The organism is Ruegeria sp. YTSC002 (assembly GCF_059609845.1).
The window spans coordinates 1-57079 of the sequence record NZ_JBXWML010000018.1 but is presented as its reverse complement, the minus strand read 5'-3'; the positions used below and the strand labels follow the sequence as shown (position 1 = coordinate 57079).

The 57079-nt window shown below is 56.3% G+C and carries 44 protein-coding genes, 1 tRNA gene and 1 pseudogene; 18 read left to right on the top strand and 28 right to left on the bottom strand.

The window, feature by feature from the left end; translation table 11 throughout:
• Positions 1-526 precede the first annotated feature (526 nt).
• Complete coding sequence (locus tag AC2FFD_RS21290) at positions 527-2146, top strand: GMC family oxidoreductase (RefSeq protein WP_257599632.1); 1620 nt, start codon at positions 527-529, stop codon at positions 2144-2146.
• Between the two features lie 5 nt (positions 2147-2151).
• Here AC2FFD_RS21290 and AC2FFD_RS21285 read toward each other — a convergent pair whose 3' ends face one another.
• Positions 2152-2997, bottom strand: a complete 846-nt coding sequence (locus AC2FFD_RS21285; protein ID WP_171616716.1) for an SDR family oxidoreductase — start codon at positions 2995-2997, stop codon at positions 2152-2154.
• Positions 2998-3085: 88 nt separating this feature from the next.
• Here AC2FFD_RS21285 and AC2FFD_RS21280 point away from each other — a divergent pair, with 88 nt between their 5' ends.
• Positions 3086-3718, top strand: coding sequence for a class I SAM-dependent DNA methyltransferase (locus tag AC2FFD_RS21280; RefSeq protein WP_170345968.1), 633 nt, complete (start codon positions 3086-3088; stop codon positions 3716-3718).
• Between the two features lie 57 nt (positions 3719-3775).
• Here the strand turns inward: AC2FFD_RS21280 and AC2FFD_RS21275 are convergent, their stop codons facing one another.
• On the bottom strand, positions 3776-4531 hold the full coding sequence (locus tag AC2FFD_RS21275) for a class II aldolase and adducin N-terminal domain-containing protein (RefSeq protein ID WP_496874072.1): 756 nt from the start codon (positions 4529-4531) through the stop codon (positions 3776-3778).
• A gap of 112 nt (positions 4532-4643) precedes the next feature.
• Between AC2FFD_RS21275 and AC2FFD_RS21270 the strand changes: the two genes are divergently transcribed.
• The 5 genes from AC2FFD_RS21270 to AC2FFD_RS21250 all read left to right on the top strand — a co-directional run bounded on the left by AC2FFD_RS21270 (position 4644) and on the right by AC2FFD_RS21250 (position 10211).
• Entirely contained in the window at positions 4644-5513 is an 870-nt protein-coding gene (locus tag AC2FFD_RS21270; RefSeq protein ID WP_496874071.1) for a LysR substrate-binding domain-containing protein, read from the top strand.
• A gap of 178 nt (positions 5514-5691) precedes the next feature.
• Positions 5692-7494, top strand: a complete 1803-nt coding sequence (gene ade, locus AC2FFD_RS21265) for an adenine deaminase (RefSeq protein WP_496874070.1) — start codon at positions 5692-5694, stop codon at positions 7492-7494.
• On the top strand, positions 7491-8954 hold the full coding sequence (locus AC2FFD_RS21260; RefSeq protein WP_425079502.1) for an AMP nucleosidase: 1464 nt from the start codon (positions 7491-7493) through the stop codon (positions 8952-8954). The genes ade and AC2FFD_RS21260 overlap by 4 nt, the downstream gene beginning before the upstream one ends.
• 130 nt (positions 8955-9084) lie before the next feature.
• Complete coding sequence (locus AC2FFD_RS21255; RefSeq protein ID WP_117871130.1) at positions 9085-9372, top strand: HU family DNA-binding protein; 288 nt, start codon at positions 9085-9087, stop codon at positions 9370-9372.
• Positions 9373-9851: 479 nt separating this feature from the next.
• Positions 9852-10211, top strand: a complete 360-nt coding sequence (locus tag AC2FFD_RS21250; RefSeq protein WP_480685484.1) for a CHAP domain-containing protein — start codon at positions 9852-9854, stop codon at positions 10209-10211.
• 202 nt (positions 10212-10413) lie between these two features.
• Here AC2FFD_RS21250 and AC2FFD_RS21245 read toward each other — a convergent pair whose 3' ends face one another.
• Complete coding sequence (locus tag AC2FFD_RS21245) at positions 10414-11610, bottom strand: BCCT family transporter (protein WP_496874073.1); 1197 nt, start codon at positions 11608-11610, stop codon at positions 10414-10416.
• A gap of 182 nt (positions 11611-11792) precedes the next feature.
• On the opposite strand from AC2FFD_RS21245, the gene AC2FFD_RS21240 reads away from it, so the two are divergent.
• Positions 11793-12680 (top strand): DMT family transporter, encoded by an 888-nt coding sequence (locus tag AC2FFD_RS21240; RefSeq protein ID WP_257599639.1) that lies wholly within the window; start codon positions 11793-11795, stop codon positions 12678-12680.
• Here the strand turns inward: AC2FFD_RS21240 and AC2FFD_RS21235 are convergent.
• Positions 12656-13177 carry a glutathione peroxidase gene (locus AC2FFD_RS21235; protein ID WP_496874069.1) on the bottom strand — a complete coding sequence of 174 codons (522 nt, stop codon included), beginning with the start codon at positions 13175-13177 and terminating at the stop codon, positions 12656-12658. The two genes, AC2FFD_RS21240 and AC2FFD_RS21235, sit on opposite strands and share 25 nt — an antisense overlap.
• A gap of 145 nt (positions 13178-13322) precedes the next feature.
• Here AC2FFD_RS21235 and msrB point away from each other — a divergent pair, with 145 nt between their 5' ends.
• Together msrB and msrA are read left to right on the top strand one after the other, a co-directional pair.
• Positions 13323-13769 (top strand): peptide-methionine (R)-S-oxide reductase MsrB, encoded by a 447-nt coding sequence (gene msrB, locus AC2FFD_RS21230; protein WP_170345953.1) that lies wholly within the window; start codon positions 13323-13325, stop codon positions 13767-13769.
• Positions 13769-14281 carry a peptide-methionine (S)-S-oxide reductase MsrA gene (gene msrA, locus AC2FFD_RS21225; RefSeq protein ID WP_496874068.1) on the top strand — a complete coding sequence of 171 codons (513 nt, stop codon included), beginning with the start codon at positions 13769-13771 and terminating at the stop codon, positions 14279-14281. Before msrB ends, msrA begins: the two co-directional genes overlap by 1 nt.
• A 39-nt stretch (positions 14282-14320) precedes the next feature.
• Here the strand turns inward: msrA and AC2FFD_RS21220 are convergent, their stop codons facing one another.
• The 8 genes from AC2FFD_RS21220 to AC2FFD_RS21185 all read right to left on the bottom strand — a co-directional run bounded on the left by AC2FFD_RS21220 (position 14321) and on the right by AC2FFD_RS21185 (position 26527).
• Positions 14321-16324: a hydantoinase/oxoprolinase family protein gene (locus tag AC2FFD_RS21220; protein WP_496874067.1), complete on the bottom strand. Its 2004-nt coding sequence runs from the start codon at positions 16322-16324 to the stop codon at positions 14321-14323.
• A gap of 72 nt (positions 16325-16396) precedes the next feature.
• Complete coding sequence (gene queG, locus AC2FFD_RS21215) at positions 16397-17434, bottom strand: tRNA epoxyqueuosine(34) reductase QueG (protein WP_480685492.1); 1038 nt, start codon at positions 17432-17434, stop codon at positions 16397-16399.
• Positions 17435-17509: 75 nt separating this feature from the next.
• On the bottom strand, positions 17510-18175 hold the full coding sequence (gene fzlA, locus AC2FFD_RS21210) for an FtsZ-binding protein FzlA (protein WP_170345944.1): 666 nt from the start codon (positions 18173-18175) through the stop codon (positions 17510-17512).
• A gap of 58 nt (positions 18176-18233) precedes the next feature.
• Complete coding sequence (gene mtgA / locus AC2FFD_RS21205) at positions 18234-18968, bottom strand: monofunctional biosynthetic peptidoglycan transglycosylase (RefSeq protein ID WP_425079496.1); 735 nt, start codon at positions 18966-18968, stop codon at positions 18234-18236.
• 39 nt (positions 18969-19007) lie between these two features.
• Positions 19008-19922 (bottom strand): Hint domain-containing protein, encoded by a 915-nt coding sequence (locus AC2FFD_RS21200; protein ID WP_496874066.1) that lies wholly within the window; start codon positions 19920-19922, stop codon positions 19008-19010.
• Between the two features lie 180 nt (positions 19923-20102).
• The gene (gene gltB, locus AC2FFD_RS21195) at positions 20103-24635 is read right to left on the bottom strand and encodes a glutamate synthase large subunit (RefSeq protein ID WP_496874065.1); all 4533 of its coding nucleotides are present in this window, start codon (positions 24633-24635) and stop codon (positions 20103-20105) included.
• On the bottom strand, positions 24632-25069 hold the full coding sequence (locus AC2FFD_RS21190; protein ID WP_496874064.1) for a GFA family protein: 438 nt from the start codon (positions 25067-25069) through the stop codon (positions 24632-24634). The genes gltB and AC2FFD_RS21190 overlap by 4 nt, the downstream gene beginning before the upstream one ends.
• 24 nt (positions 25070-25093) lie before the next feature.
• Entirely contained in the window at positions 25094-26527 is a 1434-nt protein-coding gene (locus tag AC2FFD_RS21185) for an NAD(P)-dependent oxidoreductase (protein ID WP_496874063.1), read from the bottom strand.
• A 230-nt stretch (positions 26528-26757) separates the two neighbouring features.
• On the opposite strand from AC2FFD_RS21185, the gene AC2FFD_RS21180 reads away from it, so the two are divergent.
• Positions 26758-27561, top strand: coding sequence for an undecaprenyl-diphosphate phosphatase (locus AC2FFD_RS21180; RefSeq protein ID WP_496874062.1), 804 nt, complete (start codon positions 26758-26760; stop codon positions 27559-27561).
• On the opposite strand, the gene AC2FFD_RS21175 is transcribed toward AC2FFD_RS21180, so the two are convergent.
• Positions 27562-28545 carry a complex I NDUFA9 subunit family protein gene (locus AC2FFD_RS21175; protein ID WP_480685499.1) on the bottom strand — a complete coding sequence of 328 codons (984 nt, stop codon included), beginning with the start codon at positions 28543-28545 and terminating at the stop codon, positions 27562-27564.
• 201 nt (positions 28546-28746) lie between these two features.
• On the opposite strand from AC2FFD_RS21175, the gene AC2FFD_RS21170 reads away from it, so the two are divergent.
• Together AC2FFD_RS21170 and AC2FFD_RS21165 are read left to right on the top strand one after the other, a co-directional pair.
• A tRNA-Leu gene (locus AC2FFD_RS21170) sits at positions 28747-28833 on the top strand.
• Positions 28834-29012: 179 nt separating this feature from the next.
• Positions 29013-29369, top strand: a pseudogene (locus tag AC2FFD_RS21165) (alpha/beta family hydrolase); the annotation flags it as partial.
• Here AC2FFD_RS21165 and AC2FFD_RS21160 read toward each other — a convergent pair.
• Entirely contained in the window at positions 29370-33695 is a 4326-nt protein-coding gene (locus tag AC2FFD_RS21160; protein ID WP_496874061.1) for an NACHT domain-containing protein, read from the bottom strand. It lies immediately after the preceding pseudogene.
• A 362-nt stretch (positions 33696-34057) separates the two neighbouring features.
• Between AC2FFD_RS21160 and AC2FFD_RS21155 the strand changes: the two genes are divergently transcribed.
• Positions 34058-34630 carry a hypothetical protein gene (locus AC2FFD_RS21155; protein WP_496874060.1) on the top strand — a complete coding sequence of 191 codons (573 nt, stop codon included), beginning with the start codon at positions 34058-34060 and terminating at the stop codon, positions 34628-34630.
• A gap of 223 nt (positions 34631-34853) precedes the next feature.
• Positions 34854-35138 carry a hypothetical protein gene (locus AC2FFD_RS21150; RefSeq protein ID WP_496874059.1) on the top strand — a complete coding sequence of 95 codons (285 nt, stop codon included), beginning with the start codon at positions 34854-34856 and terminating at the stop codon, positions 35136-35138.
• Positions 35139-35155: 17 nt separating this feature from the next.
• On the opposite strand, the gene AC2FFD_RS21145 is transcribed toward AC2FFD_RS21150, so the two are convergent.
• Together AC2FFD_RS21145 and AC2FFD_RS21140 are read right to left on the bottom strand one after the other, a co-directional pair.
• Positions 35156-36282, bottom strand: a protein-coding gene (locus AC2FFD_RS21145; protein ID WP_496874058.1) for an IS3 family transposase whose coding sequence is annotated in 2 segments (ribosomal slippage) — positions 35156-36021 and positions 36021-36282 — 1128 coding nt in all. Because the reading frame shifts where the segments join, the coding sequence is not laid out codon by codon here.
• A gap of 196 nt (positions 36283-36478) precedes the next feature.
• The gene (locus AC2FFD_RS21140) at positions 36479-38359 is read right to left on the bottom strand and encodes a hypothetical protein (protein ID WP_496874057.1); all 1881 of its coding nucleotides are present in this window, start codon (positions 38357-38359) and stop codon (positions 36479-36481) included.
• A gap of 120 nt (positions 38360-38479) precedes the next feature.
• On the opposite strand from AC2FFD_RS21140, the gene AC2FFD_RS21135 reads away from it, so the two are divergent.
• Entirely contained in the window at positions 38480-39688 is a 1209-nt protein-coding gene (locus AC2FFD_RS21135) for a T6SS phospholipase effector Tle1-like catalytic domain-containing protein (protein ID WP_496874056.1), read from the top strand.
• A gap of 260 nt (positions 39689-39948) precedes the next feature.
• Here AC2FFD_RS21135 and AC2FFD_RS21130 read toward each other — a convergent pair whose 3' ends face one another.
• The 8 genes from AC2FFD_RS21130 to AC2FFD_RS21095 form a co-directional block, all read right to left on the bottom strand.
• On the bottom strand, positions 39949-40584 hold the full coding sequence (locus AC2FFD_RS21130) for an HNH endonuclease (RefSeq protein WP_496874055.1): 636 nt from the start codon (positions 40582-40584) through the stop codon (positions 39949-39951).
• Positions 40571-41686: an AAA family ATPase gene (locus AC2FFD_RS21125; protein ID WP_496874054.1), complete on the bottom strand. Its 1116-nt coding sequence runs from the start codon at positions 41684-41686 to the stop codon at positions 40571-40573. The genes AC2FFD_RS21130 and AC2FFD_RS21125 overlap by 14 nt, the downstream gene beginning before the upstream one ends.
• Positions 41687-41794: 108 nt before the next feature.
• Positions 41795-42631 carry a DUF429 domain-containing protein gene (locus AC2FFD_RS21120; protein ID WP_496874053.1) on the bottom strand — a complete coding sequence of 279 codons (837 nt, stop codon included), beginning with the start codon at positions 42629-42631 and terminating at the stop codon, positions 41795-41797.
• A 703-nt stretch (positions 42632-43334) separates the two neighbouring features.
• Positions 43335-44126, bottom strand: coding sequence for a hypothetical protein (locus AC2FFD_RS21115; protein ID WP_496874052.1), 792 nt, complete (start codon positions 44124-44126; stop codon positions 43335-43337).
• 593 nt (positions 44127-44719) lie between these two features.
• The gene (locus AC2FFD_RS21110) at positions 44720-46222 is read right to left on the bottom strand and encodes a YfjI family protein (protein ID WP_496874051.1); all 1503 of its coding nucleotides are present in this window, start codon (positions 46220-46222) and stop codon (positions 44720-44722) included.
• Entirely contained in the window at positions 46219-47112 is an 894-nt protein-coding gene (locus AC2FFD_RS21105; RefSeq protein ID WP_496874050.1) for a DUF7146 domain-containing protein, read from the bottom strand. Before AC2FFD_RS21105 ends, AC2FFD_RS21110 begins: the two co-directional genes overlap by 4 nt.
• A 120-nt stretch (positions 47113-47232) precedes the next feature.
• Positions 47233-47427 (bottom strand): helix-turn-helix transcriptional regulator, encoded by a 195-nt coding sequence (locus AC2FFD_RS21100; RefSeq protein ID WP_170682562.1) that lies wholly within the window; start codon positions 47425-47427, stop codon positions 47233-47235.
• A gap of 418 nt (positions 47428-47845) precedes the next feature.
• Positions 47846-49072 carry a tyrosine-type recombinase/integrase gene (locus AC2FFD_RS21095; protein WP_496874049.1) on the bottom strand — a complete coding sequence of 409 codons (1227 nt, stop codon included), beginning with the start codon at positions 49070-49072 and terminating at the stop codon, positions 47846-47848.
• A 347-nt stretch (positions 49073-49419) separates the two neighbouring features.
• On the opposite strand from AC2FFD_RS21095, the gene AC2FFD_RS21090 reads away from it, so the two are divergent.
• Positions 49420-49785, top strand: a complete 366-nt coding sequence (locus AC2FFD_RS21090) for an Arm DNA-binding domain-containing protein (protein WP_496874048.1) — start codon at positions 49420-49422, stop codon at positions 49783-49785.
• On the opposite strand, the gene AC2FFD_RS21085 is transcribed toward AC2FFD_RS21090, so the two are convergent.
• Together AC2FFD_RS21085 and AC2FFD_RS21080 are read right to left on the bottom strand one after the other, a co-directional pair.
• Positions 49755-50657, bottom strand: a complete 903-nt coding sequence (locus tag AC2FFD_RS21085; RefSeq protein ID WP_496874047.1) for a class I SAM-dependent methyltransferase — start codon at positions 50655-50657, stop codon at positions 49755-49757. The two genes, AC2FFD_RS21090 and AC2FFD_RS21085, sit on opposite strands and share 31 nt — an antisense overlap.
• A gap of 562 nt (positions 50658-51219) precedes the next feature.
• Positions 51220-52182, bottom strand: a complete 963-nt coding sequence (locus tag AC2FFD_RS21080; protein ID WP_496874046.1) for a viperin family antiviral radical SAM protein — start codon at positions 52180-52182, stop codon at positions 51220-51222.
• A 97-nt stretch (positions 52183-52279) separates the two neighbouring features.
• On the opposite strand from AC2FFD_RS21080, the gene AC2FFD_RS21075 reads away from it, so the two are divergent.
• Entirely contained in the window at positions 52280-54298 is a 2019-nt protein-coding gene (locus AC2FFD_RS21075) for a hypothetical protein (RefSeq protein ID WP_496874045.1), read from the top strand.
• A 173-nt stretch (positions 54299-54471) separates the two neighbouring features.
• Here the strand turns inward: AC2FFD_RS21075 and AC2FFD_RS21070 are convergent, their stop codons facing one another.
• Both AC2FFD_RS21070 and AC2FFD_RS21065 read right to left on the bottom strand, forming a co-directional pair.
• Positions 54472-55965, bottom strand: a complete 1494-nt coding sequence (locus AC2FFD_RS21070) for a heme biosynthesis protein HemY (protein WP_257599657.1) — start codon at positions 55963-55965, stop codon at positions 54472-54474.
• Between the two features lie 10 nt (positions 55966-55975).
• A partial coding sequence (locus tag AC2FFD_RS21065; protein WP_496874044.1) for a COG4223 family protein occupies positions 55976-57079 on the bottom strand: 1104 nt, incomplete at its 5' end.

The window sequence follows — 57079 nt, the reverse complement described above, 5'->3', positions numbered from 1 at the left end:
CCAAAAACCAGACCGTTGCGCCAATCCCTCAGCGCGCCCGCCTAAATCCTAACCTCAGATGCCCCCGGTCTCTCCCGAGCGTAACCGCCGCTTCCGCCGCGTCCCAGCGCCTCAGCAGCGCCGGTGAAGGGGTATTTACGGATTAGGCCTGAGACCTGCAACCCCCATTTTCAAAAAACTTTGCATTTCGCGTCGATTTCTTGTGTTTATTAACTAAAACAATGAGTTAGTTTAACAAATCAAGATTCTCAGGCCACCTGGAACGTGCGGATTTCCCAAGAAGGAACCCTAAGACTCGCCCCTGCGGGGGAATCGAGAGGTTCGGCAGACAGAAACGATCTGCAAAACCTTTCCGCACCTGTCGTGCAGCCCGGACCTGACCCTCAAGAAAAGGCTGGGTTACGCAAAAACTGACTTTGGGTCACAGTTGTTTTTTTGCTCCATTAACGCACTCTCACCGGGAAGGTGGTAACCCTGCCCGACCAGTCAATGAAACGAATACGTCGCAAGAGGTGCGCAAGACAGAATGGATTTCGACTATATCATCGTAGGCGGCGGTTCGGCCGGCTCGGTTCTGGCCAACCGCCTGAGCGAAGATCCATCCACAAGTGTCTGCCTGCTTGAAGCGGGTGGTGGTGGGAAAAGTCTTTTCGTCAGAATGCCTGCCGCTGTCGTGACCGCACTTCCGGGGCGCCCCAGAATCAACAACTGGGCCTTTGAAACGGTCCCGCAGCCCGGTCTGAACGGGCGCAGAGGCTATCAACCACGCGGCAAGGCACTGGGCGGCTCGAGCGCGATCAACGCCATGCTGTATGTACGCGGTCAGCGGCAGGACTATGATGGCTGGGCCGATCTGGGCTGCGACGGCTGGGACTGGGACAGTGTAGTGCCATATTTCAAACGGGCCGAAAACAATGAGCTTGGCGCAGACAGCGTGCATGGTGACAGGGGGCCGTTACAGGTTTCACGGCAAAAAGAGCCTCGTCCAATCACCCATGCATTCATTCAAGCCGCACAGCAGCTGCAACACCGCCATACCGAAGACTTCAACCGCGGCGACAACGAAGGCGTCGGCCTGTACCAGGTCACCCAGTTTCACGACCCGGCAAAGAATGGAGAACGGTGTTCTGCGGCGGCTGGTTATCTTTTTCCAGTTTCCGACCGCCCGAACCTGACGGTCATCACGCATGCACATGCCAGCAGGCTGCGCTTTGAAGGCAAGCGCGCGACGGGCGTTGTATACCGGGCGAAAGGCAAGGGCGCAGACATCACCATCCGGGCGAAGCGCGAAGTCCTGCTGTGCGCAGGCGCTTTGAAATCGCCACAACTGCTTCAGGTTTCGGGTGTTGGTGCAACGAGCGATCTTGAGCCGCACGGAATCGCTGTTCACCACGAACTGCCTGGCGTGGGGCAGAACTTGCAGGATCATCTGGATTTCGCGTTGATCTTCAAAACCACGGACACCGACAATTTTGGTATCGGACCCGCAGGGGCAGCGCGGTTGTTGAGACATATTCAAAGGTGGAGCAAGACGGGCGTCTCGATGGCGGCCACCCCATTTGCCGAAGGCGCAGCGTTTCTGAAAACCACCCCCGATCTGGAGCGTCCCGACATTCAGCTGCATTTCACCATCGCAATGGTCGATGATCATGCCCGCAAACTGCATTACGGGTACGGGTACAGTTGCCATGTTTGCAAGCTGCGACCGGAAAGTCGGGGGACCGTAGGCCTGAACAGCGCAGATCCCATGGCGGCCCCCGCCATCGATCCGGCGTTTCTGTCGGACAAACGCGATCTGCAAACCATGATCAAAGGCGCGCGAATGGCGCGGGATATCCTCAACGCGCCAGCTTTGGCCAAGTATCGGCACAAAGAACTGTTCGGCACCGATACCGCCCAGACCGATCAGGATTGGGAGGAGCACATCCGCGCCCGCGCCGACACGATCTATCACCCGGTGGGCACCTGCAAGATGGGCGTAGACGAAATGGCGGTCGTCGACCCCCAGCTTCGCGTACGAGGGCTTGAAGGCCTGCGGATCGTCGATGCCTCGGTGATGCCGACATTGGTGTCGGGCAATACAAACGCACCCACCATCATGATAGCCGAAAAAGCGGCCGACATGATCAAAGCGGCGGCGATGTAACGGCGCTACTTGCCTTTCATCAGGGCTTCCAACCCGACACGGTAATTGGGATAGATCAGATCAATACCCAGTTCTTCCTTGATCCGGTCGTTTCGAACCCGCTTGTTTTCGTTGTAGAAACTGCGCGCCATCGGCGACAGATCGGCGTCGTCGAACCGGACCGCAGGAGGCAGGGGCAGACCCTGCAACTCGGCAGCATAGCCTATGACATCCTGCGGCGGGACCGGTTCGTCGTCACATACATTATAGACCCGTCCCGGATTCGGCTTCATCATCGAAGCTTCCAGGATCTGCGCGATGTCTTCCACATGAATGCGCGAGAACACCTGCCCCGGCTTGATAATGCGCCGCAACCCACCACGCTTGAGCTTGGAAAACGGCCCGCGCCCCGGCCCGTAGATACCCGCCAGGCGGAAGACATGAACAGGCAGGCCCGGAATGGCCGACCATTGCGCCTCGGCCAGCATACGCCATCTGCCGCGCTTGGCGGTCGGTGCAGGTGGTGTGTCCTCATCCACCCAGCCACCCTGATGGTCGCCATAGACGGCCGTTGTCGACAAATAGCCCACCCATTCGAACTGACTGGACCGCTTGGCGATTTCACCGCCCAGCGCCGCCAAAACCGGATCACCCGCTTCAACTGGCGCAGTCGAGATCAGCAAATGGCTCACCCCATCAAGGTTCGGTGCCTCACCCGGCCAGATCAGCGGCTCGGCGCCAGAGGCCCGAATTGCGGCCATCCCTTCACGGTCTCGCGTCGTGCCAACAGTTTTCCAGCCTTTCGGGGCAAGGTTTCGGGACAGGGCCTGGGCAGAATAGCCATGGCCGAAGGAAAAGAGCGTCTTGGTCATGCCCCTTTGATGATCTGCGCCGTACCGGGATGCAAGCGCCGCATGGACGCACTTGAATCGAATCTTCGAATGCGCCTTTCTGTTGGTCATGAGCAAAAAAACACCTGACCTGCATTCGGCCTACGCGCTGAGTTCTCCGGACGAGAACAGACAGCTCTATGCGGAATGGGCAGGAGATTATGATGACGGTTTCGCCGCGCGCGAAGACTATCAGCTTCACACCCACACGGCGCGGGCATTTGTCGGCGCGGGCGGTCAGGGGCCCGTTCTGGATGTCGGCGCAGGAACCGGCCTGTGCGGCGCGGTGCTGTCGGCGCTAGGCGTCGGACCCATTGATGCAACCGATATCAGCGCAGAGATGCTGGATCAGGCGATGCGCAAGGACCTTTACCGGGACGCGATCGAGGCTGATCTGACACAGGGCATCCCCGTTCCGCGTCACAGATATTCCGGCATAGTTTCATCCGGCACTTTCACACATGGTCATTTGGGCCCCGAGGTGTTGCCCGAACTGTTACGCGTGGCGCGGCACGGGGCGCAGTTTGCCCTTTCGATCAATGCGCGCCATTACAAGGAACTGGGTTTTGCTGACGCTTTCCGCAAACTGGAACAGGATCAGATTCGCAACCTGACCCTGCCCGAAGTCCGCATATACGGAGATCTCGCGGCTGGCCCCAACAAGGATGACACCGCTTTGATCGCTTTGTTTGAACGGGTTTGAGTCCGGTTATTCGGATGCAATCAAACCCCCCGCTTCGACCAGGCGCATCGCTTTGCCTCAGGTCGCGTAGTCCGAATTTTCGGAATCAAGGATCGCTTTGATCTCACACAGGTGCGCCTCGGCCTGATCGGGATAGGCATCCAGCTCTTGCGCTGTTTTCTCGGCAATCTCGTCGGATAATACGCGCAGGGGCAGCCCGGTCTGCAAGGCACGAATGTAGGTTTCGGCCGCGCGTTCGAAATAATACAGCCTGTTGAAGGTGTCGGCAGGGTCGCTGCCGATGACCAGAACACCGTGATTGCCCATGATCATGACCTTCTTCCTGGGATCTGACAGCATCCCGGCGCAGCGCTCACCCTCGCTTTCAAAGGCCAGACCTCCGAATTCTTCATCAACCACGTAACGGTTGTAAAAGGTCGCCGTGTTCTGATCGATCGGCGGCAATGAACTGTCGGCCAATGAGGCCAGAACGGTTGCAAAGATCGAATGCACATGCATGACGCAGCGCGCATGAGGGCAGTGGCGGTGGATTGAGCCGTGCAGCCCCCAGGCCGTCGGGTCCGGGGCACCGGGTTGTTCCATCACATGCGGGTCATTGGCATCCAGCAACAAAATATCCGAGGCACGAATGCGCGCAAAGTGCACCTGATTGGGGTTCATCAGAAACTGCGTGCCGTCATCATTCACCGCCAGGCTGAAATGGTTGGCAACCGCCTCATGCATGTTCAGCCGGGCCGTCCAGCGGAAGGCGGCGGCCATATCCACGCGCTCGGACCAATGGTCGATATTGGGACGAAGACTGGTGAGGCTCATGCTCGGCTCCTTTCGCGGCTGGTCGTGGCCAAACCTGCATGGGGCCCGGCAGTTTGACCAACGAAAAAAACACGACTATCCCATTAGCTGAACTTATGTCGGGGTTATGTCGATGCAAAACAAGCTGCCGCCGCTTGGCTGGTTGCGCACTTTCGAAGCCGCCGCACGCCATCTCTCGTTTACCGGCGCGGCACGAGACCTGAACATGACGCAAAGCGCCGTCAGCCAGCAGATCAAATCTCTGGAGGGGCATCTGGGGCAGCCACTGTTTCTGCGCCGCCCCAAAGCTCTGGAACTGACCGAGGCCGGAATCACCTATCTGCCAGTTGTGCGAGAAGCCTTTCGGACACTGATGCGCGGAACCCGGGCAGTTACCGGTGCGCAACCAAACGCGGTTCAAGTGCAATGCAACATCAGCTTTGCCGTCAACTGGCTGGCCCCGCGCCTGCCGGCATTTCGGGCGGAACATCCACATGTTCAATTGAACGTCTTCACCGAGCTTTGGGAACCGCGCGAAATGGCCGAAGGCGCAGCGGTCGAGATTCGGTTCTCGCTTCGTCCGTCGGATACGGTCCGAACCGAAATTCTGCGCACCGAACACTATTATCCGGTCTGCGCTCCCGGATATCCGGTCTGCCTGGAAAACCTTCAGGAACAGCCACTTTTCGACTGCTCCAACCTGCTGTCCAACTGGCCAAGTTGGGCGGAAGATCAGGGTCTGAATTGGGAAAATCCGCCGATAACCTACGCGACGACCTACCTGGTTTGCCTGTCAGCGGTCATGGCTGGCGGTGGTCTTTGCCTGGCACATAACACGATCGCCAGTCATCTGATCAAGCGCGGTCAACTGGTTGCGCCATTTGAGCACCGCGTTCGAATGCCCGAGTCCTACTATCTGCTGCTGTCCCCACAGGCCGAGGACACACCCGGCGCCGTGGCCTTTGCCAACTGGGTGCGGCGTGAGATCGGGTCTGCGGCATAAAGGGAAGTACTCCCGCCCAACGGCAATGCCCCGCCGGGGCATCTTCGTAGGTTGGGCCGGGCAGCGCTGACGCGCTGCGGGCGCGCCCGGACCAGAAAGCATACCCAATACACATGAGGAATCCCCAACACCGAAGAACCGGGGTTGCACCCGCTGGCGCATTCGTGAAAGTTGAGCCATGGAATACACACCTTTCCCAAGCTGGCCCGATGTCGCCCCCAAATTGATCGCAGTTGCAGCCGGACGTGAGGCGGCGGACACGGTCATTCAGGGCGGAATCTGGGCGAACGTACACAGCCGCGAATTGCTGCCGGATCATTCCGTGGCGATTGCTGCCGGGCGCATAGCATTCGTCGGACCGGATGCCTCGCATTGCGTGGGGCCGGATACGGAAATCATCGAAGCACAAGGGCGCTACATTCTGCCCGGCTTGTGTGATGCGCATATGCATATCGAATCCGGCATGCTGACCCCCGCCGAGTTCGCCCGGGCCGTCATCCCGCATGGAACGACCAGCATGTTCACCGATCCGCATGAGATCGCCAACGTGCTGGGTCTGGACGGCGTGCGCATGATGCATGACGAAGCGATGATGCAACCGGTCAATATATTCACTCAGATGCCATCCTGCGCGCCATCCGCACCGGGGTTGGAGACGACGGGCTATGAAATCACGCCCGAAGACGTGACCGAGGCGATGAATTGGCCGGGTATCATCGGGCTGGGTGAGATGATGAATTTCCCGGGCGTGATCCATGGCGATCCCAAGATGCTGGCCGAGATTGCAGCCACTCAACGGGCCGGGAAAACAGTCGGAGGGCACTATGCTTCGCCCGACTTAGGGCCTGATTTTGCGGCTTACGTGGCGGGTGGCCCCGCAGATGATCACGAAGGCACGTGCGAGGCCGACGCCATTGCACGGGTTCGCCAGGGGATGCGCTCGATGATGCGTCTGGGCTCGGCCTGGTATGATGTGGAAAGCCAGATTACTGCCGTGACAGAAAAAGGGCTGGATCAGCGCAACTTCATTCTGTGCACGGATGACTGTCATTCCGGCACATTGGTAAATGACGGGCATATGAACCGCGTCGTACGTCATGCCATTGCCTGCGGGTGTGACCCTCTGATCGCGTTGCAAATGGCGACGATCAACACGGCAACGCATTTCGGGCTGGAACGCGAGATTGGTTCCGTCACTCCGGGGCGGCGGGCGGATATCATCCTCAGCTCGGATCTGACTGAGTTGCCGATTGAGATGGTGATGGCCCGCGGGCAGGTGGTCGCGGAAAACGGTTCTATCAAGGTGGACTGTCCACATCTGAACTGGCCCGAAAAATCACGCAACACCGTGCATCTGGGGCATGAACTGACGTCGGCCGATTTTGAGATCAAGGCACCGGAAGGGGCCAACAAAGTTCAGGCCAACGTCATCGGCGTGGTGGAAAACCAGGCCCCGACCAAGGCATTGAAGGCTGAATTGCCGATCATTGGCGGGCTGGTCGAGGGCGAAGGCGAAGTGTGCCAGATTGCGCTGGTCGAGCGGCACCAGGCCACCGGGGGCGTCACCAACGCGTTTGTTTCGGGCTTTGGCTATCAGGGAAAAATGGCCATGGCCTCGACCGTGGCGCATGACAGTCATCACATGATCGTCGTCGGTACAGACCGGGATCAGATGGCGCTGGCCGCCAACCGCCTGGCCGAAGTGGGCGGTGGCATCACCTTGTTCCGGGACGGGCAGGAACTGGCGCTGGTCGAGCTGCCCATCGCAGGCCTTATGTCCGACAGTCCTGCCGCCGAAGTCGCAGCCAAGGCCGACAGGATGGTGCAGGCGATGCAGGAATGCGGCTGTCATCTGAACAACGCGTACATGCAGCATTCATTGCTGGCGCTGGTCGTGATTCCCGAGCTTCGAATCTCGGATCTCGGGTTGGTCGACGTACGCACATTCGAAAAAATAGAACTTCTGGAACCATTGGCATGACCACACTCCTGACACCGCAAGCACCCGCGCCAGAACAGTTTACCGATCCCGCCGCCGCCGTTGCACGGCTGGAAGAGCTGTACGTGCAGGCCACCGATTTCCTGTGCGACAGCTTTGCGGACGCCATGGGAAATGGGGCGCCCGCCGCGAGATACAGAGCCTATTACCCGGAAATTCGCATCAAAACCTCGACCTATGCCCAAGTCGACAGCCGCCTGAGCTTTGGTCACGTGTCCGAACCCGGCGTTCACGCCACGACGGTGACACGCCCGGATTTGTTCAGATCCTACCTGACCCAACAGATCGCACTGTTGATCAAGAACCATGGCCAGCCTGTGACGATTGCGGCGTCGGACACACCGATTCCGGTGCATTTTGCCGTGGCAAACAATCCCGATCTTGTCGTGCCTCATCAGGGCGCGGCCGACTTCACCCTGCGCGATGTGTTTGATGTTCCGGACCTGACAACCACCAATGATGACATCGTCAATGGCGTACATGACCATGATGATGCCGTTGGACCCTTGTCTCTTTTTACCGCTCAACGTGTGGATTATTCGCTTGCGAGGCTGGCACACTATACCGCAACTGACGCAGGTCACTTTCAGAACCACGTGTTGTTCACGAACTACCAATTCTATGTCTCGGAATTCGAAAACTACGCTCGCGAGCAATTGGCGGATCCTGCCAGCGGCTATACCAGCTTTGTTTCAACCGGCAACGCCGAGATCACGGACCCCAAGGCACCTATCGAACAACCGCTGAAACTGCCGCAAATGCCGACCTACCACCTGAAGCGCGAAGATGGTTCGGGAATTACGTTGGTGAACATCGGTGTTGGCCCATCCAATGCAAAGACCGCCACCGACCATATTGCAGTTCTGCGCCCACACGCGTGGCTGATGGTTGGTCACTGCGCCGGGTTGCGCAACACACAGGCATTGGGCGATTTCGTTCTGGCCCACGCCTATCTGCGCGAAGACAAGGTTCTGGATGACGATCTGCCGGTCTGGGTGCCGATCCCGCCTCTGGCCGAAGTACAGGTGGCGCTGGAACACGCCGTGGCCGAAGTGACCAAACTGGAAGGGTATGAGCTGAAGCGGATCATGCGGACGGGCACTGTGGCCTCGGTCGACAACCGAAACTGGGAATTGCGCGATCAGTCCGGTCCGGTCCAGCGTCTGAGTCAATCCCGGGCAATCGCGCTGGATATGGAAAGTGCCACCATTGCCGCGAACGGCTATCGGTTCCGCGTTCCGTATGGCACTTTGCTGTGCGTTTCGGACAAACCCCTGCACGGGGAATTGAAGCTGCCGGGCATGGCGTCTTCGTTTTATACCACTCAGGTCAGCCGACATCTGGCCATCGGCATCAAGGCGATGGAACATCTGCGCGGCATGCCGTTGGAGCGTTTGCACAGTCGGAAATTGCGCTCCTTCGACGAAACGGCCTTCCTCTGAAGCAAAAAAGCAACGTTTTCCCCATATTTTTAGGGGTTTCAGCGCTACTATTCGTTGTGTTTGGCCACAATATCCCGTTACAGTTACGCGGTGAGGCCCTATAGATCGGGCACGTTAAGGAGACCAAGAAATGGCAAAGCCTATGACAAAGACTCAGCTGGTTGCTGCTCTCGCTGAGGAAATGGGAACCGACAAGAAATCCGCGAACTCCGCGCTGGAGGCCATCACCGGCCTGATCACCCGCGAAGTTTCGGCCGGTGGCGCAGTGACCCTGCCCGGCGTCGGAAAAATCTACTGCCGCGAACGCCCCGAGCGTCAGGTTCGCAACCCGGCCACTGGTGAGACCTTCACCAAAGAAGCCGACAAGGTTGTGAAAATGACCATCGCCAAAGCGCTGAAAGACAGCGTGAACGGCTGATTTCAGCTTTTCCAGTCAACGATAAAGGGCCGCCTTCGGGGGGCCCTTTTTCTATCGTCTTGAATGTTTTGTGCCTGCGGGTTTTGAACCCGTTTCGCACAGCATGTGTCGGGCCGGAATTCGCCACCAAAAGGAAAATGCGCCTTCGAGGGCAGCCATTGACCTGAACCTGGGTCGGAGAATTGGCAAAATCTTGCCGTGGCGGTGGCGGGCCTCTTTTCAAGGCTTGTCCGATCATCTTACAACTTCGTCAATCTTCGAACCGGCAATGAAGCATCTTGCAAAACAGCGTCTGTAGAAAGAAAACGACTTGGCCGCGCTTGTCCGGCAGTGCCCGTTCCGCGATTGCGGTGGGTTTAATCACTCTTGTCTCTGCCTGTGCGCAAAACACCAACTATGAGAATCTCGATCCCGAACGTCAGTTGATGGCGCTGCAAGAGGTCTCGAAAAAGCGGGCCCGAGGGCAAAGAGTATGGTGCGTGCCCTACGCCCGAGACCTCAGCGGTATTGAAATTCGTGGCAATGCGAAGGACTGGTGGCGGAAGGCGCAGAAAGTGTTCGAGCGCGGCAAGGAACCGGTTGTTGGTGCGGTAATGTCGTTTCGGGCAACCCGCGGGATGCCCCTGGGTCATGTGGCTGTCGTTTCCGATATCGTCTCCGATCGTGAAGTCATCGTGAATCATGCCAATTGGCACCGCAACAAGGTGTCGTTGCAAATGGGCGTCAAGGATGTCTCGAAGAACAATGACTGGACGTTGGTCCGGGTTGAAAGCCAACCGGGCCGTTACGGCAATCCCTACCCGGTAAACGGGTTCATCTATCCGGCGGTTGACGAATAGCCTTGCCCAACCTCATTTCACGGGTCGGTTGATCGCACCGCGGGCAACGTTCCTTTTGATCGTATCGCAAAGGCAGCCGCCGCCCGGTTTGGGATGTAGCGTGGTTGAAAAGCCTGCAAATTGTTCGGAGCGGTGAGAGTGTGCGGACAAAACAAAAACGGGCACCAAAGGCGCCCGTTTCTGTTCCGTGTCTCTGGTCCGGTCAGTGGACCGTTTCAACCTTGTGGAAGTCCAGATCACGGTCTTCTGGCATTGAATCGATACTCATCACCTCCTGGCGTTTGGTGATCAGGATATAGACGACGCAGGCCAGATACAGGCCAACCACGACCGCTCCGATCCACTGGATTTGCAGCCACTGGCTCTGGAACAGCAGGGTCAGGAAAAACAGCAGCGCGACGTTGCCAGCCACATAGATCGCCTTTCCGAACCGCTCGACGGTCAGGTTCAGGTTGTCGGTGTACAGTCGGATCAGCGAGTCCAATGAGTTGATCACGAACGTCACACCCACGATCACCATCGCAATGTTGGTGATGCCTGCGGTACTGATGTCGTTCAGGTGGTAATAGTAAAGAACGGTGAACCAGATCCCCAGCGGGATGGACGGGAAGATCAACAGCGCGGCCAGCAACTGCCACGTGGTCAGACCACCCACGAAGCGCGACGTAAACTGTCCGATCATGATCGACCATGCAAACCACCAGAACAGATAGAACGCGTGATAGTCGGTCAATGGCAGGACGAACTTGTGCAGGTTGGCGAAATAGGCCCCGATATTGCTGCCGGTTTCCACGAACCCGGTCACGCCCATACCTGCGGCTGCCCACATGCCCAGAATCAGGGCAAGGAACAGAAAGGTCGAACCGACGGACAGGATGCGAACGTATTTCAGATCGGTCGAGGAATAGGCCGCCGCCAGAATGACGACAAACACGATGATGTAGAAGGTGGTGACGACGGATTCACCATCTCCGACCTCGGGCAGATAGCCGGGCAGGTAGATCAGGAACAGGCTGGCGGTGAAGGCGCAGGTGCCGATGATGACCACGTTGTTGATCAGCTTGACCAGCGGGATCTCAAAGAACTTCACGCGGGGTTCGATCACGCAGAAGTAGAAGGCGGTCAGGAAATAGAAGGCCCAGATCAGAAAACCCCAGAATCCAAACTCGATGGCCAGCGGGTTCGCGAAGGCGTAAGCCGGGTCTTCGGCATATCCACCAAATTCGGTAAGTGGGAACATGATCAGACCGACATCCAGACCGGATGTGAACAGGATCGCGATGAACGTGAACAGATGAACCGGTGTCACGCCGACACAGCGCAGGTTCCACCATTTCACGACGAAAAAAGCGACCAGGCCCAATGCCAGCAGGACGCCGAAAGATAGAATGTACTCCAGAAGCACCGACAAACCTCCCTTGATATGTCAGATCGTGCCGCCGATATCTTTAATTGGCTAGTCAATCAATATAAACATGCACAAGGTTTTTCTTGCATCACGCATGTGTCTTTTTTGACGCGCACCGCTTGCGACCGATCCCGAAATCAGGGACAGTCCGCGCGAAGTGACAGGGGGTCTCCATGGATCTGCGCGCCATAGCCATGGGGCTGACATTTGCCCTGATCTGGTCATCTGCCTTTACCTCGGCGCGGATCATCGTGGCGGATGCGTCCCCTCTGTTTTCGCTGGCCTTGAGGTTTCTGATCTCGGGTGTTCTGGGGGTCATGATTGCCCGCTCGATGGGGCAAAGCTGGCACCTGACCCGAAACCAATGGCGCGCAACGATCCTGTTCGGGATCTGCCAAAATGCCCTGTATTTGGGTCTGAATTTCTATGCAATGCAAACGGTCGAGGCATCGGTCGCGGCCATAATCGCGTCCACCATGCCCTTGTTGGTGGCGCTGGCGGGGTGGTTGATTTTCGGCGAAAAGCTGCGGCCATTGGGTGTTTTGGGTCTGTTCGCCGGTTTCGCCGGAGTCGCCCTTATCATGAGCAGTCGGATCAGCGCGGGCGTTGATGTGTTCGGGGTCGCGCTTTGCGGTTTGGGTGCTCTTGCCTTGACCTTCGCAACCTTGGCCGTTCGCGGCGCAACGTCCGGCGGGAACTTCATGATGGTCGTCGGCCTGCAAATGCTGGTTGGTTCAGCCGCGCTGTTTGTGGCTGCTCCGGTCTTTGAAACCATCTACATCCACCCGACGTTGCCACTGGCGCTGGCCTTTACCTACACAACCCTTTTCCCCGGATTGCTGGCGACATTGATCTGGTTCCTGCTGTTGGACCGCATCGGAGCCGTTCGCGCTGCCACCTTTCACTTTTTGAACCCTGTGTTCGGGGTCACCATCGCGGCGATTCTGCTGGGCGAGAAGCTAGGCGCCATGGATGCGGTTGGCGTTGCCGTTACAACCCTTGGCATTCTTGCGGTTCAGCTTTCACGCCAGCCCGCTCAGGGCAGCAAAGCTTCGACCTGAGACAGCAGTTTGCGGGAATCGGGTTTTACATTTGACCCGAAGGTCGCCGCGACTTCACCCTCAGAATCGATCAGGATCTTGTTGAAGTTCCATTTGGGCGTGAACCCGGTCTGCGCGGCGACGGCCTTATAGAACGGGTGGGCCTCAGCCCCTTTGACCGGAGTGATATCCGTCATCGGCAGGGTTAGCCCATAGTTCATCTCGCAGAACTGTTTGACCTCACCTGCCGTTTCCAGCTCCTGATTGAACGAATCCGACGGCACCGCAAGAACGACCAGCCCTTTGCCGGAATAGACCTCATGTACCTTTTGCAGCGCCTTGTATTGCCCGGTAAACCCACATTGCGACGCGGTGTTGACCACCAGCACAGGTTGGCCGCGCCAATCTTCGATGGCCAATGTGCCTCCGTCGATCGAGTCGAACTCACCGGTCAGCGGCGCCGCCTGAACGGCGCGGCCCAGCAACATCAGGGCAGTCAAAAGCAGCAATCTCATCATGTCTTGTCCTCCCTTTCATCCTGATACGCGCGACTTTGTTGTTCAGATCACTTGCACGACTGCGAGAGCGGTTTGAAATATCGCTTTGCTTTCCACCCCGCAGCCCCCAGATAATGGCGCAAACAATAATTCAGCCGGAGGATCCATGACTCGTTACACCAAAGACCCCACGGCCATTGCTGCGCTTTCGCCCGAAGAGTTCCACGTCACTCAGCGCAGTGGTACGGAACGTCCGGGCACCGGAAAATACCTGAACAACAAAGAACCGGGCATTTATGTGGACATCGTATCAGGTGAACCGCTGTTTGCCTCGACCCATAAATACGAATCCGGGTGCGGTTGGCCCAGTTTCACCAAGCCGATCGTGCACGAACATGTCGAAGAGTTCCGCGATACCACGCATGGCATGATCCGGACCGAGGTTCGCTCGAAACACGGAGACAGCCATCTGGGGCATGTCTTCCCGGACGGTCCGCGTGAACATGGTGGATTGCGGTACTGCATAAACTCCGCCTCGCTTCGGTTCATTCATCGGGATGAGATGGAAGCCGAAGGTTATGGCGAATACCTGATTCATGTGGAGGATATCTGATGACCCAACAACGCGCTGTACTGGCCGGGGGCTGCTTCTGGGGGATGCAGGACCTGATCCGCAAACTGCCGGGCGTGTCGCGTACACGGGTCGGCTATACCGGCGGCGACGTGCCCAACGCGACCTATCGCAACCATGGCACCCACGCGGAAGGGATCGAGATCTGGTTCGATCCGTCTCGGATCAGCTATCGCGACCTGCTGGAATTCTTCTTTCAGATCCATGACCCGACCACGGTCAACCGTCAGGGCAACGATATCGGCATGAGCTATCGATCTGCGATCTACTACGTGGATGACACGCAGAAACAGGTGGCCTTGGACACCATCGCCGACGTGAATGCCAGCGGCTTGTGGCCCGGAAAAGTCGTGACCGAGGTCGAACCTGTCGGAGACTTCTGGGAAGCCGAGCCAGAGCATCAGGATTACCTGGAGCGGATCCCGAACGGCTATACCTGCCACTTCCCGCGTCAGGATTGGGTCCTGCCCAAACGCTCAAGCGCAGCAGAGTAAAGCACCACCTGCCCGGCCCCTCTGAAGCTTTCAGGGGGGCTAGCCTGCGGCCACCCTCGGACGTCCGCTTGCCTCGACCGTGATCAGGGCCTCGACAAAAACATCCTTTGCCTCGACTCGCGCGGTTTTGATGTCACGATCCACGATCACGCGAATGTCTTCTGCGCCGGCTTCTCGTACTGCGCCCTCTGCTTCGGACATCAAAACCTTTTCCAACAGGGCCAGGGCGTCCTCTGACGCGGCGAAATCCTTCGGGCCATCCTCCAGATGCACACGATATCGCCCTTCCGCCGGGGATGTGACCGTGCCCGAGCGACGCAGAGTCAGCCGCCCCACGACAGCACCAATCGCATTGGCCACGCCCGCATGTTCCGGCAGGATCATTCGGCAATGCAGCCGCTCACCTACGGCAGGGTAGTAACTGGGGGCCGACGCCCCAAGGCCCACCACATCCACATTCAAAGCAGCACTCAGCGACAGCAACCCACGGTGTTGTGCCAACCCGCGCTGTGTCAGCACATGACGCGCCAAGTCTTGCGAAGGCAGGCCAAAACCAACCTGTTCTTCGTCAAAAGCAGCCTCTAACAAAGTCAAACTGGTCTGTTCCGTCAATTGATCCACGATCATCTGGGCCAGCGCTTCGGGGGAGTTTGCCAACATATCCCCTGACCCGACCCGTTTGCGCGCCAACAGGTCCAATGCCTTGCGCGCCGCATCGACATCCCAGGCACGAACCCGCCCCAACACGTGGCTGGCATCAGATGGCGTAACCCCCGACACCTGGATGATTCCGCGATCGACAAGGCGCATCAGCGCCCCGTTCTCCATCCGCGACCGCAGCAGGGCGCTCAGGGGCAGAACGTGATCTCCCAGCCTCTCCAACAGGCTTTCTTCCCGCGCACCTACTCCTTCAGCATGGATGCCGGGCACGCGGCGGGCAAAGCGCGTATCATGCTCGCCCACGGTCGTGGCCCGCAATTGTTCATCCAGTACTGAATGCACAACGTCGGGTGCTTCTGATGCGATCAGCGAAACGGGCAACACGCGACGCGGGCCCAGGAAAACACCGCCCCGCAACCCTTCGGTCGCAACATGAACCTGACTGTCGCCGCCCAGACCGTGGGTTCGCATCGCCACGGCTTCGACCATGGTGCGAAACCCACCCACCTGCGCCCCGGCCGGGTCGATCGCGGGCTTTCCGTCCCGGATAAGCGCCACATCAGTGGTGGTTCCCCCGATGTCCGAGACCAGTGCATTCTCCGCTCCGGTAAGCCACCGCGCCCCGACGATAGAAGCCGCAGGCCCGCTGAGGATAGTCTCAATCGGCCGTTCCCGCGCCTGTTCCGCGCTCATCAGGGCGCCATCGCCGCGCACCACCATCATCGGTGCCGAAATCCCCAGCGCGTGCAGCTGATCCTGTGCACGCCCGATCAGGCGGTCGATCATCCCGATCAGCCGCGCATTCAGAACAGCCGTCACGGCGCGTTTCGGACCATTGAGCTTGGCGGACAAATGATGCGAGCAGGTCACTGGCGCCCCGGTTCTTTCCGAGATCATGCGCGCCGCTTCCAACTCATGCGCCGGGTTGCGGGTGGCGAACTGGGCAGCAACCGCAAAGCCGGAAATCCCCTTATGCGAGTCCAAAAAGGCCTCAAGCGCTGCGATATCCAAGGCCGCAGCCTGCCCACCGGAATGGGTATGCCCACCGGCAATCACCAGGGCCGGATCGCCTTTCAACGCCTCTTTCAACCCGTGTTTTTCAAGATCACTGTCCTTGAACCCGATATAGATCAACGCGACACGGCCGCCCTGCCCCTCGACCAGAGCATTCGTGGCCAGCGTCGTCGACAATGACGCCATCGAGATCTGATCCGGCGTGACCTGCGCCTCTGCCAGCACAGACGAGATCGCCTTGCCCACACCAATCGCCAGATCCGCCCGGGTGGTCAGCGACTTGGCCGAGGCGATGACCTCTTTCTCATCCCTGATCAATACCGCGTCGGTATAGGTCCCGCCCGTATCTACCCCCAAAGACACCGTCATCGGGTCCTCCTCACTGTTCGCTGGGGATGGGTGTAGCGGTTATGCACGACACGTCCAGCCTGTTTGCGGCAATTATGACAGTTGTTCCACCGCCCAGCGCGCCGCGTCGGCCACGGTCTCGTCGGGGTCTTCCAACAGACGCTGAGCCACTGCTTTCAATTTCGACTGTCCCGAGTTTCCAATGGCATACAGAACGTTGCGCACGAACCGGTCCCGCCCGATACGTTTGATCGGCGAGCCCGAAAACTTTGCACGAAAAGCAGCATCGTCCAGCGCTGCCAGTTCTTCCAAACCGGGCGCTTTCAGATCGTCCCGGGCGGCATAGCGCATATCGCTCGCGGCGACGGCAAACTTGTTCCATGGACAGGCCGCCAGACAATCGTCGCAGCCATAGATCCGATTGCCCAACTTACCGCGCAGCTCATGGTCGACCGGGCCTTTATGTTCAATGGTCAGATAGGAAATGCACCGCCGTGCATCCAGTTGATACGGGGCCGGAAACGCATCGGTCGGGCAACTGTCCAGACAGGCGCGGCACGACCCGCAATGATCGATCTCTGAATTGTCTGCTGGCAGGTCCAGAGTAGAAAAAACAGACCCTATAAAGGCCCAATTTCCCCATTCGCGGCTTACAAGATTGGTATGCTTGCCCTGCCACCCCAGTCCGGCGGCATATCCCAGCGCCTTCTCGGGAACCGGCGCGGTATCGACAAATACCTTCACCTCGCCTCCGGCTTCGGCAATCAGCCATCGCGCCAACCGCTTCAGCCGCTTCTTGACCAGATCATGATAGTCCTTGTTCTGCGCATAGACCGAAATTGCACCACGATCCGGGTGTTTCAGAATCTCCGTCGGGTCATGTTCCGGCGTATAGCTTTCGGCCAACATGACCACCGATTGCGCCTCGGGCCAAAGGGCGGCAGGATCGCCACGCCAATGTGTGCGTTCGGCCATCCATCCCATTTGCCCGTGGTATCCGGCGTCCAGATATGCCCGCAAGCGTTTCGGCACCTGTGGAACATCCCAAGGGCGGCACACGCGACAGGCAACAAACCCCTCTGCCAAGGCTTGTTGCACCAGCTTTTCCTTAAGATCCGATCCGCTCTTCATCTGGCCAAAAATATCCTCGGGGGGAATCGCGCCCACGGCGCGATGGGGGGCAGACGGCCCCCCTTGCGCACCCTATCAGAAATCCAGATCAGCGTAATGGGGCGGCGGTCGGAACCCTGGCACCTGATCCGCCAGAATTGACCGAAATGCCGGTCGAGACTTGATCTTGGCATACCAGTCCTTGACCACCTGACTGCGGTTCCAGTCCACGTCCGAGATGTAATCCAGCGAAGACAGATGCGCGGCGGCCGCGAAATCCGCCAATGTCATCTGATCCCCGGCCAACCAACGGCGGTGATCCAGCAGCCATGCCATGTAATCCAGATGGTACTTGATCGCCTTGGCACCTTGTTTGACATTCTTGCTGTCCGGATACCCCTGCCCTGTCACCTTTTTGTTCACTCGCTCATACAACAGCTTCGATGTCACCTCGTGGTGAAACTTGTCGTCAAACCACCCGACCAGCCGTCGCACTTCGAACCTGGCTTCGGGGTTTTTCGGCATCAAAGCTGGCTCAGGCCGGGTTTCTTCGATGTATTCGCAGATGGCCGCGCTTTCCGACATGATCTGGCCGTCCAGACGCAAAACGGGTACTTTTCCCGCCGGGTTGCGCCGCAGAAAGTCGGGATCCTGTTCCCAGTATCGCTCTTCTACCAGCTCAACCTCGATCTTCTTCTCCGCCAGCGACAGACGGACCTTGCGGCAATACGGAGAGAGGGGAACGTGAAACAGACGCGCCATGGACTTCCATTCGAACCAGTGAATACCCGACAGATTTACCCTTGGCAGATAGCGGGTTTCAATCCTCGAAACAATCCGCGCGACCATCTGCGCGGATGGTGGCCGCCCCATCGAGGATTGAAGCCGCCCGTCTGCGGGTGTGCGCAGTCGGGTCCGTGACCGACCGGTTGCGCGGGGACGGCAGGATTGCGGCAATCCGTGCCGCCTGAACCGAAGTCAGCTTTGCCGCGCTGGTGTTGAAATAGCGTTGCGCCGCAGCTTCGACCCCAAACACGCCATTTCCGGTTTCGGCGACATTCAGATACACCTCAAGAATACGCTGCTTGCTCCAGAATATCTCAACCAACGGCGTGATCGAGGTTTCCAAAGCCTTGCGCACCCAGCTGCGGCCCTGCCAGAGGAACACATTCTTCACCACCTGTTGCGTGATGGTCGACGCACCGCGACTTCCGCCATCCTCAAGCGCATCGCGAATGGCTTCAACGTCAAATCCCCAATGCAGACAGAAATTTGCGTCCTCAGCCGCCACAACCGATCTTGCCATGATCGGGGCCATGTCCTCGATCGGCACCCATTCGCGTTCAACCTTTCCCAGCCGGCGCCATTCCGACCAGATGGTATGAGTCACGGGCGGGTTCACGACCGAATAAACCAGGACCAGAGCAACCACGAGACACACGACTGCCATGGCCGCGCGCGCTACCCAGCGGCGAATCTGCCGCGCCACCGGTACTTTCTTTCTGGATGCCTTGCTTTTTTTACCGCCGGATTTGCGGGCTGCTTTCTTCGCCATGCCTCAGCTATACGACGCAGGGTTCCGGTTTGAAACGGCCTAAATCGCGAAAACACGCGCCTCGCGCGGATGAACGATCGGGCGCGCGGTTTTCAGCGACATCGGATCAAGCCCTGCCAACTCGGGAAACAAGTGCAGCACCTCGCTTTGCGTTTCACGATCCGAGGCCGACAACGCGTGCCCGGGGTAATAGCTTTCACTTTTTGCTCCGTTGGCGATGACGATCTCATGCTGTTTGAACAAGAGGTGGAAATATTCAACCTCACCGCCCTCGACCCGTGTCACCGTGTCACCGTTGACCAGAGTATGCGCCGGAACCAGCGCTTCGGTATGGCCGAACAGATAGGACGCCTGCCAGTCTTCGATCAGCATCCGATGCTGCGGTGAAACCAGCAAGGGGCGATCCAGACCAAACACCCCGGCATCGAAACGGATTGGGGCCAATTTACCTTCGGCTGCGACGGTTGTACACCCGACCCAGATCAAGGGTTGTGGTCCGTGATCCACCGTGATGACCAGATCACCAGCCTTCAAACCCTCAACCGCGCGCTCACCTTCCGGTGTGGCGATCATGGTCCCGGCCGTAAAGCACGGCGGCCCAAGGTTACCGACATTCAGCGGGCCTGACGTGTTGACAAAAGTGGTCGACACCAGCGTTCCGGGCTGCAGCACCTGGCCGTCTGTGGGGGTGAAAGCCCGCGACCCATCAGCAAGGTAGAACGTGGTTCCTGTATAGGTCACGTTCCCAACGCCTGACACGTTGATCGTTACGGTATCGCCTGGCCAGGAATTTGTAACGTCTTGCCCGTTGACCGTGTCACCACTGGGTGCGTCAATAAGATTGTCATCATTCGCATCAGTCAGGGTGAAATTGCTGACCGCGACGGCCGTTCCCGCTGGTGGCGGGCTTGCGGGATCAAAGGTGAAGAACTGATCGCGATATGTCGTTGGCATCCTGTTGCCCCTACTCTGTCACCATTAGAAACCGAAACAGGCAATGGCTATCACTACAAGGTGAAAAAAGCATGGCGAAATTCGGAAGAACAGGCAAGAATCCCACCGAAACCTCACAAAAACTGTGGCCCCGCGTGCTGCAAATGGCACGCGGGACCGGTTTTTTGGTGGAATTTTGGCTTACTCCGCCGGAACTGCCGTGGCTTCTTCGCTCAGCGGGTGGCTGAGTTTGTTGAGCATTTCTTTGGGACAAACCTGTAAGAAGTTGCCCTTTTCCACATCCCAATGCTGGAGAATATCCGCAGCCTTGCGGCTGTAAGTCTCCTCGGCGTGACGCGTGATCAGGGCTTTCAATTGATCCACCCAATGGTCCACGGTGACCGGGCAGGTCACAAGCGTTTCCTTGTTCATCAACGCTTCGGCCTTGCCTTCAGGATCATACAGATATGCCATGCCACCGGTCATCCCGGCACCGAAATTGGCCCCGATATCACCAAGAATCACGGCCACACCGCCGGTCATGTACTCACACCCGTTCGAGCCACATCCTTCAACCACAACTTTGGCGCCCGAGTTGCGCACGGCAAACCGTTCACCCGCGCGGCCGGCCGCAAACAGATGGCCGTCAGTTGCACCGTAGAGAACCGTGTTGCCGATGATTGTGTTGTCGTCTGCCTTCAGCGGGCTGACCTGCGGCGGGCGCACAACGATCGTGCCGCCAGACAGGCCCTTGCCAACATAGTCATTGGCATCCCCCGACACTTCCAGCTTCAGACCCGGGGCAGCGAAAGCCCCCAGAGACTGACCGGCCGAACCCTGGAGTTTCACGTGCAGGTGGTCATCCTGGAACGTGTTCCGCATGCCGAAGTTCTGCACAATGTGGCTGGAAATACGGGTTCCGACAGTGCGGTGCGTGTTCTGGATGGCATATGACAACTGCATCTTCTCGCCGTCCTTCAGGAACCGTGCCGCATCGCGCACGATCTCGGCATCCAGCGTGTCGGGCACGGCGTTGCGGTCCTTGTCGCGATTGTACACGATGTTATGCGCACCATCGACGGTGATCAGCAGCGGGTTGAGATCCAGATCGTCCAAATGTGCCGAACCCCGGCTAACCTGCGCCAGCAGATCGGCCCGACCGATGATTTCATCCACGGAACGCGCGCCAAGGCTGGCCAGCAGCTCGCGCACTTCCTGCGCGTAGAAGGTGATCAGATTCACCACCTTGTCCGCGTTGCCGGTGAACTTGGCACGCAGCGATTCATCCTGCGTGCAAACGCCGACGGGGCAGGTGTTCGACTGGCATTGACGCACCATGATACAGCCCATCGCGATCAGGGCGGCGGTGCCGATGCCGTATTCCTCGGCCCCCATCATCGCCGCCATGACGATGTCGCGCCCGGTGCGCAGGCCGCCATCGGTGCGCAGAGTCACCCGGTCGCGCAGGTTGTTCATCGCCAGAACCTGATGCGCCTCGGTCAGGCCCATCTCCCAAGGCAGACCAGCATATTTGATGCTGGTCGCGGGTGAGGCACCCGTACCGCCATTGTGACCCGAAATCAGGATAATATCCGCTTTCGCCTTGGCCACACCGGCAGCAATCGTGCCAACGCCCGAAGACGCCACCAGTTTCACCGTCACCTTGCAGCGCGGGTTGATCTGTTTCAGGTCATAGATCAGCTGCGCCAGATCCTCGATCGAGTAGATGTCATGATGCGGCGGCGGAGAAATCAGCGTAACGCCCTTGGTGGAATGCCGCAAACGCGCGATCAGGTCGGTGACCTTCATGCCCGGCAGCTGGCCGCCCTCGCCCGGTTTCGCACCTTGGGCAACCTTGATTTCCAGCTCTTCGCACTGGTTCAGGTATTCGGCGGTCACACCAAACCGGCCCGAGGCCACCTGCTTGATCTTGGCCGAGGGGTTGTCGCCATTCGGCTCCGGCACGAAGTGTGCAGGATCTTCACCACCTTCACCCGAGTCGGATTTCGCTCCGATCCGGTTCATGGCCACGTTCAGCGTCTTGTGCGCCTCGGGGCTGAGCGCGCCCAGTGACATGCCCGGCGTGACGAAACGCTTGCGGATTGAGGTGATCGATTCCACCTCTTCAATCGGCACCGGTTTGCCCAATGGTTTGAAATCCATCAGGTCGCGCAGATGGATCGGCGGGTTCGATTGCATCTTGGCAGAATACTGTTTCCACAGCTCATAGGACGCCTTGTTGCACGCCATCTGCATCATATGCATCGAGGTCGCTTCCCACGCATGGGTTTCACCCGATTGCCGCGCCTTGTAGAAACCACCGATCGGCAACACGTCCAGACCACTGTTCCAGCCCTTGGCGTGGATTTCTTCGGCCTTTGCCTGAATACCGGTGACGCCGATGCCGGAAATACGGCTGGTCATACCCGGGAAGTACTCGGCGACCATCGCGCGGCTCAGGCCTACAGCCTCGAAATTCAGACCTCCACGATAAGACGAGATCACCGAAATTCCCATCTTGGCCATGATTTTCAACAGGCCTTGGTCGATGGCTTCGCGGTAGCGCGCAACATTTTCGGTCAGGGTGCCGTCCAGCAGCCCACGATCGATGCGATCGGCCAGCGAGTCTTCGGCCAGATAGGCGTTCACAACGGTCGCGCCACAGCCGATCAGAACCGCAAAGTAATGCGGATCGACACATTCAGCCGAGCGTACGTTCAAGGAACAGAACGTCCGCAGGCCCTGACGGGTCAAGTGTGAGTGCACTGCGCTGGTGGCAAGGATCATCGGCATCGCCACACGATCTTCACCCGAGTTCATGTCGGTCAGCACCAGATGCCCTGCGCCGGACCGGACAGCCTCTTCAGCTTCGGCTCTGACACGGGCCAAAGCAGCGCTCAGCGCGCCTTGACCAGGCTCAAAGCTGCAATCGATCTCGGCCAGCGGAGCATTGAGGTTCCCAACCAGTTCATCCCATTGTGCGTTTCCGACAAAGGGGCTTTCCAGAACGATGATCTCGGTCTGGCTGCTGTCCTCATCCAGCACGTTCTTCAGGTTCCCGAACCGGGTTTTCAAGGACATGACGCGGTATTCGCGCAAACTGTCGATCGGCGGGTTGGTGACCTGGCTGAAATTCTGCCGGAAGAAATGGCTGAGCGGGCGGTATTGCTTGGACAGAACCGCCGAGGGCGTATCGTCACCCATGGACGCCAGCGCTTCTTTGCCATCTTCAGCCATAGGCGCAAGAATCTGCTCCAGCTCTTCGACTGAATAGCCTGCCGCGATCTGGCGCTTGCGCAGATCTTCACCCGAAAAAATCGGCTTTTCGGTCACGCCTGCCAACGCCTCGTCCAGATCGTTGATCTTGCCGACCCATTCGCCAAACGGCAATGCGCTCGCCAGTTTGTCCTTGATCTGCTTGTCGCGGTACAGCTTGCCCTTTTTCATATCGACGGCCAGCATCTGACCGGGGCCCAGCGCGCCTTTTTCGGTCACTGTGGACTCATCAATCGGCACCATGCCGGCCTCGGATCCTGCAATGACAAGACCATCGCCAGTCACGACGTAACGCATCGGACGCAGGCCGTTACGGTCCAGCCCGGCACAGACCCAGCGGCCATCGGTCATGGCCAGCGCAGCCGGGCCATCCCAGGGCTCCATCACCGAGTTGCAGTAGGAATACATATCGCGCCACGCCTGCGGCAGTTCCACCGCCTGCTTGGACCAGCTTTCCGGAACCAGCATGGTTTTCGCCATCGGGGCCGAGCGGCCCGCGCGCACCAGAACCTCAAAAACCGAGTCCAATGCTGCCGAATCCGACGAACCTCCGGCGATGATCGGTTTGATATCCTCGGCATAATCCCCAAACGTCGAGGACGCCATGCGGATCTCGTGGCTTTTCATCCAGTTGATGTTGCCTTTCAGCGTGTTGATCTCACCATTATGCGCCAGCATGCGGAAGGGCTGCGCCAGCCACCATTGCGGGAAAGTGTTGGTGGAATAGCGCTGGTGATAGATTGCGAAGGCGGATTCAAACCGTTCGTCCATCAGATCGGGATAGAAGACGGCAACCTGCTCGGCCAGCATCATGCCCTTGTAGATGATCGAACGGCAGGACAGCGACGCCAGGTACAGCCCGGAAATACCGGCAGCCGAGGCGGCCTTTTCAATACGGCGACGAATGACATAGAGCTCGCGCTCGAAGGTTTCTTCGTCCACGCCCTTGGAATTCGAGATCAGGATCTGCTCGATCTCGGGCCGGGTGGCGTTGGCTTTTTCACCCAGGCAGGTGACATCGACCGGCACATGACGCCAGCCGTAGATGTAATAGCCCATGCGCAGAACTTCGGTTTCCACGATGGTCCGGCACTGTTCCTGTGCGCCAAAGTCGGTGCGCGGCAGGAAAACCTGACCAACGGCGATCAGTTCATCCAACTTGGGCTCGTGGCCTGTGCGCCTGATCTGATCGTAGAAAAACGACACCGGAATCTGCACGTGAATGCCCGCGCCATCGCCGGTCTTGCCGTCCGCATCAACCGCGCCGCGGTGCCAGATCGCCTTGAGTGCGTCGATACCGGCGTCCACAACCTTGCGCGATGCTTTCCCATCCACGGACACAACGAGACCCACGCCACAGGAAGAATGCTCTTCTTCCTCGGAATAGAGACCATTTTCAGCCATCCATTTGCGCTTGGCTTCTTCGGCCCGCACCCAATCGGCATCATATTTGGTCATTGGCTGTCTCCTTCGTCAGAGGGGGCATACATGGCTTCGACCTCGGCTTTGGTCATCTGCCGGCGTTCGCCTTCGAACGCGTAGCCCTCGGGCTTTTTGTCGATGTAAAGTTCAAGTTTCAGCGGATTGCCTGCGGCGTTGTCGAACAGGCCGGCCGCCATCTGTGTCTGGCCGTGCATCTCGCCCGGAAGCGTGATCCGATACCAAAGCGCCGAGCCACAATCGGCGCAAAAGGCGCGCTCGGCCCAGTCAGAGGAAGTGAAGGTTTTGACCGGGCCAAGCGCGGCATAGCCTTCTTCGGCCTGAAACGTCACAAGCATGGAACTGGTCCAGCGGCGGCATTGGTCGCAATGGCACGCCCCAAGCGCATCCCGCGCCGGAGTTGCCGTCACCGTGACCGCGCCACACATGCATTGGCCTTGCAATTCAGGCATTTCAAACCCTCCTGGTCGCCGGGATTACTCAGCCGCAACGGCAGATTTCGCATTGAAGCGTTCGATGATCGTATCAGCGCAGTCACGACCGTCCCGAATCGCCCAGACCACCAGCGAGGCACCGCGCACGATGTCACCGATTGCATAGACTCCGTCCATTTCGGTCTCGCCGGTTTGGAACGCCGCCTTGATCGTACCCCAGCGGGTGACCGGCAGGTCGGGTTGTCCGAACAGCGTGGGCAGGTCTTCAGGTTCGAATCCAAGCGCCTTGATCACAAGATCGGCTTCTTCGACATAGTCCGCGCCCTCGATGACTTCGGGGGCCTGACGACCGGACGCGTCTGGCTGTCCCAGGCGCATCTTCTGAACGATAACACCCTTGACCGTGTCTTCACCCGTGAACCCTTTGGGTGCGCTGAGCCATTCGAAGATCACACCTTCTTCTTCGGCGTTCTGTGTTTCACGCTGTGATCCCGGCATGTTGGCGCGGTCCCGGCGATACAGACATTTGACAGAAGTCGCGCCCTGGCGGATCGAAGTGCGGACGCAATCCATCGCGGTGTCACCGCCGCCAATCACGACAACTTTCTTGCCGTCGGCGTTCAAGCGACCGTTGTCGAATTCTTCGACCTCGTCGCCAAAGCTCTTTCGGTTCGAGGCCGTCAGGAAGTCGATTGCCTTCTCGATCCCGGCCAGACCGCTGCCCGGCATTGCCAGGTCGCGCGACTTGTAGACACCGGTCGCAATGATAACGGCATCATGCCTGGCCCTGATTTCCTGGAACTTGGCCGCGTCCACGTCGCAGTTCAGAACAAACTCGACCCCACCATCTGCCAGCAGGTCATTGCGGCGCTGAACAACGTCTTTTTCCAGCTTGAAACCCGGAATGCCATACATCAGCAGACCACCGGCCCGGTCATAACGGTCGTATACCGTGACCTGGATACCAGCCTGGCGCAGCATATCCGCGGCGGCCAATCCACCGGGGCCTGCACCAATGATACCCACGCTTTCAGCGCGCTCGACCGATGGAGCGACCGGCTGGACCCAGCCTTTTTCCCATGCGGTATCCGTTATGTATTTCTCGATCGAACCAATCGTGACCGTTCCATGGCCCGACTGTTCGATCACGCAGTTGCCCTCGCACAGGCGGTCCTGTGGACAGATGCGCCCGCAGATCTCGGGGAAGGTATTGGTGGCCTGGCTTACCTGGTAGGCTTCTTCCAGACGTCCGGTCGCAGTCAGGCGCAACCAGTCGGGAATATTGTTGTGCAACGGGCAATGCGACTGGCAGTAAGGAACACCGCATTGGCTGCACCGACTCGCCTGTTCGGCTGCTTTTTCAGCGGCGAACTCGGAATAGATCTCGTCAAAGTCGTCCTTGCGGTCATTGGCAGCACGCTTTTCCGGCATGACGCGGTCGATCTGCACAAATTTCAGCATCGGTTGCTTGGCCACGGGTCAGACTCCATGAATTGGCTAGGTTCCGTTTCTTTACGGGATGAACTTTTGGATGAAAAGTCAATTATACTGACCTAAATTAAAAAAATGCAGCGCGCCTTTAAGAAAAAGGAAAAATAATTGGAAATTTTAGATCCGATTCGGACCTATATGCGCGCTTTCCTTTTTTCCATCGCCCTTATACCCATAACCCACAAAGAACACGTGGCAGCAGCACGGCAGGGCAGATGAGTTTGTTTCACCTGATTCTCGTAGCAATCATTCAGGGAATCACTGAGTTTTTGCCCATATCTTCATCCGGTCACCTGATCCTGCTACCCAACCTGTCGGGGTTGCAGGACCAGGGTCAAGCCATTGATGTCGCGGTGCATGTGGGAACCCTGGGCGCCGTGGTGCTGTATTTCTGGCCGGATGTGAAACAGGCCATTGCCGGGTTGCCGCGCGCGCTGACCGGACGCGCGGATACACCGCAGGCCCGGCTTGCTCTGGGCCTGATCGTTGCAACTGTTCCTACCGTGATCGCGGGCCTCATTCTGCATGTCACCGGGTTGAGCCAGGCCATGCGCTCGATCACGGTCATCGGATGGACAATGCTGGGTTTCGGTCTGCTGCTGTATTGGGTGGATCAGAAGGCTCCTGAAACCAAAGGGGCCGAAAACTGGGGAATACGCGACGCGCTCATCATGGGTCTGTGGCAGGTTCTTGCCCTGATCCCTGGCACGTCCCGTTCCGGGATAACCATAACCGGCGCGCGGCAATTGGGATACACCCGTGAAGACGGCGCGCGGATTGCCATGCTGATGTCGATCCCGACAATCCTGGCGTCGGGCACTCTGCTGGCATTGGATGCCGTGCGCGGGGCCGATATGCAACTGGCCCGGGATGGGGCCATTGCGGCACTGTTTGCCTTTCTTTCGGCCCTGCTAGCACTTAGCTTGATGATGCGGCTTCTGCGCAGCGTCAGCTTCACACCCTACGTCATCTACCGTGTCATTCTAGGCCTGATACTTTTGATCATGGCCTACAGCTGATCAGATGCGCAGGTTTTTGGCCGAGTTCTGAATGTCGTCATACTGACCCGAGGGGCGGAACTTCCACAGGTATTCCGGCAGCACCGATTCCAGCGTGGTCGGTTCAATCCCAAGATCTGCAAATGACTTGGCACCCTCGGCGACAACATTGTCATGGCGCAGGTTCTTGAGCTGGTCGCGGGTCAAAATGTTGTTGGGGAACAGCTGGAAGCTGACAAACTTAACCATGTCCAGCACACCGGCCATAATCCGGGCAACAAAGAACGGCAGACCGATGATGACGCGGCGACGGTGAATCACTTCAAGCATTTGCTGCATCAGGGCGCGGAAGGTTTTCACCTCGGGACCGCCAAGCTCGTAGATACCCGGCTCTGCCTGTCCCAGAACACCTTTGACGGCAGCCTGCGCCACATCGTCTACATAAACCGGCTGGAATTTTGTCTCGGCCCCGACCAAAGGCAGGAACGGTCCCAGGCGGGTCATTCCGGCGAAACGGTTGAAGAACTGGTCTTCGGTGCCAAAAATCACCGAAGGACGCAGGATCACGGCATTTGGCATATGCTTCAAAACGCCCGCTTCGCCATGTGCTTTGGTCCGGGAATACGCGCTGGCTGAATTCGCATCTGCACCGATGGCCGAGATATGTACCATCCTTTTGATGCCCTGCTCGGCCGCCAAACGCGCGATGCGTTCAGCTCCTTCGGTCTGTACGGTATCAAAACCGTTCTTGCCAAGCTCGTTCAGCACACCCACGCAGTTCACAACCGCATCGGCGCTCTGCATCGCCAGCGCCACCGAGGCATCATCCCGGATATTGCACAGCACCGGTTCGACCTGACCCACGGCACCATAGGGTTTGACGAACATGGCCTCGTTCGGGCGACGTACGGCTACCCGGACACGCCAACCCTCTCTCGCCATGCGCCGCGCGATGTAGCGACCGACAAATCCCGATCCGCCAAAAATCGTCACCAGTTTCGACATGAGAGGGCTCCTGCTGAGAAATTGCGCCCTAGAACTAGCGCCCGCAGGCCGGGCAAACAAGGCGCTAATTCGCCGCGACAGTGTTGAAAATCATGGGCTGAAAACACCGGCCGGGAACCGAAATAAAAAAACTTCAAAAAATCTCACCGAATCTGGTTGACGCCCCCCACGACTAGGCTTAAACGCCCCTCCACGACACCTGCCCAGGTGGCGGAATTGGTAGACGCGCTAGCTTCAGGTGCTAGTGTCCGTATGGACGTGGAGGTTCGAGTCCTCTCCTGGGCACCACATCTCAACGCAAAGCATTGAAAAACAATCGGTTCTTTGAGCCGTGATTGTGTATCCCCTAATTTATCCCCTAAATTTTCGTTGATGCTACCATGTTTTAGTCTGTGGCTATTCCATTTGCGGCTATGTGTTCGCCGTAGTAGATGCGCGTTGATTGAGCACCGCAAACCCCATAGAAAATGAAACTATGCCGACTGAATTTTTGGAGCTCGGACCAAAAAACAGCAAGAGCAACCATTCTTTTTGGACACGTCCTTGGTGCGCCGATGGATTCCCCAGCAATGACAGCAATCGCCAATGCGATGGCCGAACAGGATCTCAGAGTAGTTCGATTTGTATTCTCCTACATGGCAAATCGATGAGCAGAGGGCACCAGAAAGCCCCCGCCACGCGCCGACAAACTTAACTCAGAGTACCTAGCTGCAATAAATGCACTCCATATCGATGGCCCGCTGATCATCAGCTGGAAGTCGATTGGCGAGCGTGTCGCGAGTATGATTGCGGATGAGCTGTTTGAAGCGGATCGCATCGCTGGGTTACTCTGGCACCAATATCGGCCACGGCTTGCCAGAGGCAAGATCGGGATGGCGCGGCTCACCTTCCGGCGCGCCGTTTTCATCGCGCACCCTGTCGATTTCTTGAAGCACGCGCGCGGCTGCATCGCGGGGCCCGCCGTCCGTGGTCATCGCCAAGAGCTTCTTACGAAGCTCGGCTGCCGCGACGGGCACCACGTCGAATGCACCGCGCCATTGTTCGGATGGCACGTGCTCCGTGACAGTTCCCTCAATGGTTCGCCATGAAATCAATGAGCGCTGAAGCCTGTTCTCTAACTCTACAAGTAGAAGCAGTCCGTCGGGTTCGCCGCTCTCGGCTACGGCGTTTGCCAGCAGCGGCAACGCCTTTGGCGAAATGCCTTCTTTCAGAAGGCCGTATGCGTAGTCGCGCAGTTCTGAATGCGCGTTCAGCAAACCGGCGATTTCCTGCGACGTATACCAGCTATCGCGGCCGTCGATCTTGCCTTCCAACGCCAAATCAAGATAGCGGCGAGCCGAAGCGAGTGTGTGCTGACGCCGAACTGCGTCGCGCCATGCTCTATTGCCGCAGAAAGCGGTGTCATTTTCCGCGAGCCGGAAAAGCGCTTCTTCGATCTCGGGCGACTGTACGTTCTCGCATGCTCGGATCATTTCTTCCAGGAAATGCGGCTCGCGCTGCCGGGGTGGCAATGCCGCTATCGTGTCGGCAAGCTGCGCGGGATGGTCGGTGAATGGCAGTAGAAGGAGCCAGGCCTTCAATTGCCATCCCTCATCCAGTATCCAAGCGTGCTTCTTGGCATCCTCGAACACATCATCAATTCCGGCTTGCACAATTCTGAATGGGATTGTTTCGCCCGAGAGGACCAGATTCAGCACCAGCTTCGCCCGCACCGCTTGCGGCGCGATCGACAAGAGCGCGTTTATCGTGTCAGCTCGCACGCCATGCGGAAGACGTACGGCCTGAGTCGCCAGTGTGACTGCATGCTTCTTTTGCGCCTCGTTTGCGCCCTCGTCGATGAACGGCGCAATGGCCTCGAATATTGCCTCTGCTTCGTTGCAGGTCAGTGTGGCGCAGCGGGCGCGCGCCGCGCGCATTTCTTCCACGCGAGAAAAATCCACGCTCCCCGGGAAGCGGCGGTCACCCTTGGGCTCGTTTGCGAGAATCCATTGCATCTTGAGCACGAGTGCGGCCGCTTCGCCGAATTGCTCGTCAGGCAAATAGCTGATCATTAGCGTCGTCGTTTCCGGCGCTTTGATCTCCGTGAAGGCTTGCTGATACGTGTTAGTGTAAACCATACGCGCTTCGTTCGTTGCCTCGCCCTGCCGCCAGTGCTCGGCCTCGGCCTGCAGGCGGAACGCCCGGTAGCGGCGCAATTCGTTATCGAGCAGCTGCTTGAGCATCCGCAACAACGCGACAGACGGGAAATGGCCGATCAGATCAGCCACTGCTGACAGTTGGCCTCGTGTTGCAGCATCACCGCTGGCGATCAGTCGCTCGCCCCATTGCTCAGCCAACTGCGAAACCGTCGCCTTCGCATCCTGGAGAAATGGTCGTGCCTTGTCGCCTTCCTCATCGCGGCGACACAGCAGTTTCGCCAGTTCGCAAATTTCTTCATTGTTCGCTGCTGCCGCGCGTTCCTGGACGGCGGCGGCAAGGCTCGCGCCAGGCACGTGTGCGATGCTATCGCAGAGGCAGTAATATCGATCGCTCAGACTTTTCTCGTATCGGTTAAGTTTCTTGATCTCGGCAAAGAGGGCGAGCTTGGTATCGATGAGTTTGCCAACGCTGACGGGACCAAGGACTGACGCAGCAGCCTCGGCGCGGCTATCCATGCGTTCATGTGGGGCGAGCACCATCTCCAAAAGGGCGTCGTCTTCAACGACGATACCAGACGCGGCCAAGATGTTATCCGCGCCGAAAAACAGTTCGCGTCCCTCGCGAAGTCGCTTGAGCAATCCCAGCGCGACCGCTTGATGGTATTGCTTGCAGGCTTCGTAGATTAATCCTGCTTCGCCGTCCTGCTTTCGTTGAATTTCAATGGTCGCAACAAGCTCGGTCAGTTCCGCGCTATGATCCTTGCCGTCGCGCGCGTACACAAGCGCGCGCAAGCGCTCGTAACCAGAAACCTCCGGCTGCACGCGAGCGCGCGCAGCTGCGAGCCGCTGCTGTACAGCATTGTCGTCAATCTCTTCGAGGTGGCCCTTCCGGTAAATTAGGTCAAAGGTTTCATCACTTGCCGTACTCAAGACGTCTGCGACATGGCGGTCGGCGCGACGGAACGACATTACGTCCACGGCGGTGGCCATCAGATCAGGGTCTGCAGAGTTCTTCGCGATGAAGACGGCAAGGTCGAGTCCGTCTACGCCGCTTCCATATGCAATCTCTGAAACGATCGTCTTCCGCACTTTCCCCGGCAGCGTGAGGATGTCCTCAGCAGCATCCGGTCCGAGAACCGAAGGGCGAAATAGGCGTGCAGCCCGCAAAGCCGGTAAGCTTTTCTGGTCGTTTTCGCTCGTAATGAGTGGCCACACCAAATCGCGAAACTCTGAGCGGCCCGACGTAATCATGAAACGCACAGAACGATCAAGCTTGCCTGGTGTGTGCCAGCGCCGTACGAGGTTCTGGATTGGTTGGGAAATCTGAGCCCAAACTGTATCCGTCGCGCGGAAGATCATTTCTGCCGCTAAGATTGGATCGACCTCGAAGGCAGTTAGGATTGTCAGACCGCAAGCAAGCTGTTGACGCGCGTCGCCGCGCGCCATCCGCTCCACTGCGAATAGGATCGGCTCTTCCCAGGACGTTAGGTTTAGGATGTCTACCTTCAGCTTCTGAAGCGCCTCCGAGTCGACGACGCAATCGAGCATCGCACGTTCGACATTATTGGAGGCGTACCATTCTTGGAACTGCTGGTGCTGGAACGAATATCCAGCGGGCTCGCCCGTACGGACCAGAACATGATGGCTCACGAGCGCATCTAGAACTTCGGTGTTTTGCAGCTTGATCGTGAGCTGGCCGTCCTCGACGAGCAAGTCGCCCGTCTGCGCGACGGAGCGGCGTGCGTTCGCCTCCGGAATAAATGTGTTCGCGGCATCCGTGGCCGTCACCGCCAGCGCGCTCAGAAACTCGGTCTGGAGGCCCTTGACGGCTTCGTTCAGCAGCTCGGCGTGATCGGCTTGCTGTTCGTGCGCCCGAACAAAGCGGCGTAGGATTTCCTCTTTTGTCTTCGGAAATGGATGGCCATCTGGCAACGAGAGCAACGCAGTCAGATAAAGGGGGATGCTGATCAACTCGCGCACCCCTGACGTGCGCCATGCTTGATCGACAATGCGCGCTCCGTCGTCGCCGCGCAATTCCCGCGCGATTGCCATTTGCTCCGCTTCAACGAGTGGCTGAAGCTTTACAGCCTTACCTTCGAAGGGAACGTCGAGCGACTGCTTCCGCGTCGACACGAAGAGTCCAAGCTCTGGCAAATCTGCCTGAATGCGCTTCAGTTCAGCGGTCGCGCGCCGGCGCGCTTCAACGTCGAGTTCGTTCCAGCCGTCGAGTAGAAGGTAAACGCCCGGTTTTTGTGCTACTGCGCGGAAATCGTCTTCGGTGATCTTTCCGCGAAAGGTCGAACGGCCCAGAACGGAATCGATAAACGTCTTGTTTTCGGTTCCCCAATCCGCAAGCGGAACGAAGATGGGCGTTTCGCCTTGAGCGATTAAACCCTCCGCAACTTGGAGCAGCGTCGAGGTCTTCCCCATGCCGGGCGGCGCGACTAGGACCAGATCGCCAAGTTCACTCAAGGCGCGTGCGAGCGCTGTTGTCTGCACGGGCTTGTCCAGCGCCGCCATCTGGACGGTCAAGGCCACGTCCGTCAACGGCCATTTCTCAGAGCGTCGGAAGACGTCAACATCAGCCGAGGCCGACTCATGCAAGCGTCTTTCAGGTTCGCCTTTCGAGATTTTGGCAGGCTGAGCGGCATCATCATAGAGAACGCTGCGATGAGAATGCGCTTCTGCCTCCTTCTTCCAGCAACGCAGAAGTTCAACGGTGAACTTTGGGTCGTCCGAGTCGACCGACCTTGCGTGTAGCTTGCACATCCAAATCCCGTTTTTCGCCGATCGACGTTCGGCCTCGCTCATTCCGGGGTCATAGCGGGGACCACCCGGCGCCGCGGCACAGATATGAGACGCTTCACCTAGCATGATTTCGCCGTCGCCATCTGAAGTCGCGCCGACCGTTGGGCGCCTGCATTCTGGGTCTGAGCAAAGCCATCCAGAGCGCTTCGCGATCTGGAGCTTTGTCTTCTGCTTGAAATCGTCTCTGTTGGTTCTGCTTGCCATCAGGTTTTTTCCGCCTTTTGGCGTTAGTTTTTCACAGCTACCGCAACTGGTTGGCTGCAATTGCACCAGAGCTTGAACGCACAGTGCTTATCGATCAAAGGGGTCGTAATAGCTAGTTTCTCTGGTTGTTTATTTTTGCATCTATGCCAGTAGCGTCCAAGTTGGCTCCTTCTCAGGCTGCCTTGAATGGTTCCCCATTTCCTAACCGTATTTTCACCTTTTCCGCAGAAAATGATCGCTCCCAGCCCTCAACAGCCGCCCAATATAATCACACCATCAAACCGTGGGATCAAACACTTAGTATCCATTTGTGTTTGTTAAACTCTTTCTGTTTAAGAAAGAAAAGTGTTTGGAGGCGTCCAATGACAGAGCGCGGCAGGTTGAAAGTAACATTGATAGTTATCTTGGTGGCGGTATCTGCCATCGGCTACTGGGCATTCCAAAGCCAGAGAGCTTCTAAACAACTTGCTGAGCAGTTGAGGGTTGACGCCGAAACGCGTCGTTTGTCCGAACGTCAAGCTGAGCGTGAAGCGCTTGAAAGCTGGCTAGCCGAAATGACAGAAGAGGATTTTCAGGAAGTCGGCAAAAAATGCGCCGAAGCCGTTACCAGCGAACTGGAAGACAGAAATTCGATTGGCTGGGGCTTCGTAGACTGGAATCCCTATGATTTCTCTTCCATCAAGACCTCAGTCGAAATGGGTTTGAGACTAACAGCTTTTGGGTCGGAAACATCTGGCCTTGCACTGACAGAGGATCAGATACCCGTCTTAATCCGAAACAGGCAATCAGGTGGAACTTCCGATGCATTTAGATTTATTGTGTCCGAGCGAAGAGAAAGCTACAGCGGGCTGAAGCAGGTTCTGTCTCACTTCGTCTGCCGTATCAGTGGTCCTGAAAACATTCTTGTTTATCAATCGGATCAAATTGTCTTGTGAATTGGCGGCAGTAGGAGTCGGAGATGGTGCACGTTACCACAGAGACACAAGGGATCAGATTTCAAGATCAGAAATGTCAGCACCACTCTCCAGCGAAGAAAGCAAGGCCGAGAGAGGGTGTACCGGGAGAGCACCGACACCTTGTCTTCGAAAAAGCCGTTCATGGGGTGGGGTGTGCTTGGTTTGAAGGCGTTTCACAGGTAGCAAGGAGCTACGCAAACATATGCTGAATACTGGCCTTCAGTTCAGCAACCATCACGCCACGTTGAACCCAAACAGGCAAGGTAAAGTTGGAATGGCAGAAACCGGAGCAACAGCAGCGTCAATTCATGGCTACAAATTGTATCAAGAGCGTGCTCGTCGTGCATTTCCAATTCTTGTCCGCCAGGCTGAGGCTAGAAAGACTATTTACTATTCAGATTTGGCCGAAGAACTCGGCATGCCGAACCCGCGAAACTTAAATTACGTGTTAGGCAGTATTGGGCAGACGCTGAGCAGCCTCATCTGACTGGTCCAAATTGATTGTTAGTGCATGATCGGCCTGTGATCCATCGGGATGATGGTTTCGGGCGCTGGCGGGCGATAGCCCAGAGCACTGTGGGGGCGTTTTGTGTTGTAGTGTCTCCTCCATTGTTCGATCAGGATTTGTGCTTCGCGCAAACTGTAGAAGATTTCACCGTTGAGCAGCTCATCCCTGAACCGACCATTGAAGCTTTCACAGTATCCGTTCTCCCACGGGCTCCCAGGTTCGATGTAGGCCGTCTTGGCGCCAACGGCGGCGATCCAGTCTCGGACAGCCTGGGCGACAAATTCCGGCCCATTGTCAGAACGTATGAAACTCGGCGCGCCGCGAAGTATGAACAGGTCTGTCAGGACGTCGATTACATCGGTTGAGTTCAGCTTCCGCTCGACCCTGATTGCCAAGCATTCCCGACTGTGCTCATCAAGGATGTTCAGCGCCCTGAAGGCTTTGCCGTCGTCGGTTCGACAATGAACGAAGTCATACGACCAAACATGGTTGCGATACTCTGGCCGTAGCCGAACGCATGAGCCGTCATTTAGCCATAACCTCCCTTTCTTTGGTTGTTTCATTGGCACTTTCAGCCCCTCTCGCCGCCAGAGCCGTTCAACCCGCCCATCGCTGACAGACCATCCAGCCTCTCTCAGCAGCGCAGCGATCCTGCGATAGCCATATCGGCCATATTGACGGGTCAGCTCGATCATGTCGGCGACCAGCCTGTCCTCGTCCGCGCGGCCTCTTGGGATGCGTCGTTGCGTGGACCGGTGTTGTCCAAGCACGCGACAGGCGCGTCTCTCAGAAACGTTCAGCTGGTTGCGTACATGGTTAATACAAGCACGACGACGAGCGGGGCTCAGTAGTTTCCCTTTGTGGCTTCCGTCAGGATCAGTTTGTCCAACGTCAGATCAGAAACCGCACGTCGCAATCGTTCGTTCTCTTTCTGAAGCCGCTTCAATTCTTTCAACTGATCTACGCCCATTCCGCCGTACTTCTTGCGCCAGCGGTAATAGGTTTGTTCAACAACGCCGATCTGTCTGATCGCATCAAGTCGGGACATGCCTTGCCCCATCAGAACTTCAACCTGCCGTAACTTCGAGACAATCTCTTCGGGCTTCGGTCTCTTGTTTGCCATTCGTGGTCCTCCGTTTCCTAAGCATAACGGTGGACCAGTTCAGTTGGGGAGGCTCAAGAGGACCCTAAGCGCGCCGGGTTTGCTGTGTTTACCGGGTTTTGTTGAGCCGCCTGCAGCGCGCAGCCAACAGTTAACACAAGGGCGCCTAGGCGTGCTTCCCCTTGCGATTAGTCAAACTTTACATAGCGTCGCTTTTCTAATTTGCGTCGCTGACTACGACAAAGCCTGCCCCCAGAGCCCTACAGTTTGCTTTTGCGCCCAATAGCAGAGCATCCAGCTGCTGCATTCTTCGCGTTGTGGCGTTCGCATTCCCATTGGCCTTTGCCAATCTTGCGCTTGTGAGTTCGTTCTGTCGGACTCTTGGTTGCAGAATGACCACTTCCAGCTCGGCGCTTGAACCAACGCCAGCCAAAGCCGCTAGAAACCCAGTTCTATCAGCTTGGCGCTCTCCATTGTGCCACACAGCATCGCGCAGAACTCCCTCTCCATTCAGTTCGAGTTTCTCGCGAAGGAGGTTTCGATCCACATGTCGTAGGTTTTTAATGGCTTGGCCGACTACCACTTCATAATCTGACACAGAAATTTGCCTATTGTCGTTCTCAGACCCGCTACCTTTTGCGTGGATCAGAGTGAGTTTTGCGGTACCCGGGGTATCGTCCAGGTGGATAAAATCGGCTGATTCACCAGCACCATCATCACAAACAAGCCAACCAGACGGTTCGCCGAAGTTCTCGGTAATCGGCCAATTACGAACAACCAAACCAAACAACGACGTGTCCTCATCGTCCCCTATGGCTTCGACAGCGAAGCGGCGGCCATCCAATGGTTTCTCTTGCTTAACTGAGACTCCAGCAGCAGCCATGTCTATCCATTGCCAATCTTCGAACTGCTCATCTCGGAATTGAGTGCGGTAGAACTGACCACGCGAATAAGTGTGGCCGGTGTCATAGTAGAGCGTCAGGTTCTCTGGCTCGCTGCAGACCGCAAGAATTTCCTCATGATGTTCTGTGGTTTCTTCCCAGGTCTGCTTTGCAATATTGAGCTTCTGACTGCCGTCAGACTTGGCTTCGAAACTAAACGCCAGTTCTCCGTACTCCTCCTCTCCCCACTTCACTCGGGCGCGGAAATTGCGTGACCCTTCTTGTTCGATTACATCAAAGTGAACTTGGTCCGCGAATTGATGTAACCAACGATCATCATCGCCTCGTGCGATTTCGTCGGCAAGCAACTGTTCCGGGACAATGATCGCGACGTCATAAGGATGTTCGACATCCTCAAAGTCTGTTGTGGGACGCGCGAGCACAGGAATTGGATTATAATCATCATTCCCATCGTCCAAACTTCGCTTCGCCTGACGAAGCACTTTTGCCATTCGGTTCGCAAACTGGTCCCAATCCTTACTTGGACCAAGCCATACACGGGCATTCTTTGGACTTGCTCCCACGATGGCTGCTCGACCTTCATGCTCAAGCTCAGCATTTGATGAAGTGGTGCGTACCGAACTGAAGAAGTAGCTTTGGTCATCCAACGGATCCAAGGCGTTTTCTAGCTCCGCTCCAGAAAGCACCTTCGAATCTGGCTTGACGAGCGAGCGACGATGAGCGCCGCTTAGCCACAAGGTCCGGACCTTGCCTTCAACAAACGCCGCTTCCACTTCGCTTGCGCCCATTCTTTCGATGCGTTTGAAAGATGCTTTTTCTGCCTTGGTTATTGAGCGTACAATGGTCTGCCTGGCGCCATTGTCTGTGCAACAAATGGACAAAACATCTTCCAACGCAGAGACAACGACGAGATGGTGTAAGGTGTTTTTCAGGTCATCCTGAGTGTACCAAGCGGGTGGACGCTTCTCGTCATACGCCAGCCAGGTAAGCTGCATTCCATCCGGTGCTTCTGCTGGGTCTTGGACGGTGGAAAAACTCCGAGTTGCCGAAGATGCTTCGTTCTTTGGAAGTACGTTGGAGCGCAGTTCGGCGATGATATCTCTTCTTAGGTCCACAAGAAGACCGTCACTGTCACCCACGATCTTGAAGAGAGTAGCCGACAGATATGGTCGGCAATCGTCATGAGAAATAGCCATCTTTAACCTCAGTATTACTTTGCCTCCGGCATTCCGATGACAACAAGTGGCTTCTTTGGAGATTTCGGTTCACGTTAAAACGCTTGGTGTTAATCTACCTATAGACGATATAGCCATTGGATGAAGCATTTGAGCAAGAACATAGTCATTTTGTGCGATGGAACATCGAATGAGATTTCGCAGGATAGGACCAACATCCTGCGGCTGTTTGGATGCCTGACGAAGGCACCAGAACAGTCCGTGTTTTATGATCCCGGGGTAGGCACATTTGGAGCTGAGAACTCTGCTTCCTACTACTACCGGCGGGGTGTTGAGATCTGGGGCTTGGCGACTGGTTGGGGGTTAGATGCTAACGTCAAAGAAGCTTATCGCTATCTCGTGCAACACTACGAGCATAAGGCAGGAGAAGGAGCTGATGCCGAAGGCGATCGGATCTTCATTTTTGGATTTAGTCGTGGCGCGTACACCGCAAGGGTATTGGCGGGCTTCATTCATGCTGTTGGTTTAATTAATCCTGATAACCTGAACCTGTTGGACTACGCATATCGGGCGTACAAAAGTATCGGCGATAACGTAGAAAGCCAAAGCAACGAAAAGCAGTTTGCCGAAGTTCGCTTGTTTGAACGCATTCTTCGGCCAACTCGACCCAGAATCCGTTTACTGGGCCTCTTTGACACTGTTGGATCAGTGATTGAAAGCGGAAGGTACGGTCCAAGGCTAAGATCACATGCCTTCACCGCAACTAATCCTAGCGTAGAGAGCGTACGGCATGCCGTCGCATTGGACGAACGAAGAACTATGTTTCAGCCACAGCTTTGGCCAGCCGGAAAACCGTACCGCACGAAACACTTCGACCCGAAATCGGAGATCGAGCAAGACGTAAGAGAGGTCTGGTTTGTTGGTTCACACGGAGATGTCGGTGGCGGCTACCCCGAAGCCAGAAGCGCAATTGCCAAAATACCTCTTGAGTGGATGATCAATGAAGCGAAATCAGCGGGCTTGGAGCTCAAGACGCGTACTATCAATACAATTGTTCTTGCAAAGAACGGGGGACATTACGTGGAACCCAGTCCGCAAGCGTCAATCAATGACTCAATGAACACGGCTTGGTCTGTCTTGGAAGCGGTTCCAAGATTCAAGAGACGGCACATCCCGACAAGAAGGAAAAGCTATTTGGGTCTCTATATTCCATGGTTTGAGGAGCGGCTTGTTCCAGATGGCGCGATTCTTCACTCGACTGTTTTTGAGCACAACAACGGTCCAGCTCCTGTTAAAAGATCAAACCTTCCAGCGGATTTCAAAATTGAGACTGCAAAGCCAAAGGAATAGAATAGTCTTTTAGAAAATGCAGCGACGATATTCTTGGGTTTCATGTTGTTGCAGCTGGTGGGTACCGATACAATGTTCCGATGTCAGAGCCAAAGTAACTCGTAAGACCCAGTGGACTGCGTGGGCTTCGGCGGCTTGTAGCTTAAGAAGCCGTGCATGGGGTGGGGTTGCCCGGGTTTTCCGGATCTGTATTGGTGGCTTGGATTGCACATCTATCCGGGTTTCCACCTGGCCGTGTGTTGAGCTCAACATAAGGGCGCTTAAGCGCCTCTCGCAGGTAATTCGGCGACAACGGCAACGCTGTTGTCTACGACGTCTCCGCCCTGTGCAAGATCGAGTTCATCTACGCACAGTTTTTCTAGTTGAACAAAGTTATAGAGAAACTGGCCTTTTGGCGTTGTGATCTTGTAGACGGTAGTTTGCCTAGCACCGTGCTGTATCGAGATTCTGACGAGATGTTCTTCGTAGATATCGATATTTGGGTGCGGAATCAGATATCTATCGCGGTTCCGCAGGTCACCCTCTATGCCCTCCAGTTCGGCGATGTGGTCCAGGCGCTCCCCCTTGTATGTCATGTTGCAGCGTTTGCATGCTACTGAGAGGTTAAACATTTCGTAGGAAAGGGACTTGAATCGGCCCTTCGGCACAATGTGTTCCCTATCAGTCTCGATATTTGCATCTAGAAGGGATCGACTACAGTAACAGCAAAGATTGTTGGTCTTTGCTAAGTGAAATTCTTTGATCTTGTTCTTTGCTGAGATCAAGTTCCCCCGATCAGGCTCACCAAACTGATCGTGGTTCCAAGGATTCTCCGTTGTGAGCGCTTTTTGGACCGCTTCTCTTTCGGCAGCGGAGAGATCTTCGTTCAAGAACTCTTCTACCTCATCCACGGTCACGGGAAATCTCTTCAACAATTCTGGGCAAGTCGCTAATCACGCGTCGCAACAATTCCTGTTGCTTTTGGTCGTACGATTTATCAAGAAAGCTCCGGATGCTAGTTTCCGCTACGGGCAGGGAAATCACTCCGTTGGAAAGTTCTTGAAGCACCTTAGACAACTGCAGACTTAGATAGTGGCTTACGGGTGTGAGCGTATCAAAACCCTTCCATAGAACTTCCTCGACACTCTCAGATTGATTTTCGACTTGAATCTCGGATTGCGGTCTGCCTTCCCCGTTGACCCTGAAGAGCTCGACTTCGTTGCCGTATCCAGCCAGCGCTCCCGACACCAATACAGCGGAATGTGTGGCCAGATAGATATGAACGTCAAAATACCCAAGCGCTGTGTGTAACATCTCAATGTATCTTCGTTGCCAGTCGGGATGCAGACTATTCTCGGGCTCATCTATAAACAGCGCGTCCGCGTTTCTTGCTTCGGAACGAATGAACAGGAATTGCGAGATTAGAGTTTGCTCTCCAGAACTGAGCTCCCAAAATCGCTCACGGCCTCGTTTGGGGTGTTCGAAAACAAGATGGTAATCTTTGAAGATACCCGCCAAGCGCAAATCTTCCATATATTTTAGAACTATCCGGTTTCTTGTATCAAAGCTGCGATGGTAAGAGTCACCGTAGCCGGATAGCAGGAAGCTCCCGCCTCCCTCGGATATCAATGATCCCAAGGCTGAGGCGAGATTTTCTGATTCTTGAGGATCAACTGAGATTGACAAAAGAGAGGGATCTGGATTTTCGCCGAGAGTGATCTCAACTTCGATGAAAGGATAGAAGCCAAGCATCTCGAGCAAGTCATCAAACTGACCTTTGCTATCGGTTTCTTGATCAAAAAAATACATTAAATTCTTGGGCACCAAATTCTTTATGCCAATAGGGGAAACGCGAAATACCCTATGGCTCTTACTGCTTCGAGAAAAACGAACAAATGGTGTGTTTGCTACCGCGATGGATCTTCGTCCGGCAGCGGCTCTAGAGCTAGCTTTTCGAGTTAGCTCTCGGGTCTTACCGCTGCCGTTAGGGCCAAGGAAAAAAGTAATGCGCTTCTTCAATTAGTTCTCTCACATGGATCTAGTGCAATTCTGAAATTTCTACGCTCGATGCCTCGTTGGAGCAGCAGGTCGAACTTTTCGATCTGATACTGCAGCAGATGCAGAGGGTCACTCAAGACAATCTCCTCTACATGGGTAACATAATGGGCCTTGGCTGCCACCCGTGGTGGCTTGGACGGTGGGACCGGGCACCCAAATCGCCGCGTTTTCGTCACCATAAGCTATAGACCTGCCTTCAATCGTTTCGATACCAACCCAGACACAAACGATGGCGTCAAGCATGTCCTCGAAGGCCTTCAGCTCGCGACCGGTGGCGCTTGAAGAGATTGTAGGCAGCTGCTCAGCTACTCCATCAACCTTGGCTTCCAGATGAATGATTATCTCCTGCCATGTCTCGACCAATCTCTCTCGACGCTGGCCGGGGACAAGCTCGGGCCAATAGCGCCTAAGCTTTGCCGCCTTGTACTTCAGCCTTTCGGACGCGCCGGTAAGCTCTATCAAGGCCGGATGAGGGTATACCTCAATTGTTCCAGGCAAGGTTATTGAGTTCGTGATCAATGGGTATCCTGAAGCCTCAAGCCCCGACATCAATTTGAAACTGATCGGACCGGGGCGCTCGGTTGATGGGGTATGCGTGCCGGCTTTTCGTGCACCGTAGGCAGACGATATTGCATTGTCTGCCAAGCGTCGCCCGTTGATCACCTCCTTAGAAAGCGGCATGTCGATGCTTACCAGATCGATTGGTCGAGCGGCCATGCGCTCCGCTGCGTTCAGGACATCTTCTACTGGCGGCAGCGCATCCGACCTATTCGGATCGCCAAGGAAGTCCGCGTATGACTTGCTGGCAACGACAATCTGCCATCGCGCACCCTTCTTAACGCCAACAGCAAGACCGCTAGGTTGCTTCGGTGTCCAAGCAGCGTCGATGCCAAGAACTGCTACCATATTTGCTCCATCGATTGCATCTGTTGTCGCGCACTGGGGTAGGTTGGGCAACCGGCCTTGTCATGCCGCGGCAACAAGCCAGACAGGGTTCACCCGGAGGGCGCATGCGCCACTGACGAAGGAAAAGCCGTGCATGGGGTGGGGTGTACCGGGCATGCGGTGATTGTTGGCCCCTAAGCTGGTCCTGGCCCGGAGAATAACAGGGCGCAAAACAATCGTGCCTTTTGGACTGAAGTTACATTCGGTGGCGGCAGAATCCGAACCGGACTCGACTCGGGGTGGTCCGCACTGGTACCATATGTGCTGTGGAATCGTCTTCTTACCGCAAGCCCTAGCCTGAAACGCGGCGGGCAACGGCCCGCGAAAGGAGGTGAAAGCTTATGGCTAAATCCACGCGTAAGATCGGACGTAGCGCGATCACGGGTCGCTTTACTTCGGTCTCCACGGCTCGACGAAAGCCTAAAACGCATGTCGTCGAAACCGTGAAAAAGTCGAAAGCTCGTAAGAGCAAGTAAGCTTCAGGGCGGTTCATTCTTGACCGGGTGGGCCGCCCTGTTTTTGTATAATGTCACTTTCCGACATCTGATTCAACGTTTCTTTTCATACACTTAATCAAATCGAAAAGTTGGATTCTTTCAGGTACTTAGCCCTAATAGAGGAGCGAGCCTGCGATTTGGAAAAATGGAGCTGACTCCACGCAACACTACAGCCCCCGCTCTTTCAAATACCGGCCAGTGCCATCGATGATGCCCTCAATCAGGGTAACGCAATGGGCGCAGAATGCCGGCGTCATGTAGAACAGCCACGGCTTGCCGGAGCGATGCGCTAACTCGAACCAGGTCTCTGGCCAGTTAGACCTTTCTTCATCGAAGTTAGCGATGGTTGCTTCAGGCCACTCAAATCCGTTGTGGAACATGTTGTTCCGATACTTGTTCATTGCCGAAAGCGATTTGCTCAGCTCATGAGGTAAGAACGGGAGCAAGTCGATTGCCTCAGATAACTGGACAGCGCCCATAGCGAAGCCTCGCATTTCTTTTCCATACTCCGCATAGAACTGTGGCTTCCAACGCTTGTTTGACTTTAAGGCAATCCGCGGGTGGTCAGATTTGATTTCCGTTCGAGCCTTCAACCCCTCGAATAGCTCGACAAAAAGAGACTCTATAAAGGGAGCAAGCATACCGACTGCGGCCATGCTGTGAGCCGAGGCTTGGAAGGTCATTTGCCAGAAACGCTCGTCTCGGAGACTTTCGAGCCCTCCGTCATCGTCGCCTCCCCAGCGTGGATCGGTGTCGAGCACATCCAATCGGTAGACCTCAACTTCACGTGCTTCCTCATGGCTACGAAGGGTACGCTTGATGGCGTCGAGTTGCTGATCGAGCAAGGTGTGGCGGAGGAGACTCATCGCATGGTCGCGCGGTGATCGGCTGTCGCGCAGGCGGCGGGCCATCTCGGCGGGGCCAAAATCAGAGCCGGAAAAGAAACCCTTTTTCGTCAAACCGCATTCTCTCCTTTCCTTAATTTTCGTATCCGAAACGAATGTCGCGGCTGTAGGATAGGCCAGCGGCCCGGCAGAGCGCCTCAAGGGCTCTAACCAAGTCTTTCTGGCCTATATTCAGGAAAACTGACTGGCCCAACAATGTATCAATTGCTAAGTTTTGCTAAGGTCCGAAGCTGGTCGCACCCTCGCCGAACATTCACGATGCTCTGCTTAATGAAAACTGGGACGTTGGCGGCTAGAGTTTTCTGCTAAGTTTGGCTGGCTAGATAGAGGTATTTGATGCTACCACGCCTGTTCTCACTGGAGAATACTGACTGCCCCAAGAAATATCTAAAATGTTATAATTTGTTAGAGTTGGAGCTTAGAGTTTCCGCTCAAACTGCCTGCAACGTTCATCTCTGCCGTATGTTTTTCCGGTACCGGTTGCAGGATATTTGTTAGTAGATTTCCTACCCCGATACCCGGCGAAAACCGGCAAAAAGCCCATAGAAAATTTCTGTATCAGACTTTTTGCCGGTTTTCGCCGGGTGTCAGGACGGGAACTCCGATCAACTTCATACTTGAGCCAGGTCTAACCAACGACCCATGACTTAAGGCTCCACCAGTTTTGGATTAACTGCGTAGTCGGTCGAGGGTCGCCCGCCAGTATTGGTCTTGATTTCGCGGACCCAATCCGCGTCGATCAGAACTTTCAATGCGGCTCGGACGTGATTGGCGGAACTTAGACCGGAACGACCACGATGGTGGATGTCCCTGACCTTAAAGTGACGAATACCTTCGGTCTGAATGATATCGGCAATAACCTTTGCCCCTTCGACTTCAGGCGACAACTTGGAAGTACCGTATGCCCTGAAAGCATGCTTTCTTAGATAGTCCCCGACAAAGTCACAGGCACGGCCCACGTGGTGCGCTTCAATCTGTTCAGGGGATTGGGGGTCGTCTGTTGCCGCCCAATCCAGATGGGCCAGGACATTTGCAATACGCACCACGAGCCCAGGCATCTTCCCAATATGGCTTTTAAACAGGGCAGCTGCATCGACTTCCCATTCTCGACACTGCTTCCTGAATTGATGCAGAATGTTGGCGGCAGCTTCGTTAAAGTGAACGAGGCTTGGACGTTTCCCGCCTTTCTCACAAACTACATGTGGCAACCCACGTAGACGATTGATGGCATCAATCATTTGCTGATCATTCAGCCCCTGCGAAGGACGAGAAAGCGGTACGGGGTCAGGAAAAACTACCATGAACCTTGCGAGCAGTCCGTCATCACTTGTTTTTATCAAAAGATCGGACAGGCGATCCGGCTGGGTACCGCCGACAATCGCAACACTCAGGTGATCAACAATGATAGGTTCAGGGTTATTTTTGCGGTCGACAGCATAGCTACGCCCGCCGTTTGCCTCCAACCAAAATGCTCGATCACCGCCGCCGTTGTATCTGTCCATGCTAGACAGCCAACCTGACAACTCATCACGTGCCAGCAGCAGGCCGCGCCAGGTTGACGACAAGAGGTCAGCGACCTTCTCAGTTGTGATATCGGTAATGATAATCCGCTCACGGACAGGGGGATTCCCCGCGTCAGCTTCGGGCGGTTTCGCAGGCGGTTCCACACCTTCGATCAAGGCCGATTTAGCGTCGGATTTCCATTGCGCCAGGGCGAGCGAGGCCAGCTCGTTTTTGGCCTCCCAATCCACTCGTGCACGGCGATAGTCCTCTGACAGTGAACGCTCAATGTCTTTTACGGGATCAAGCACGCTATCCAGTGCGGGGCTTTTCCCTGCCGACGGATCACCAACCAGCATAGCCCAAAGAACAGGGGGCTCTTTCCAGCCATCCCAAGGGCTTGCCCAACGCGAATTGCCGATGGCCGCGCTGGCGGTCGACAGCAACGTGAGTGACACATAGTCGATCGGTGCATTCTTGGCATCAGCGGCCGATCTGATCCAAGCCGCCCATATGCCGAATATCTCGTCAAAGTCTGCCTCGGACATAACGGGCGCTGGTGGTCGCACTGGCTTCGCAATGGTTTGATCGGGATCAGGCCAATCGGCGGCTGCATCAAACGGCACGATATTGGGGTTTAGCTCGTTCATGCCTGGCCGCCTTTCTTTCCGCGCAGAACGTCGTTCCAATCACAACCTTCCGGTGCGGGTAGCAGCGATACCTGCCAACCAAGTGACGATGCCCGCGAAGCAAGAGACTGCCCCGCCTCTATGCCTGCAGGATCCCCATCAGTCGCGATTGTAATTTTTCCTGAATAAGGCGGCAGTTTCAGTGCCTTCATCCCAGACGTGCTGAGTGCGGCCCAGACGGCTGCTGGACCATTGAGCAGCCCAGACAAGAGCGACAGGCCTGTTTCTATTCCTTCGCACACCACAAGCTGCTTTGCGGCTTCTGACAAGACTACAGCGCCGCCACTGCACGGCCCAAGCATCAGTTTCGGGTTCTTGCTTACACGCACGCCTTTCTTGTCGAAGAATGTACGGTGAATGGCCCCTGTAGTGACGTTGGCGATCATAGCCATACACCAAGACGTCGTCGGGCTATGAAACAAATCTGGCGCAAACCGTAGCGACGGCGGCAAGGTACAGGTAATACCCCGATCACGCAGGTACGCTTCAGCCTTAGTGCCTTTTATCGGGCGAGCCGCTTCCCAAATTCCTCGGGCCTGTTGAAGTTTGTTGAACTCGTACGCTTTGCGTTTTTCCTCAGCCTCAGTCCGCGCTGTGTGATCGACACAAGTGTTGCTAGGCGGTACATCGGCTGCGGTCGCAACATCTTTGAAGCGGCAACCGTTCTTGAAGCAGTACAACAGTAACTTGCCTCCCGATTCCGAGATCGAAAGAGCTTGTTGATCGCGGCGGCCTTCAGGCTGGCAAACGGGGCAGGGTGCTGAACCCCTGCCGGCGCGCCAGACACCCCCGAGGCGGAATGTCAGGGTTTCTCCACAAATACGTGAATTGGATTGTATTTCGATAGTCATTCGCTCTGACCTCACCTTGCGCTGAGGGGCCGAACACATTAGATTTCGAGTGTAGTTTTACTACACCTCTCAACGAAATCACCCGTGTCCAATGTCATCCCCATTGGCGCGGGTTTCGTTTTAGTTGCTCTGGTTTTTGCCTGTGATCCAGGCATCAATTTGATGCGTGTCCACAAACGCAGCGCGACCCAGGGTGTGCTTTGTAATCGCGCCTGCATTGGCCGCACGATCGAAGGTAGACCGGCTCAACGAATACCGTTCAATAGCGTCTTTGAGTCGGATCAGGTTCTTAGGGTTGGTGATTTGGTCTGCCATGTAATTACCTCATTAGGGGCAGACGACCGGGAAAGAGCATCAACTAATGTCGAAAAACGCGATGGATCACATCCATTTGCACCGATGCAATGGGTGTTGCATTTTGCAACAATTCTGTTGATATAGCGAGAGGGAGAAAAAGCAGGTGACCGCTTTTGCCAGCGATGCCTTGTTTCTTCCAACGCACATACTATTCCGGGCCTTCTGTTGACAGGTTTCGGTTTCAGCAGCGAGGGCGCTATGACTTTGGCGAGACAAGCGCCCTCGCTGTATTTTTGCGTTCTCCCGAGGGATACTGACGCAAGCACGTTATCCCTTTGTTGTGTACAGCTCAATATGTTGATTGCGCGAAGCTACACTCTTATTATTTAAGTATATTTTTGAGAGTAGTCGATGGCTGCACTGCACCTATCTGCCCTCATTTGACGCCTCTCAAATTGAAAATGACGTCAGCATTCTTGCCAGTCACATGCGCTGCCCAGCGTTCCGCCAATAAAAGTCTTTGGTCAAAATAATCGGACCTTTGGTAGGCGCGTGAGACGGCTGACCCAACCTTGTGCCCGATCGCAGTTTCCTTAATTTCATAGTCTGTTTTGGTCGCTTCGTCGGCCCAGGTCCTGAAGCTGGCACGGAAGCCGTGTGGGCGCGCCTCCAATTCTAACCGCTCCATATGGCGGGACATGCTGGCGTCGCTGATTACGCCTTTGCGGACGCCGGGGAATAAATATCCATCACGGGCGGCTTCACGTGCTTTATCAACGATCCGAAGTGCCTCATTGGACAATGGCACCCGAAAGTCATCAGTCTTGCCGCGCGGACCCTTGACCAATTCTGCGGGAACAATCCAGACATTACCCTTAATCTGGTTCGTCTTTGCGAATCTTATCGGTCGAGATCGCAACCCCGTCAGGATCAAAAGCTGTAAGGCAAGTTGAACCGTGCCACCGCCGTCGAGGCTCTGATAGAACGCTGGAACGTCCCGCCAGTTCATCGATGGTATATTCGTCGCCTTATGCACTTGTTTGCCTAGAAGTTCACGGGCGTCTTCGATGGCGTGGCGGTCAACCTCGTATTTCTTGGCGCTGGCGTAGCTCAGACAGGCCTTCAGGCGCGTCAGAGCTTTCCGGGCGACATCCGTCTTGGTGCGCCATATCGGGCGGAGGGCGTCGGCGATAGCGGTGCCGGTGACATCCTCAACTGGCTTTTCACCCAAGGCGGGCAGGATGTGCGTTTTGATTGGGCTGTACCAACGCCCAGCTTTCCCATCGTCTTTCAACTGCGCTTTGCGGGCTTCGAAGGCTAAAGGCGCGATGTTCTTCAGAAGTCTCTCTTCGCGGAGCGAGGGGTCGGTTGCAATCTGGCTTGCAACAGCTTGCGCTTTTTCTGCATTGCGAACATCAATAGGGTTGCCGCCACGCTTGACGATCCCCCGGTAGGCGTCAGCCATTTCACGAGCCTGTGCTAAAGTCACGCCGGGATAACCGCCCAAACCCATCTCTTTGCGCTTACCCGAGTAGGTGAAGCGAAACACCCATTGGTCCCCTGTGGTAAGTCGATAAAGGTACAGCCCCCCACCGTCACTGTGCTTGCCTGATCCGGCACTGCGGACCTTCGCCGCGCTCAACTTGTAGAGTGATCCGGCCATATCCCCTCACAGCAATCTATATCCCCTGTTTTATCCCCCCTTTTTTCTGCGGCTTCAAGACGCGTCGTGAGGCATAGAGATCATTACTTAGATAATAACCGTTATTATTGTTGTGAAAAGTAAATGCCCAGAAGAATCTTGACGCATCGTGATGTAAGTGTTCAATGCCTCTCCTGGGCACCATTTCTTCCGAACATAGATGGCCTTGAACGCTCTGTTTCATTGAGTGTTTTACCGAATCTCGATTATCGCCCTGAAGGTGGTGGAACGCTCCACACCCGCGGAAAACACGACACTAGAGGGTTTGATTGGGGCTTCACCCCAAAAAGCACGAGCTTGATGCCCCAATGGCACTTTCCGATCTTTGGATTCGAAAGGCATGGCCAAGTCCAAAACCATTCAAATTGGCGGATGCTGTCGGCTTGTTCGCATTGGCAAGGCCAAGTGGCTCGGGACTATGGCACCGGAACTATCGTCATCTTGAACTTTGCCGAACGCATGGCAACGTCCTGCCGCACCAGCAGCCGGTTTTTCGTTCACGAAGCCTGGGTAAATACATGCAACGCGAGGCAAGGCCGACGATTGTTTTTCTCGACAAGCGCTTTTGCGCACGCGTTGAACGCTGCAACCCGGGATCTGACTGCTTTGTCCGGATCAAAAACCTGCATGAATTGCTTGGTGTTCAAATCCGTTTGAGCGTGATGACCGACTGAGCAAACCTGGATTTGTCATCTATGACGTCAACGACTTTGAAGCCCGGGGCCCAGTTCTCTTCGATATAGGAAACTGGCACGATCGTATCGCCGTAAGTCTTGTTGCCATCTGTGCCTTCCATGAAGACCAGTTCGCCGCTGTCATAACGCGCGGCAAACTCGGGCACCCTATCTGCGGACTCTGCGAGCAGCTTGTGCCAAGCGTTCGACCCTCTTCGTTTTCCAAGTTGGAAGTGACGAAGCAAACCAATTCTGCTTCCAAATATTTTCGGACCCAATATCTCGCGCCCGCGATTTTCAATGTATCTCAGGAACCGCCTCGGCTGGACCGTGATCACCAGCACAGCGCCGGGTTTGGTAACGCGCGCGAGCTCAGTACGCCAATGCAAATGAACATCCTCTGGCAGGTGCGTGAAAACTGAATACGCCATTGCAGACGAAATCTTGCCATCGGGCAGGGAAAACGCGCCCAATGGGGAAATATGCATGAACTCGCCTGGCAGATCTCTTTTCCGGCACTCATCAATGATGTCGGCATTTACATCAGCGGCGAATATTGATCGGCTGGGATAATCTCTGGAAAACAGACGAATATACCGTCCCCAACCACATCCGAAATCCAAAAAGCAATCGTCCTTGCTGGGGTTTTCGCCGTGCGTTGAAAACATCTGCTTTGCGTGCACGTAAAAACCATGCGCTTCTCTGATTGCACTGGAAAGCGCGCTTCCGACATATTCGACTTGAATATCATTTGGAGGAAAGTCCGGCAGAGCGCTTGCAAGCTCGCCGCCTTTGTTTTCGGCTTTATCCAGCAATAGCTGAAGCCATTCGGCATCGGTCAGTTCGTTGAAGCTCTTATACAGGTCTTTCATGTCCGCTGCCAAGTAACTGGAATAATGCTCTTTGGATACGATACGAAATGCGCGATTACAATTGATTGAATTTCTGGCCTTCAGTCGACGGCCCAGGTCTTGCCAACGCACTTGGCGCGAGCGGGTGCACGTTGAGTGCCCGAGCCGAAAGATCAACCGATTTGGAGGCGGCACGACGGTGCGGGACGTCGATGGATAGAGTTCTGTGTCGGCCAAAGGTGGCGCCACAGCACTTCCGTCATGGGCTCGAAGCATTCATCTGACGGTTCAGGCGGGTCGATCCGGTTCGAAGGGCGGTAAAACCGGACAAACCCGCCTTTGCTGTGGTGTCAGTGCCAACCCATCATATACGCGCAGATTCAGCAGCTTGATCGCTGCTGACGGGCTGACAAGATAGCCAACGCATCACATCTGCCGTTATCTGCCGGGATAGCTTCTCAAGCAGAACGCGCATATTGCCTCTCATGAACCCGGCCGCGTTTGCAGGCCCAGCCGGCCTCCGGAAGCTTCCCGATCACTTTGCTTACGTCCTTATCGCCGCAATACTTCTGCGCCGAAAAGCTCATCGGTAACGGTCGGCGAAACCGAGCGCCGAGAATCCGACAGACTCCAAGGCAGCACCCGGCCCAGCATCCAGTATGGGTCTGCTGTATCGGTATCCTTCCTTCAGGGTATCATTGTGGTTCTGGTAAAAACGGCCCTTCGGATCGATCATCAGGTACGACCCCAGCATGTCTGCGTTGTCTTCAACGCGGATGATGTCCTTCAACGAGCGGTGCCTGTGCACAAAGGCCCGGAACTGCTTATCCGTCACCATGCCGGCCGTGGTTGTCATCGGAAGCGCCCGGAGGATTTTCCACTTGTGGGGTGCCAATTGCGCAATGACTCGAGCCAAGTCCGCCTCATGGTTCTGGGAATTCACGACCGTATTGATCTTCAGCTTCAGGTCAGGGTTGTCTGAGCGCGCCATTGCGACGCTGTCCCTCAAAGCCTCTAGATCCAACTGCCGAGCGCGACGGTCTTCGCGGCCAATCGCCTTGTTCGTTTGCATGTCAGCCGCGTCCAGGCTTACTCCCAGCCAATCGAGATGCGGCGCCAGGGCAGACATGGTTTCCGCATCAAGCCTGCTGCCGTTGGTAATGATCGAAACATCAAACCCGATTTGGGCGGCCATCTCAACGGCACGGATCAGGTCAGCGCGACACAACAATGGCTCACCGCCAGCAAAATTGAGACGGACACGCCGCCAAGTCAAAGTGCCATTCAAAGGGTTCTTCAAATTCGCAGGATCGAAAAAAGCCCAGAGCGACCGCAGCAATTTGGCTGTGTTGTCCGGCTGGCGGATCACGTCGCGCGCTGAAGACGGTCGTTCCCACTTGGCATAGCAATACACGCATCGGTAGTTACAAGCTTCGTTGACGTGCCAATTGATGACCAGTTGGTCGATGCTGTGTTTCAGGGAAGTTTCCACGTTTGGTTCTCCATGTTCATTACATGATTCGAACCTGCCACCGGCGCGCTTCAAAATATCTGACACAAAACGTGCAAACCAATTTCCCGGCGTTGCCCCCCTTCATAATAATACTTATTGTCAAGCAGTTACACTGTTTATGAGGGTTCTCTTGGCACTTGTACCTCCTCCGGAAGCCATCTTTGTCGAACTGTCCCGGTCTTTCTTTGGCTCGGTAATGGGCAAGCGAGAAAAAACGCGCCTTCTTCGGCGAGAGCTTTCGATGAAGCAGATCGAAAAAGAGCACCGTAGAAGTTGTAGAGAGCTCTGCGTTGCTCTTGAGTTTGATGAGAGCGCAGTCCGGGATGCCGAACAAAATATCTGGGAAGTGGTAATGTCCTTTTGGCAGATCGAGCAGGAGCTTTGGACATTCGACGCGCCGATCCAACATATTGTCTGGGAGCTTTTGATTCACCTGTACGTGCCAGGCGCTGCCCGACGGGCCGCATTCTGGATGATCGACGACCGTTCGGATGATGGTTTGCCGGACGGGCGGTTTTGGTTTTTGCCGGAACCGGATCCCGCGGACCCATCAAGGCTTCAGCTTCCGGTTCAACAGGTTTTGGATTGGACTTTCGATCTGATCGGTCTGTCAGTTGAGGGTTACGCCGTTCGATTGGCGGAAGATCAGATCGAAAATGGAATCTGCAACCCGGACAAAGACCCCAAAGCAAAAATCGCACGGGCGCTTTACCGCTGGCAACAAGGCATAGCTCTTCCTGACCAGGACAGTATCAAACGCACATTTCCGGACAGGTTGGCCGATTCCGGGGATACAGGACCAAACCCGAAATCCCGGCTACCGTTTTCCGGATGTTGGGAATACGACAAGGGCGAAGATCTGGAATACAACTACCAATCGGCCCGGGATTTCATTCAGGCCCGAAATCTTTCCATCCCACGGCTGCGTTTTGACCTGGGCATTTCAGAAGACGCCCTGAGCCGCGCCCTCGATGGGCATCCGCCCGAGGACGAGAAGGCAAGATTTACCTTTCTTGTAAGTCGGCGCTTTGCGCGGCCCAGCATGAAGACCATTCGCCAAATGTTGTTGTTCGCGCGCGCGATGCAGGACGGTTACTTGCGCCTTCTCAAACTGCTTTGCCCGGATGTTCAGCCCACATGCGCCGATCCCCGTGAAAACCGCGTTCTGGAACTGACCCACATCTTCAAGCTGGTCTACAACCTGACACTGGAAGCCTATCGCAGCACGGCCGGGCACGAAACAGGGGCTCAGGACCAGCATTTCGAGGCCAAACTGAAGGCTTGCGTTCCTTGGATGGAGAGTGCGTTTGCGACGATCTTACCCTCGAATTTTCGGTATCCGGATGCAACACGCACGGGCATCTGTGAACGCCTGAGCCGACGCTTTTCCGAGATACAAGACGGTGATCGACTACAGGCTTACCTCCCCGGCTCCGGGGATCGCGACGAGTTCAGGAAAATTGTCGAACGCGAATACCGGTCATTTAAAAACGTCGTGGTCGAATTTCAGGATCACCAGCGGCATTGTGAAAGACTGGAGCATCAGGCTGCCGTGGAAGAAATCGAAAAGGAAACGCGCCTTTGGTTTCTGAACAATCTTGCGCAGGATACCAACGTTCCTGGCGTGATCCGAGCCGCCTCGACGAACCGACTCGCGACAATCGCAAAGGGGACTGCGCTGGAAGGCGTCTGGTTCCGCGACGCGCTTGAAGCGGCTCGTCAGAAGGGCGACAGGACACGCGTCGACAAGCTGCTGGGTGAGGCGAAAGAGCTTGACCCTTCGGACCGCTGGCGTCCGGTTTGGCTTCACCAAAAAGCACGGCATCACATCAATCTCAATGAATGGAACCAGGCAAAAACATGCTTGAAGGAAGCAATCGAGCTGACGCGGATACAAAGCTTCGGCCCGACCCGCGGCCGTCTTTCACTTGACCTGCTTGGGCTGGAGTTGACGAAGTCAGCATATAACCAGCGAAATCACGGCGGACTGGTCAGAGATGTGATCATGTTCGGAGTCGTGGACGTCCCGCCAACGGACAAGTGGGTGGTTGTAACGGCGGAAACCCATTTCTGGGAAGAGGTGTATCAACCCTACGCAGGGACGACGAGGCGAAAGAGGACGAGCAAACAGCGCAGCCAGAGGCGCTGACCGCGAACAAAAGCATGTACCGTCAGGATCTGGGCCGAAAACCGCGACAGACCACCGAAGGGGCACCAACACGATCAATGGCACCGCTGTGGCGGATCATGTGTTTTGCCCAGAAAAGCCTGACCCTCGGAACGCAGAGGAACAGGCCGGCTGCAAAGCGGGCGTTGCGTGGCTCAGGCCTGTTTGTAAACCTCGGCTTCCTCTGCCACCTCTGCCGACTCAGGTGTCACTTCGACCACATCGTCCTCGTCCGCAGGCTCCATGACGTCTGGCTCTTCGGTTTGATCTTCAAGCGCTCCAACGATCAAAGGCAACATATGTACGCCTGTCGCGCTTGCGATTTCGGGTGTTTGCGGCGTTTGCCAGCTAAGCGTGTCGAAGCTGCCGCAGTTCTGGCAGACCGGTCCCCATTCAGGTTGGATATCATGGCAGTTGGTGCACACCCATTGCGGACCACGCGGCGCATTCAGCGCCTTGGCCAACCAGCCTTGCACAACCGCGTCCGAGGCCCCCTCACCCCGTTCGATAGCGGCCATCAACGTATAAGCGCGCGCATCGCCCTGCTTTTCGACCACATCGCCCAACGCGCGGCGGGCTTCGGGGAAATCCTCGGCCACAATGTTCAATTCGGCCAGAATCAGACGCGTTTCCAAATTCTCGGGGTGAATGCGGGTCAGCGCCGTGAACCTCTTGATACGTTGCTCGGGAGTTTCATCCGGCACGATTTCGGCAAAGGCATGGGCCAGATCCGGATGCGGCTGAGCCTCCCATGCTTTTTTCAAAATCTTGGTCGCGGCCCGGGGTTTGCCTTTGGCGATATACGCGCGGGCCGCCATGGCGGCGGCAGGCACCAGATCAGGCGACAGGCGATTGGCTTCAATCGCGCGCTCCTGCTGTTCGACGGTCGCACCTTCGTCCAGAATTCCCTTGGCTTCGGACAAGGCCAGAACAGCATCGCGCCGTTTGAAGACATCGCGCGGCAAATACCCGGCCTTCAACTTGGCCGTCAGGGTCGAACGCGCCCCGGCCCAATCCTGCGCCTTGGTTTGCAGGTTCAGCAGCACGTCCTGCGTTTCTTCATGACGCGGTTTGATCGCAAGGGCCTTCTCGGCCAGTTTGCGGGCCGTTTCATCATCACCTTCGGCCAGCTTCTGCTTCATGATCCCGCGTACGCCGACAAACCGGGTCGCGTTGTTGGTCACCAGTTTTTTGTAAGTGTCCGATGCCTTTTTCGTGTCACCTGTCATCTCGGCGGCCTGTGCCACCAACAGATCAGTCAGCTCAGGCTTGTTCAGCAGTTTTTCGGCCTTGGTGGCTTTGGTCATCGCCACGCGCCCTTCGCCCGAGGCCAGCGCCATCAGGCCATCAGCCAACGCCTGATATCCCTTTTGCTCGCGATTGCGGTCAAAGTACCGGGACAAGGCAGTTTCGTCACCGTTCAGGAATTTCAGCGTTGCGATCAGCAGGCTGAGCAACTTGAAAAACAGCCAGACCGCAAAAACCAACACACCCAGCGCGATCACTGACTGAAGCGGCCCCAGCGTGAATTCCGTGCCCGCGACGGTGATCTGAACCCCGCCACTGGTTTGCATCAGGAAGTGACCGCCCAGCGCCAGCAGGCCGATAATCGCAACAAAAACAAGGATCTTAAACAGTGACCACAGCATGGCAGGTCCTTCAGTTCGAGTTCAGGCTGGAAGCCAGTGTATTCGCCGCATCGACGGCGGCGACCCGTGTTTGGGCCGCCTGTTCCCAATCGGCCATTGCAGCCCGTGCCGCCTCGGGAAGTGATTTCAGTTCGCTCAAGGCTTTGGCCAGGTCTCCGTCCGCAAGCGCAGCCTGCGCACGAGACAGGACGGCATCTGGCCCATCCCCTTCCTGGGGCGTGACCGAGCGCGCGCCCGTTTGACGTTGCAGGAATGCGATCAGGCCAGTGCCCTTGTCGGCTTCACGGGCTTCGGCCAGCGCGGTTCGAGCCGCAGGCGCGAAACTGTCCCGCAGAGAAGAGAGTGTTTCAACGCCCTTCTCAGCCGGCCCGGACAGGGCATCCGGCACATCCACACCGCCTGCTTTCAGTTCTGCAACCAGATCGGAATAGGGCTGACCCGCATCCAGTTGCCCATGCAAGCGGGACAGAACGGCGGCATTGGCCGCGGCCTGCGCGTCGGCTGATGCTTTTGCCTCCAGCGCCTGGGCGTCGGAAACCATTTTTTCAACCTCGGCCCGTTGCGAGGCCAGCGAGTCCTGAAGCTTCTTCAGCTCAGCTTCGAAGGCGGCCATGGATTCGGGCGACACGTTGGATTCGATCGGGGTTTTCTCAAGCGTCGCGATGCGCTCTGACAATGGTCCGATCTGGCCTGACAGCGTTTCCACAGTGGATTTGATCGCACTCAGGTCACTTTCCACGGGTGCCAGTTTGTCGGAAAGCGCTTTGACCTGATCCGTCAAACCGGCAACATCCGGACTGTTTGCAAGCTCTTGCGACAGCTTGGCAATCTGGTCGGATTGGTCTGCCAGTTTGGATTCCAACGCCGCCAAGGTATCCGAGCTGTCCGAGCCCGTTGACAACAGCCCGCCATTGCCCAGCGCAAACCCGACGGCGGCTGCAATAGCACCGCCCAGCAAAGCGGGAACAAATCCGCCACGCTTTTCAACAACACGCTCGACCACTTTTTCTTCGACCGGAGCAGTATCTTCAGTCAACGCTTCGGCTTCGGCTTCGGCTTCGGCTTCGGCTTCGGCTTCGGCTTCGGCTTCGGCTTCGGCTTCGGCTTCGGCTTC

Coding starts and splice junctions, on each gene's coding strand:
- AC2FFD_RS21290 (WP_257599632.1), top strand. CDS start 527: ATGGATTTCGACTATATCATCGTAGGCGGCGGTTCGGCCGGCTCGGTT.
- AC2FFD_RS21285 (WP_171616716.1), bottom strand. CDS start 2,997: ATGACCAAGACGCTCTTTTCCTTCGGCCATGGCTATTCTGCCCAGGCC.
- AC2FFD_RS21280 (WP_170345968.1), top strand. CDS start 3,086: ATGAGCAAAAAAACACCTGACCTGCATTCGGCCTACGCGCTGAGTTCT.
- AC2FFD_RS21275 (WP_496874072.1), bottom strand. CDS start 4,531: ATGAGCCTCACCAGTCTTCGTCCCAATATCGACCATTGGTCCGAGCGC.
- AC2FFD_RS21270 (WP_496874071.1), top strand. CDS start 4,644: ATGCAAAACAAGCTGCCGCCGCTTGGCTGGTTGCGCACTTTCGAAGCC.
- ade (WP_496874070.1), top strand. CDS start 5,692: ATGGAATACACACCTTTCCCAAGCTGGCCCGATGTCGCCCCCAAATTG.
- AC2FFD_RS21260 (WP_425079502.1), top strand. CDS start 7,491: ATGACCACACTCCTGACACCGCAAGCACCCGCGCCAGAACAGTTTACC.
- AC2FFD_RS21255 (WP_117871130.1), top strand. CDS start 9,085: ATGGCAAAGCCTATGACAAAGACTCAGCTGGTTGCTGCTCTCGCTGAG.
- AC2FFD_RS21240 (WP_257599639.1), top strand. CDS start 11,793: ATGGATCTGCGCGCCATAGCCATGGGGCTGACATTTGCCCTGATCTGG.
- AC2FFD_RS21235 (WP_496874069.1), bottom strand. CDS start 13,177: ATGATGAGATTGCTGCTTTTGACTGCCCTGATGTTGCTGGGCCGCGCC.
- msrB (WP_170345953.1), top strand. CDS start 13,323: ATGACTCGTTACACCAAAGACCCCACGGCCATTGCTGCGCTTTCGCCC.
- msrA (WP_496874068.1), top strand. CDS start 13,769: ATGACCCAACAACGCGCTGTACTGGCCGGGGGCTGCTTCTGGGGGATG.
- AC2FFD_RS21220 (WP_496874067.1), bottom strand. CDS start 16,324: ATGACGGTGTCTTTGGGGGTAGATACGGGCGGGACCTATACCGACGCG.
- queG (WP_480685492.1), bottom strand. CDS start 17,434: ATGAAGAGCGGATCGGATCTTAAGGAAAAGCTGGTGCAACAAGCCTTG.
- fzlA (WP_170345944.1), bottom strand. CDS start 18,175: ATGGCGCGTCTGTTTCACGTTCCCCTCTCTCCGTATTGCCGCAAGGTC.
- mtgA (WP_425079496.1), bottom strand. CDS start 18,968: ATGGCGAAGAAAGCAGCCCGCAAATCCGGCGGTAAAAAAAGCAAGGCA.
- AC2FFD_RS21200 (WP_496874066.1), bottom strand. CDS start 19,922: ATGCCAACGACATATCGCGATCAGTTCTTCACCTTTGATCCCGCAAGC.
- gltB (WP_496874065.1), bottom strand. CDS start 24,635: ATGACCAAATATGATGCCGATTGGGTGCGGGCCGAAGAAGCCAAGCGC.
- AC2FFD_RS21190 (WP_496874064.1), bottom strand. CDS start 25,069: ATGCCTGAATTGCAAGGCCAATGCATGTGTGGCGCGGTCACGGTGACG.
- AC2FFD_RS21180 (WP_496874062.1), top strand. CDS start 26,758: ATGAGTTTGTTTCACCTGATTCTCGTAGCAATCATTCAGGGAATCACT.
- AC2FFD_RS21175 (WP_480685499.1), bottom strand. CDS start 28,545: ATGTCGAAACTGGTGACGATTTTTGGCGGATCGGGATTTGTCGGTCGC.
- AC2FFD_RS21160 (WP_496874061.1), bottom strand. CDS start 33,695: ATGGCAAGCAGAACCAACAGAGACGATTTCAAGCAGAAGACAAAGCTC.
- AC2FFD_RS21155 (WP_496874060.1), top strand. CDS start 34,058: ATGACAGAGCGCGGCAGGTTGAAAGTAACATTGATAGTTATCTTGGTG.
- AC2FFD_RS21150 (WP_496874059.1), top strand. CDS start 34,854: ATGCTGAATACTGGCCTTCAGTTCAGCAACCATCACGCCACGTTGAAC.
- AC2FFD_RS21140 (WP_496874057.1), bottom strand. CDS start 38,359: ATGGCTATTTCTCATGACGATTGCCGACCATATCTGTCGGCTACTCTC.
- AC2FFD_RS21135 (WP_496874056.1), top strand. CDS start 38,480: ATGAAGCATTTGAGCAAGAACATAGTCATTTTGTGCGATGGAACATCG.
- AC2FFD_RS21120 (WP_496874053.1), bottom strand. CDS start 42,631: ATGGTAGCAGTTCTTGGCATCGACGCTGCTTGGACACCGAAGCAACCT.
- AC2FFD_RS21110 (WP_496874051.1), bottom strand. CDS start 46,222: ATGAACGAGCTAAACCCCAATATCGTGCCGTTTGATGCAGCCGCCGAT.
- AC2FFD_RS21105 (WP_496874050.1), bottom strand. CDS start 47,112: ATGACTATCGAAATACAATCCAATTCACGTATTTGTGGAGAAACCCTG.
- AC2FFD_RS21100 (WP_170682562.1), bottom strand. CDS start 47,427: ATGGCAGACCAAATCACCAACCCTAAGAACCTGATCCGACTCAAAGAC.
- AC2FFD_RS21095 (WP_496874049.1), bottom strand. CDS start 49,072: ATGGCCGGATCACTCTACAAGTTGAGCGCGGCGAAGGTCCGCAGTGCC.
- AC2FFD_RS21090 (WP_496874048.1), top strand. CDS start 49,420: ATGGCACTTTCCGATCTTTGGATTCGAAAGGCATGGCCAAGTCCAAAA.
- AC2FFD_RS21085 (WP_496874047.1), bottom strand. CDS start 50,657: ATGAAAGACCTGTATAAGAGCTTCAACGAACTGACCGATGCCGAATGG.
- AC2FFD_RS21070 (WP_257599657.1), bottom strand. CDS start 55,965: ATGCTGTGGTCACTGTTTAAGATCCTTGTTTTTGTTGCGATTATCGGC.